Origin of the sequence: Streptomyces sp. NPDC058469 (assembly GCF_042721125.1) — a bacterium.
Taxonomy (GTDB): Bacteria; Actinomycetota; Actinomycetes; order Streptomycetales; family Streptomycetaceae; genus Streptomyces.
On record NZ_JBHXME010000023.1, the window covers coordinates 1 to 57,671 of the forward strand.

Below are 57,671 nucleotides of genomic sequence, written 5' to 3' on the forward strand. Positions count from 1 at the left end.
CAACTCGCGGAGCAGCTCGCCGAGTTCGGCCGTACGGCCACCGACCACGCGGCCGGCCTCATCGCCCGCTGCTGGGCCCCGGATGCTCCGGGCGGTGGGCACTACGTCGACCACCCAGGAGCGGCACCCACCGTGCGGGCCCACTGCGACGCGGTGGAGATCGCGGACCTGCTGCTCGGGGACGTCCCCGAGCAGCGCGCGGCCGCCTCCCACATCGAGCGGTTGCGCGCAGCCCAGGACCCGCACACCGGCCTGGTACCCGAGACCGACCCGGCGACCGGACTGCCGCGCCCGCTCCCGCCCTCCGACTGAGCACTACGTTGGCCGGCTGTGACACCGGTGGCGGGGTGGGTCAGATCTGGGTCTGGCCGCCGTCGACGAGGAGGTCGGTGCCGGTGGTGAAGGTGGCGTCGACGGCGAGGTAGAGGACGGCGGCGGCCACTTCCTCCGGCCGGCCGACCCGCCCCATCGGAACGAAGTCCTTCATCTGCTCGCGCAGGGCATCGGCGTCTTCCGGGCTTCCTGTCTGCGCCTCAAAAATCGCCGTGTCGATGGGGCCGGGGCTGACGGAGTTGACGCGGATGCCGCGCTCCTTGAGGTCGGCGGCCCAGCTGCGGGCAAACGAGCGCACGGCCGCCTTGGTGGCCGAGTAGGCGGTGTACGGCGGCGCGCCGATCAGGTGCGCGGAAGAGGACACCAGCACCACCGACCCGCCGTCGTTCAGCAGTGACAGCGCCTTCTGCACGGTGAAGAACGTGCCGCGGGCGTTGGTGTCGAACGTGGCGTCGAAGTGCTCGGGAGTGGCCTGGGCGAGGGTGGCCAGCTCGACGAAGGCGGCGTTGGCCACGATCACGTCGACCGAGCCCCGCTCGTGCCGGACGCGCTCCCACAGGCGGTCGAGGTCATCCAGGTTGGATACGTCGCTTTGTACGGGGGTCACGTTCGTGCCGATCTCGGCTTCGGCCTTGGCCAGGGCGTCGGCGCGCCTGCCAGTGATGAAGACGTGAGCGCCTTCGCGGGCCAGCAGCTTCGCCGTGGCCAATCCGATGCCGCTGGTGCCGCCGGTGACGACTGCGGTCTTCCCATCCAGCTTGCCCATGATCCGCTCCTCGTTTCTGCGGTAGCCACATATGTGTAGCGATCGCTAAAGTTATCGAGATCTACAATGTAGCAATCGATAAGAAAAGGCAAGCCGGAGAATGGTCGACGACCGGACGCAGGAGGATGAGAGATGCCGCGAGGCCGCAAGCGCGCCTTCAACAGGGACGCCGCACTGGACACCGCCATGGAGCTGTTCTGGCGGCAGGGGTACGCGAGCACGTCGATTGCCGACCTCACGGCCGCGATGGGCATCAACCCGCCCAGCTTGTACGCGGCCTTCGGAAACAAGCGTGCTCTGCTCGAGGAGGCCCTCGAACTCTATGCGGGCGAACGCGCCCACTACCTGATCGAGGCGCTGGCCGAACCCACCGCCCGCCTCGCCGTGCGCCGCTTCCTGATCGGAACCGCCGAGGCGGCCACCCTGCCCGACCGCCCGGCCGGCTGTCTGACCGTGCAGGGTGGGCTGGCCTGCGCTGAAGAGGACCGCGAGGTCGTCGCCCTCCTGGCCGCCCATCGCGGCCGCACCCGTCAGGCCCTGCTCGAACGTTTCGAGAAGGCCGTGGCCGACGGCGACCTTTCCGAGGACACGGACTGCCGCGCCCTGGCGCTCTGCGTCGTCGCCGCGGCGCAGGGACTCAATGTCGAGGCTGCGTCCGGCACGTCCCGCGACGAACTCCTCGCCGCGGCAAAGCTGGCGGCTGCCGTAGTCCCCGGCCTCTGAGTCTTTCGTGTACCGACCAGGGGTTTCGCCGCCCGCAAGTCACACAGGAGGACCTGCCGCGTCGGCCGGTCAGCCCCGCGCCACCAGGTGCTTCGCCTTGGACCGCGCGTCTACACCTTGGACTTCGCCGAACCGGCTCGAGCCGCAGCGCCGCCGCGAGTTGCTGTCAGCCCATCGCCTCCCCGCCCGACCGAGCCTGGTCGGGCTACTCGTGTCCCTTGAGGAACGCCAGCACGGTGTCGGCGACCTCGTGCCAGCCACGGTCGAAGACCAGCGAATGACCCCGGTTCGGAATCTGCACCATCTCGGTCGGGGCCGCGTTGCGAAGCTGCCGCTTGTAAGAGGCGGCAACGATTGCGCGAGGTGCGATGTTGTCCTTCTCGCCCCCGATGATCAGCATCGGGCCCCGTTGCGGGTTGAGGGTGTCGACAGTGATCTGGGTCCACGGATTGAAGTTGGCTACTGCGGCCTGGAACAGCGGCTTGCCGGAGCCGGCCACCGGGAACGCCTCGTAGAGCTCTCGGGCTTCCGTTTCGCCGACCGCGTTGGCAAACGCGAAACGGAACTGCGGATAGGTCAGGGCGACCGCCCGCCGGTAGTTCAGCGGATTGCCGATGACCGGCCACGCCGCTCGTAGAGCGGACAGCGGCAGTGGCAACACCCCGCGGAATGGCCCGGGGTCGATCGGCACCGAGGCTGTGGCCAGCCCACGGCCGGCCAACTGCTCGGTGATCACGCCGCCGAAGGAGTGTCCGATGATCACCGGCCTCTGCTGGAGAGCACCGATCACCTCGGCCATGTGGTTCGTGACCTGTGCGACCTTCTTCCCCGCGAACACCTCGGGGTGTGCGCGTGCCTGTTCGACCGTGTCCGGGTCGTCCGGCCACGTCGGCGCCAGCGTGGCGTAGCCCTCGGCCTCGAACAGATCCCGCCAGGGCTGCCAACTCGCGGCCAACATCCACAGCCCGTGCACAAACACCACAGGCGGACGACCGGACGCGTTCGCCGCGTTGACCTCCTGCTGTTCCCTCTGCGAAATCGTCATGCGTACGCCACCGAATCGTCGAAAAGTCGCTGCAACCGGCTCTCATTCTCAGATCCCATGACCATCGCTGTCATTGGTGACCGTCACTGGGATCGAAGCCCGGGTTTGGTCCCCAGGACAAGCAAGCCACGCATCCCTCCGATTTCCGTGAGGCTCAGCCGCTAGCATTTGGAATATGGAACAGCCCGTGGTCGATGTAGTGGGCGAGCAGGTCGCCGCACTCGGTACCCGTCTTCTGGCCGAAAGTGAGGAGCTCGCGGAGGAGATGACCCGGCGCATCCAGGCCGCAGTTCCTCTCTACGCCACCGGGATTGTGCCGACCGAAACGCTGCACGCCGCGTCACTGGCCAACGTCGCCTACATCTTCGGCAACATCGGCCGGATTCCCGCCATCACTCCGCTACAGACCCGCGAGTACGGCCGCGCCCGTGCCCGTGCCGGTATGCCCCTGGCCGCGGTCATGGCCGCCTACCGAGTCGGCGCCCGCCACCTGTGGCAGCGCCTCGCCGACACCGCTGGCACGGTCGGCGCATCCGCAGAAGTGATCACCCGGGCAGCTTCCGACATGTGGCTGATCCTGGACACCTATACGCAGGACATGGCCGAGGGCTACCGCGAAGAAGCCACCGCACAAGCCGTCGCACAGCAACAGCAGCAGTCCGCGCTGGTCCAGGCCATCCTTGGCGAAGACCTCACCGGCACCAGCCTGTGGGAAGCCGCCGACATCCTTCGGTTCCCCGGTCACGGAACCTACCTCGTCATAGCTGCGGCGGTAGCCGAACCGGGCAGACCGGTACTGCCCGGCATCCGGCAGCGGCTGACCACGGCCGGGCTGGCGTCCGCATGGACGGTCACCCATGACAATCAGACCGGCATCGTCGCTACACCGGCAGACACCCTCGACATCGAGATGGTCATCGGGGTGCTCAACCATCTGCATGTAGGCCGTGTTGGCCTCAGCAACGCCTATCCGAATCTCACCGGCAGCGCCCACGCCCTCCGCCAAGCCCGCATCGCCCTGCGCGCCAGCACCGACCAGCGCCCGATCACGGCCTTCAACCAGCATCCGATCGCCGTCACCGCTGCTGCCGCCGCAGAAGTCACCGCCGACCTCGCAGCGACAACCCTCGCTGGACTCGACCGACTGACCGCCGCCGATCGCACCCTGCTCCTGGACACCTTCACCGCCTGGTTCCACCACCAGGGCTCCGCCTCCGAGGCGGCCGCACGCCTTCACGTCCACCCCAACACGGTCCGCTACCGGCTGCGCCGACTCGAACAACTACTCGGCAGGTCGATCAATGACCCCCGGGACATCGCAGAACTGAGCCTCGCAATCAACTGTTGACCTCGATCCCTCAGTCCCCTGTCAGCTGTGCTCGTTTCGACAGCTCACCCGGAGAAGGAGCATGCCTGTCGAGCAGGGCCGATGAGGTCACCACCGCCCGCAGAGCGACTCGCGCCATCCCCTCAGCACCGCCCAGAAGGAGGCGAACAAACTGATCAGCCGCGAACGCGCGGCGAATGAGCATGGCTTCGCGACTTGAAGAACTGGCAGATCCTCACCAAGGTCCGCGTGAACGCCCGATACGCGACCACGCTCCTGTGAGTTCTCCTCGTGCTGGCGAACGCCGAGATCCAGCGCTGACGAACGATCACCCGCCACCGATCAGGCCCCGACCGGCACGAGCACTTCAGCCCCGCTCATGCCAGCCCCATGACCAGCGAATTCAGGCTGAACAACGCTCATCGCTAGGTCGGCAGCGTCTGCTCGGTCCAGATGGACTTTCCGGAAGGGGTGTAGCGGGCTCCCCAACGGTCGGCCATCGCCGCGACCAGCTGCAGTCCACGGCCGCCCTCGTCGGTGTCCGCCGCGCGCCGGATGCGCGGCATGCTGAGGCTGCCGTCGGAGACCTCGCAGATCAGTGTCCGGCTGCGCAGGAGACGTACGGTAATCGGCCCGCCGGCGGCGTGCCGTACGACGTTGCCGACCAGCTCGCTGACGAGTAGTTCGGTGGTCATGGACAGCTCTTCCAGATCCCATGCCGCGAGTTGCTTCCGGATGCTGTGGCGAGCCTGGCCCGCGGCCATGGGCTCGTCGGGCAGTTGCCAGTAGGCGATGTCCTGCGGGGCCAGAGCGTGGGTGCGCGCCACCAGCAGAGCGGCGTCGTCGCTGATCCGGTACGGGTCGGGCAGCATGTCGGCGATCAGGTCGTCGCACAGGCCGTCGAGTTCGAGAGTGCCGCCGTACCCGGTTCCGAGCCGCCGACGGAGTCGGGCCATGCCCTGGTCGATGTCACGGCCGGCCGATTCGACCAGGCCGTCCGTGTAGAGCACGAGCAGGCTGTCCTCGGGGAGCGTCACCTCTGCCATGTCCAGGGGCGGCGCCGCGACGCCGAGCGGGGGGTTGCACGGGAGATCGAGGAAGTAGGCGGTGCCGTCGGGACGGACCACCGCAGGCGGTGGGTGGCCGGCCGTGATGACCGAGCAGCGGCGGTCGGCGGGGTCGTACACGGCATAGAGGCACGTGGCGTAGAAGTCCTCGCCCAAGCCGCCGACCGTCTCGTCAAGGTGGGAGAAGAGCTCGTCCGGGGGCATTTCGAGGTCCGCGAGCGTACGGACGGCGGTCCGGAGCCGTCCCATGGTCGCGGCCTCGGACAGACCGTGGCCCATAACGTCCCCGATGACCAGGGCGACCCGGTCCGCGGACAGCGGGATGACGTCGTACCAGTCGCCGCCGACCTCCATGTCCGTCCCGGCGGGCAGGTAGCGGGCGGCCGCGGTGACGGCAGGCACCGAGGGCAGGACGCGGGGAAGCAGTCCGCGCTGCAGCTCCTGGGCTCGGGTGTGTTCGGCGTCGTACAACCTGGCGCGCTCCATGGCCTGGGCGACAAGGCCGCTCAGCGCCGTGAACAGTGTGCGTTCCTCGCGACGGAACATCTGCGGCCGGTCGTAGGTGATGACACAGATCCCGACTCTCCGGCCGGAGACGATCAGCGGCAAGTACGCCCACGCCTGCTTTCCGCTCAGGGCGACAATGTCAGCCATCGCGGGGTAGCGGTGGAGGAACTCCTCCGGCGAGGAAATGAAGTTGGGCACGCCGTCGAGGAGCGCCTGGGCCACATCCGGGAGGTCCTCGACCGGGACTGCCTCCACCCGGTCCACGAGTTCCTTCCGTGCGCCGACGACGGCGATCAGGAACACGCGCCCGGCCTCGACGACCCAGACGCCGACCGCTGTCGCGCCGAACAGCGGCAGCATGTACTCGTTCACCGTGTCCACCACGTCCTGCCCGGTCACCGCCGCTGCGAGGGCACGCGTCAGCGCCACGATCGGGGTGGTCGGCGAGCCGACAGCGGCGTCCACGGGGAGTTGCTCGGCTGTATGCCGCTGGATGCCGGTGATATCGCTGAGGTAGACCGTCAGGCCGTCGGTCACCGGAACCAGTCGCATCCGTAGCCACCGCTGGTGGGCGGACCACGGCACGTCCAGGCCGATCGGTCGGCCGTCCGCGACGGCACGCCTGGCGGCCTCCTCCACGCCGAGGGTGCGGAGGTCCGGTAGGGCCTCCCACAGGCAGCGGCCGGACAGCTGCTCGGGAAGGCCGAGGAGGTGCTCGGCACCGCTGCTGGCGAAAGCGACGCGCCATGAGCCGTCGAGGGCCAGGACTCCGTCGTTGGCCTGCCGCAGAGCGTGGTCGATGAGGTCCCGGGTGAGTCTGCTGTCGGTGGCGTCCCTGACCGTGCCGCTAAGCCGGGCGCCTCCGTCGTTCCCGTCGCCCCGGTCACGGCTGCGCCAGGTCACCCAGCGGAAGTCGCCGTCGTGTTGGCGGATCCGGCATTCGACGGCGTACGCGCTCGGGCCGCGGCGCGCCTGGTCCGCCCAGGTCAGCACCCGGTGCAGGTCCTCGGGGTGAACCAGCCGTTGCCATGCGTCGATTCGCCCGTCGAAGGTGTCCGTGTCGAATCCGAGGATCCTCACCGCGGATTCGTCCAGGCTCACCGTGTCGCTGGTGAAGTCCCAGTCCCAGATGCCGAATTGGGGGCCCCGGCGGATCTCCGGGGACTCACCGTCGCGGCGCCCTCCGGTCTCCGCCGGACTCCTGGCCGTCCGGACCGAGCACAGCCGTTCCTCGATGCAATGGGCCAGGGCGTGGAGCACCCGCTGCTCCTCCGCGTCCGGCTCCTGGGACGCGGAGGTGAGGACGGACAGCACACCTGTCCGGCCGTCCCGGGTCACTACCGGGACGGAGGCCAGTCCGTTGCCGACGGGCAGGCGGTCCGTGCCGACGCGGGAATCCCGGTCCCCGTGCGCCGGCATCCACGCGAAGGAGCGGGTGAGGACAGCGCGGGCGGGTGCCACCGCTTCGCCGTGCCCTACGTCCTCCCACGCCCTGGCGAAGGAATCGGAGAGCCCGGTGTGCGCGGCCAGCAGCATGGGACCGCCGTCCGCGGGGTCCCGATGGATCATGCCGCCAAGCCCGTGCAGTACCTCCACGGCCGAAGCGATTCCGAGGCGTAGCAGCCCGTGTTCGTCCGGCCCTGCGGTGGTGGCGTGCTCTGCGTCCGGGCCCATTTCCTCACCTGCCCAATTCGAGCATAGAGGGCTTAGGGCCCATATGTGCCCGGAATCCGTGGTAGCGAGCGGGCTCGCGGCATACGGGGCATGGAGCCGGCGGAGGCATCGCGTGCGGCGCTCTCGCAGAGGCCGGCTCCCTGCCGTCTCAGTGTGGCTCGCGGACCACCGCGACGCCTCCGGCAGGGACGGTGACCGCCCCGCAGACCGGTTTGCCGGTGAGGAGTTCCACGCCGTCCGCGGGGACCTCGGCACCGGCTCCGGCGTGGTCGATCAGGAACAGGTAGTCGGCATCGGTGCCGGTTCGCCGAACGACCTCAAGGCCGGCGGGCGCACCGGTGAGTACCGGCTGTACGTCGGCCTCCTTGCGGATGCGGTCCATCAGGGCGGAGAGGGTCACGGGGTCGGGGCGGGTGCCCAGGTACCAGGCGGTTCCGCGTCCGGGGGTGTGGCGGGTGACCGCCGACGTTCCGGCAAGCGGTCCGTCGGCGAAGGACGCGACGGGTTCGGCGCCCGTGAGCCGGATCCGCTCGGACCACAGGGTGGCGGTGGCGCCGGCGGGGACCTGCCCGGTGAGCTGGAGCGTCTGGCCGGGCAGCAGCGGGAAGAGCTCGTCGGTGCGCACGCCGAGGACGTCCCGGAATGCACCGGGATAGCCGCCCATACGGGCGTGGCAGTTCTCGTCGACCGCGCCGCTGTGGAAGCCGACGGCCAAGGTGCCGCCGCGCTCGGCGAAGCCCGCCAGGTTGGCCGCGCCCGTGTCGTCGACCAGGTAGAGGCTGGGTGCCAGGACCAGGCGGTAGCGGTCGAGGTCGGCGTCCGGCCGGACGAAGTCCACTGCCACGCCGGCCCGCCACAGCGGGGTGTACCAGTCCCGGACCAGGTCCTGGAAGCGCAGTTCGCCGCTGGGCTGGGAGGGGAGCTCCAGGGCCCAGCGGGCATCCCAGTCCCAGACGATCGCGACCTGGGCGTCGACGGTGCTGCCGCGCACCTCGGCGAGGGCCTTGAGGTCCGCGCCGAGCTGTACGACGTCCTGCCAGATCCGGCTGTCGGTGCCGGCGTGCGGAAGCATCGCGGAGTGCCACTGTTCGGCACCGGCCTTGGCGGCCCGCCACTGGAAGAAGGAGATGCCGTCGGCGCCGCGGGCCACGTTGGCGAGCGCGTTGCGGCGCATCTCGCCGGGATGCTTGGCGCGGTTGACGGGCTGCCAGTTGACAGCGCCGGTCGAGTGCTCCATCAGCAGCCAGGGGCCGCCGGCGAGGGAGCGCATCAGGTCGCCGCTGAGCGCGATGTCGATGTCGGATTCCGGGTCGTCGGACATCAGGTAGTGGTCGTTGGAGACGATGTCCAACTCGGGTGCCCAGCGCCAGTAGTCCAGGGCGTCGAAGGTGCGCAGCACCATCAGGTTGGTGGTGGCGGGGATGTCGGGGGCCGCCCGGCGCAGGCTGTCGCGTTCGGCGGTGCACAGCGAGAGCAGTTCGTCGGAGCAGAAGCGGCGCCAGTCCAGTTGGTGGGTGGGGTTGGGAGGGGCTCCGGTGGCGCGGGGCGGCAGGATCTCCTCCCAGTCGTAGTACCACTGGGACCAGAAGGTGGTGCCCCAGGCGTGGTTGAGCGCGTCAAGGTCGTCGGCGTAGCGGGCGCGTAGCCAGGTGCGGAAGGCGGCGGCACTGGTGTCGCAGTAGCAGGCGGCGTTGTGGCAGCCGTACTCGTTGTGCACGTGCCACATGGCCACAGCCGGGTGCCCGGCGTACCGCTCGGCCAGCGCTCCCGCGATGCACAGGGCGGCCCGGCGGTAGGCGGGGCTGCTGGGGCAGAAGGTCTGGCGGCTGCCGTACGAGAGGGTCCGGCCGTCCCGGTCGACGGGCAGGGCCTCCGGGTAGGCGCGGAAGAACCAGGCGGGTGGGGCCGCGGTGGGGGTGGCCAGGTCCGCGGCGATGCCGTTGGCGTGCAGCAGGTCGAGGACGCGGTCCATCCGCGCGAAGTCGTAGACGCCTTCGGAGGGTTCGAGCAGGGCCCAGGAGAAGATGCCGACGTTGACCATGGTCACCCCGGCCTCACGCATCAGGCGCATGTCCTCGGCCCAGACCTCCTCGGGCCATTGCTCGGGGTTGTAGTCGCCGCCGTAGGCGATGCCGGGGACGCGCAGCGAACGTGCGGAATTCATTGGTGCTCAGCTCCGATGGAGGAAGGGGCGGAAGCGGCGGAAAGTGAGGAGGCGCCGAGCAGGCGGCGGGTGGTGGCGAGGCCCCAGTCGTCGAGGGAGAGGAGCCGGCCGCCGGCGGCCATCAGCCCGCCGGTGGTCTTCAGGTACGCCGCCCAGCGCTCGCGGCTCTCCACCGGGTGACGGGCCATCAGGCGACCGGGGTCGTTGACCCAGAGGCGGCCGTGCTGCCATTGGCGTCCCCTGCCGGTGAACTCGGCCCGGTCCAGGCCGGGTTGGCCGAAGTCCTCGGCCTCGGGGTGGCGGGCCGGGGCCGTGTCCGGGCTGACGCGCAGGGCGTCGAAGAGGCCGATGGAGGGAAGGATCGGCGCGCGGCAGCCCAGCAGGTAGGCGTCCGGGCCGATCGCCTCGCGGATCAATGCGATGCCTTCGCGATACGCCGTGAGAGCGTCGGCCCCCGAGTGCCGTACGCCGTCCAGCGCGCCGGCGTAGAGGAAGTCGACCTTGAAGTAGTCGTAGCCCTCGATGCGCAGCACCGCGAACACCTCGATCAGGTACGCCGCCGCGGCCAGGTGCGTGGTGTCCAGGACGTACAGGTCGTGGCCCCGGTCGCGGCCCGCCCGGAGGGGGCTGCCGTCGGGGGTCCGGACGAGCCAGTCGGGGTGGACGGTGGCGAGTTCGCTGCGCGGGTCGACCAGGAACGGTGCCGTCCAGATGCCGGCCCTGCGGCCCCGCGCGCGGATGGTTTCGGCGAGCCCGGCCCGGGATGTGAACCGGCCGGAGAGGGTGAGCCAGTCGCCGAACGCGTTCTGGTGGCCGTCGTCGATCTGGACGACGTCGACGGGGAGGGCGAGGGCGTCCATCGCGGTGAGGTTCTCGTGTATGTCGTCCTCGGTCACCGCGTTGAAGTGCTCGTACCTGGAGCACCACACGGTCGGCGCGGGCCGGGGTGCGGGCAGGCCGAGCCCGTCCGCCCAGGTGGCGAGGGCACCCTGGATGCCGTCCGGGCCCGGGCGGTGACTGTGCTCGGTGACGGGTCCGTCGGCGCTCACCACGGCGCGGCCCTCGCGGACGGTGAGCCGGATGGACGGTACGGCGTGCGGTGGGTCGGCCGCCGCCCACAGCCGGACCGGTGAGCCGTCACCCGGGTCCAGCGCCAGCAGCCCCTCCCCCTGGAAGGTTCCGGCCGGGACCGTGCGCCCGGGCCGGTGGCTGACGGTCGCCCAGTTGTCGTTCGTCGGCCGGTGCGGAGTGGCCGCGAGGGCGTAGGCACCACTGGGGCTCCAGGACTGCCAGCCCTCCTCGTGGACCCGAGCGGCGGCGGGATCCACGAGGAGGGAGCTGAGAGGGGTGAAGGGAGGGGACACGGTGGTGGTTCTTTCTCCGGGCGTCAGCTCTTGTCGGCGCCCAGAGGCAGGCCACTGACGAACTGTCGTTGGTGGACCGGCCGAACGAGGGGCGGTTCATGTCGGGTCCTGACCGGGCCTGTCGGTCGGAGAGGTGGAGAGGACGGGCCGTCGAAGCAACCAGCGTCAAACACGATCGAACAAAGACGATCGGAACGCGAGGACCATAAATCCAACCAGTGGCCTCCTGTCAAGACCCTTCGCTCGATGCGTCATACAGGCAGTGCGGGCGGGAAAAGTGGAGCGAAAACGCGTCGCCCGAACTCTTGACGCACGACCTCTCGAGCCGTAGACATTGACCGCGCGGTCATATAGCTGACCTAGCGGTATTCAGAGGATCCGGTCATCGGGAGACGTCATGGCACGAGTGGTAGGACTGGGCGCAAGCCCTGGTTTGCCGCGCAGTGAGGACGTGGCCCGCGTGGCAGGAGTCTCGCGCAAGACGGTGTCGAGGGTCCTCAACGGTGAGCCGCACGTCTCCGCCGAGGTGCGTCGGCGGGTACTCGAAGCCGCGGAAAAGCTCGGTTACCGGCTGAACAACGCGGCCCGGATGTTGGCTTCTGGTCGAACCCGCTCCATCGGCGTGGTGACGCTCGGGACCGCCGGATACGGTGTCGCCTCGCTGCTCGTCGGCATCGAGCGAGCCGTTCGGGACGCCGGCTACGCCCTGCGTGTCGTCAGCACCCTGGAAGGCGACGAACGGGGCATCGCCGGCGCCGTGGGCTCACTGCTCGAACAGGGCGTGGACGGCATCGTCATCTCCGAGCCGGTGGACGAGGGAGCAGTCGCCCTCCGCGCCGACGTGCCGGTCCTCTTCCTCGGTGCACCCCCGGTCTTCACCGCCTCCCGGACCGTGACCGCGGGGGTCGGCTCCGACCTCCTGGCCCGGGCCGCGACCGAGCACCTGCTGGATCTGGGACATACGACGGTCCATCACCTCGCCGGTCCTCAGCAGTGGTACGCCGCCAAGGACCGTCTCGCGGGATGGCGGGCGGCACTGGAGGAAAGGGGCAGGACCGCACCCCCTGTCATCGAGGGCGACTGGTCGGCCGCCTCCGGATACGCGGCGGGCCGTGAACTGGCTGCCGACCCCACTGTGACCGCGGTGTTCGCGGCGGGCGACGACATGGCCATCGGCCTGATCCACGCACTGCTGGAAGCCGGCCGACGCGTGCCGGAAGACGTCAGCGTCGTGGGCTTCGACGACAACCCCGTCTTCGCCTACGTGACTCCGCCGCTGACCACCGTGCGCCAGCCCTTCGACGCCGCGGCGAAGGAAGGACTCAGGCTTCTCGTGCATGCCATCGAGAAGCCCGACGAAGACCTTCCGCCGGCGAGTACGCCCCCGGTCGAGCTCGTCGTCCGCTCCTCGACGGCGGCGCCCGCGCCGCTTCGCCAGGAGCCGACGGCAAGCCACATCACCTGAGCACCTCCCGACTTCGACACCCTCCCCGGAGAAGCCCAAGAGGCGTACCTCCGGCAACGGCCGACCAGGACCGGTAGGCCGCAGGACCTGTCCCCGTACCACCGCGCGCCCGTACCTGTCACCGACATCTGTCGTCGACGGTCGTCCCACCCATGAGCATGCCCGCGTCCACCGGCATGCCGTCGTACGTCATCCGTGCCCCCCTCCGGCCGGCGTACCCAAGAGCCACCCGCCGCTGCCGTTCCGGGACGTTCCGGAAGCGGCGGGCACCAACACCCACCCGTGCACCGCATGTTGGGAGCCGCACATGTCCATCACACCGGAAGGCGCCAGACAACGCGCCGTCCCCCGTCCCCACCCCGCCACAGTCCTCCTCATGCTGCTCTCGCTGATCGCAGCAGCCGTCACGCTCCTTGTCCCCGCCGCGGGCAAGGCGCACGCCGTCTCCCGCGCCTCGCAGACGCTGGCCGCCCCGCTGGCCAACGCCCCCTCCCCGGGCACGCTCTACCCGCGGGCAATGCGCATGAAGTACAGCGGGGCGTCCAACGGCACCATGCTCGCCACGTACGAGCAGTGGACCTCGGGCACCCCGGTCCTGCCGATCTACCGCAGCACCGACAACGGCAACACCTGGACCCAGATCTCCAGCGTCACCGACACCCAGAACGGCTGGGGAATGCGCTGGGAGCCGGACCTGTACGAACTGCCCACCGCGATCGGCAACTTCCCCGCCGGGACCATCATGGCCACGGGCGCCTCGGTCCCCAGCGACCGGTCGGCGATCAAGATCGACATGTACGCCAGCACCGACCATGGGGTGACCTGGAACTTCGTCAGCAACATCGCCATCGGCGGCGCGGCCATCAGCGAGAACGGCAACACCCCGGTGTGGGAGCCGTTCCTGATGGTCTCCGGAAACAAGCTCATCGCCTACTACTCCGACCAGCGTGACCCGGCCCACGGCCAGAAGATCGTGCACCAGGTCACCACGGACGGCGTCAACTGGGGCCCGGTCGTCGATGACGTGGCGGTGCCCACCTACAGCAGCCGCCCCGGTATGCCCACCGTCGCGAGGCTGCCCAACGGCAACTACGTCATGACGTACGAGTACGGCGGTGCCCCCGAGGGCAACTTCGCCGTCTACTACAAGATCTCCGCCGACCCGGAGGCGTTCGGCTCCGTCGCCGGCACGGCGCTGAACTCCGGTGGCGTGCCCACCAGTTCCCCGTTCGTCACCTGGCTCCCCACCGGCGGCGCCAACGGCACCCTGGTGGTCAGCGCCAACAGCACGTCCGACCTGTTCCTCAACACCCAGAACGGTGCCGCGGGCGCCTGGACGCGCATCCCCTCCAACGTGGCCGCCGGTTACAGCCGGGGCATGCTCCCGCTCGCGGACGGGCACAGCCTGGAGGTCTTCAGCGGAGGACGGCTGAGGAGCACCGGCGTCAACTCGGTCACCTACAGCACCATCGACCTGGGCGGCGGCATCTCCGACGGAGCCACCTACACCGCCTCCAACGCCAACAGCAACCTGAAACTCACCATCGCCGGCGGCTCCACCACCAACGGAACCTACGCCACCCAGCAGAACACCGACAGCGCCACCGACCAGCAGTGGCGCTTCGACCAGCAGGCATCCGGCTACTTCAAGATCTTCAACGTGGCCAGCGGCAGGGTCCTGGGCGTGGAGAACCAGTCCACCGCCAACGGCGCCAAGATCCTGCAGTGGGACGACAACGGCAGCGCCGACCACGAGTGGGCCGTAGCGCCCAACCCGGCGGGCGGCTTCACGATCACCAACCGGGTCAACGGCAAGGCCCTCGAAATCCCCGGCGCCTCCACCACCGTCGGCGCCACGGTGGACCAGAGCACCGACACAGCCTCCGCCACCCAGCGGTGGAACCTCACCCAGATCGCCCCGCCGAACCTGGCCACAGGCCAGTACGTCCTGGTCAACAAGAACAGCGGCAAGTACCTCGACATACCCGCCGCCTCCACCACCGCGGGCACGGCGGCCCAGCAATGGCAGAACAGCGCCTGTGTATGCCAGTTGTGGAGCTTCCAGTCCCAGACCGGCGGTGCGTGGACGGTCACCAACGTCAACAGCGGGCTGAAACTCGACATCAACAACGGCTCCACCACCGTCGGCGCGGCCATCGTCCAGAACGCCGCCACCAGCGGTGCCTCCCAGAAGTGGACCCTGACCGACGCGGGCGGCGGCTACTACAAGGTCGCCAACACGAACAGCGGCCTGCTGGCCGGTGTCGCCGGGTCCTCCACCGCGAACGGCGGGGCCGTCGTCCAGTGGACCGACGTCAGTGTGAACGACCAGCTCTGGAAGATCGTCCGGGTCAACTGACCTTCTGAGAAGGGGTTTTCCACCGGTCAACAGCAAGAAGGCAGGGCCTCCAGGTAGCTCGGGGTACGCCCCCAGGCACCAGGAGGCCCTGTCGCCGACGGAGCGGACCAGCGTGCGGCACGATCACGTCCGCCCATGATCGCCCACCCGATTTCGGTTATGCGGTGCGTGCTCGTCCCCTCTTCTAGATGACGATGCACCTCCGGTGATGCTGCGAGAGAGCCGATGCGCACAGTAGACATGCCCGACACCGAAACCGTCACGGCCGCCCGGGACGGAGACCAGCACGCGCTCGACCAGTTGGTCGCGGGCTCCCTGCCGTTCGTCTACAACGTCGTCGGACGGGCGCTCGGCGGCCACCTCGATGTGGACGACGTGGTCCAGGACACCATGATCAGCATGGTCTCCGCCCTCGACAGCCTGCGCGAGGCGGAACTCTTCCGCTCCTGGCTGGTCGCCATCGCGATGCAGAAGGTCCGCGAACGGTGGCGCGGACAGCAGAGCCGCCCCGCTCCGGGGTTCCTCGACGAGGTGCTCGAAGCACAGGATCCGAGCGCCGACTTCGTCGAGGCGACCATCCTCCGGCTGGGCCTGTCGGGCCAGCGCCGCGAGGTCGCCGAGGCAACCCGCTGGCTTGATCCCGCAGAACGCGAACTGCTCTCGGTGTGGTGGCTGGAGGCATCCGGCCAGTTCACCAGAGCCGAACTCGCCGCCGCACTCGAACTGACTCCGCAGCACACCGCAGTGCGCGTGCAGCGGCTCAGGGAACGGCTCGAGTCGGCCCGGATCGTCGTCCGCGCGCTCGGCGCCGTCTCCCGTTGCCCCGACCTGGCCCAGCTCACCGCGGACTGGGACGGCAATCCGGCGGGGCTGTGGCGCAAGCGAATCGCCCGGCACGTCCGCGCCTGCGCCACCTGCGACGCGCTCGGGCAGGACCTGGTACCGGCCGAAAGACTGCTCGTCGGGCTCGCGTTGGTGCCCGTCTCGGCAGGACTCGGGGCGACCGTACTGCTCCACCAGCTCGGCACGGCCCACACCGCGGCAGCCACGGGCGCTGCCGCACATCACGCCGTGGGCATGGCCGGTACGCCGTTCGCGAACGCCGTCCACTACATGATGGCGAAGCCCGCGGTGGCACTCACGGCGGGCGCGATGGTGGTGAGCGGAGGAGCGATCACCGGATACGCCGTACTGCACTCACCGCCGCCCCGGCACCACACCGTCGCCATCCACTCACCGACACCGGTACGCACGAGCCCGACCACCGCCGGGCCCACCGCGATCCCGAACCGGTCGGCGGTCCCGAGCACCCCCGTCTACGGCCAGAACATCGACCGTACGGAGAGCGCCCCGAACCCCGACACTCCACCAGGAGAACTCCCGGCACGTCCCCAGACCGCCCCCGTCGCCATGTCGGGCACGTACGGCAACCGGCACCCCGGCGCGACCGGGGAGATGTACGTCCTCAACCACCGCGGCGAGAACCTGCGCATCAGCGGGCGCGGCTACTTCTTCGTGCGCTGGCAGGTGACGGTCTTCCCTGGCGGCCTCGCGATGCCCACCTGGACCAGGCTGAGCGGCAAGCTGTTCCACGTGGCCTCCGGGGGTGGTCGCCGGATGGACGACATGCAACCGGGCACTACCGACGCGCACACCTGGCTCGGGAACCGCCCCCTGGGCTACGCCACGCTGCCGGCCGGCGCCCAGCAGATGTGGCAGAACGAGTACTACTACCTCGACGGCACCGTCACGCTGAATCTCAACCTGAGCGGCCTCAAGTACGCCCTGATCGTCGCCTCCTGCAGCCGGCAGAACGTCAGCGACGACATCCGTCACGCCCCTTCGGACGATCCGGGCCTCGGCTACGTCCGGTACGGCATCGTCAGGGACACCGGCGACGACGCCGCTCCGGTGCCGCAGTACCTCACCCGCGGCGCCCCGGCCGACCCGCTCGCGGTGGCCCAGCTCTCCAGGCTCTCCTGAAACGGCGCCGGGGCACCACCACGGTGACCGGCTACCGGGTGAAGGCCAGTGTCCCGAAGCCGAGTTGGTCGAAGCCGCCGCTGTTGGGGCCGTAGTCCCCGCCGCCGCCCTCGGCGCGGGTCTTCTGGGCGAAGGCGGTCACGTTGGGCGCGGACAGGCCCTTGCGCTTGACGTAGTGGTTGTAGACCAGCTCCCACTCCGGGCGTTCGGCGCCCCGGGACGCCGGGGAGACGCCGGGCTGGGTCTGGCGGGCGCCGTAGCGGCCGGTGCCCCAGGTGTAGGCGGTATAGGGGACGTCCTGGCCGAGGTTGTACCTGGCGACGTACTCGGCGCCCTTGAGGAAGCGGCTGTCGTCGTAGCCGTAGAGGTCGTAGCCCTGGTTCCAGGCCATCTCGCAGAGGGTTCCCATCAGCGCGATGCCGAGCGTGGCGTGGCCCTGGTCGCGGCCGGACTCCTGCCACTGGCCGAGGCCTCCGGGGTGGATGAAGGGGACGGCGTGCTTGATGGAGCCGTTGCCGGCGCCGTTCTTGAAGTAGTCGACGGCCTGCTCGACCTTGGCGCGGTCGTCGCAGAAGATGCCGATGGCCAGGATCGAGGCCATGTTGCACAGGTCCCAGTTCGCCCAGTAGTTGGTGATGTAGGCGTCGTTGTGCGTGGTCAGGAAGCGGTCGTTCATCGGGTAGAAGATGGTGAGCAGCATCTTCTTGAAGCGGGCCACGTCGAATCCGTCGTAGCCACGCATGATCTCGGCGGCGTTGGCGAACTGGTAGCCGTAGATCCCCGCGGCCAGGAAGCGGTCCGCGTTGCCGTTGAGGTTGGCCAGGGTGCCGGACCAGGCGTTGAGGATGTTCCGGGCGGCGTCACCATGAGCGGTCTCGCCGGTGACCTTCCAGCGCAGCGCGTTCTGGTAGGCGGCGTGAATGTCGTTGTAGAGCGTCGGGTAGTTCTGCCCGGCACCACCCCGGATCACGGTGGGCATCGCGCGCGGGGACCAGGTGCTCTGCGCATGCCGGTTCGCCACCAGCCGTTCGTAGCCGGCCTTCCACGGCTGGGCACCCGCCTTCACCTTCTCCGCCATACGGTCGAAGTCGGGATGCGTGTGCAAAAGCCCCGGGTGAGCGAACTCCGAGGTGGGCCGGGCGGTCGCCGTGCCGACCGCGCTGCCGGTGGGCGACGGCGTCCCGGTGCAGTCCGCCAGCGCCGCGCTCGCGCTGCCGCCGGCGAACGAGACCCCTCCGACAGCACCTGCCGTACCAGCGATGGCTATTCCGGCGATCTGCAGCATGCTGCGGCGGTTGATGCCGCGGTGCTTGTTCTGCTGACTCACTACGAGTCCTCTCTCCTGTGTGCCAAATTCCGTCCGGCACACAGGAGATGCGGTGCGTTGGTGCGTCATAACAGGAACTGGGCCGACTTCGACATCACGCCTCTCCACGCGGTCATCGACCGAGGGGTCAGGTGCTGTGTTGTGCTGAGCGGGTCGGTATCAGCGGGAGTGGTGATTCCTTCAGGGGATCACCAGGGCAGTTCCGCGTCCGCGGCCGGGGCGCCGTCGCCCCAGAACCGCCCGCTCGGACCGTCGGCCGGCAGCGTGGCCAGCGCGACGCTCACCAAGGCGCCCTGCTCCGGCGTGCGGGAGCCGGTGTGGCGGGTGAGGTCGGTCGCGCAGTGGCTGGGGTTGGCGGCGTTGACCTTAATCGGGGTGTCCCGCAGTTCCTTGGCGTACATCACGGTGACCATGTTCAGCGCGGTCTTCGACGCCGGGTAGGGAATCGTGGCCAGCTGATGGAGCGGATGCTCCGGATCACTCATGAAGGTCAGCGACCCGACTTCGCTGGAGACGTTGACGATACGAGCCGCCTCGGCGTTCCGCAGCAGCGGCAGGAACGCGTTGGTGACCGCCACCACGCCGAACACGTTCGCCTCGAAGACCTGGCGGAGGGCGGCCCGGGTGGCGGCACTCGGTCCGCCACGGGCGCCTTCGACGTCGCCGACGATGCCCGCGTTGTTGACCAGGACGTCGAGATGTCCGTACTCGGCGCCCACGTGGTCGGCGGCTCGCTGGACGGACGCGTCGTCAGTGACGTCGATCTGGAGGAACCGGGCATCGACGCCGCCCTCGCGCAGTGCCTGTGCGGCCTTCTGCCCGAGTTCCTCGCTCCGTGCGCCGACCAGCACGGTCATGCCGCGCTCGCCGAGCAGCCGGGCGGTCTCGTAGCCAATGCCCTTGTTGGCGCCTGTGATCAGCGCAATCAGTGTCATGCCCCGACCCTGCGGCGCCCGTCGCCGGCCCACCAGAGACCTGGTGAAGCTGGTACCGGCGATACCACCCACGGCCGCCAGGGCTGAGGCAGCATGGAGGCATGATCCTGCGCGAGGAGTTGGCGGCGTTCCTGCGGGCTCGCCGGGCTCGCCTGAAACCTCGGGACGTCGGTCTGCCGGACGGTCTGCGCCGCCGCACGCCCGGTCTGCGGAGGCAGGAGGTCGCCCAACTCGCCGGAATGTCCATCGACTACTACATCCGGCTCGAACAGGGCCGTGGCCCGAACCCGTCCCGTCAGGTGCTCTCCGCGCTGGCCCGGGCACTGCTGCTCACCCGCGACGAGCGGGACTACCTCTTCCGCGTCGCCGACGAAAGCCCGCCCCCGGTCGCTGGCCCGGCCCGCGAACTCACTCCCGCAGTACGGTGCCTCCTCGACAGCATGCCGGAGGTGCCGGCCTACGTCGTCGACGCGAAGTACGACCTCCTCGCCTGGAACGCGCTCGCCGCGCACTTCATCAGCAGCATCGCGCGAGCACCGAAGGACGACCGCAACCTCGTCCGCTGGATGTTCCGCGAGGCCCTCGACGACCACCGCTGGGACGACGAGTCGGCGATCGCGTTCGCCCGCGCGACCGTGGCCGACCTGCGCGCCGCCTATGCCCTCCACCCCGGCGACCGCGGGATCGAAGGACTCGTCACCGAACTCCTCGGCACCTCACCACGCTTCGCCGAGATGTGGGCGACCCACGACGTCGAGGTACGGCGCCGGGTTATCAAGAAGATCGACTCCGCCACCTTCGGGCCACTGGAGTACGAGTGCCAGGTACTCCACATCCCCGAGACCGGTCAACGCCTCATCGTCTACTGCGCCGAGGCCGGCTCTGCGACCCGGGAGCTCTTCCGGCGTCTCGCCGCCACGGCCGTCTGAGCGGAAGCCCACCCGGCTGACTCGGCCGGCTGCGCCTGCGGGCGTGGGACACGGTCTCAAGCCTGACGTCATCGAGACGGACTGCTCGGAATAGGCGGGTACCGGGCTGCCAGGGAAGCCGTTGCGCTGCCGACGGTCATCTTCGCCGGCGGGGAACGTCGTCGCACTCGGAGCCCACCGCGCGACGGAAGAACTCGGTTTGGGAGTGCCATAGGACATCACCATCGTCAGGTAGGACAACTTCCACGCCTCCTCGATCGGCCGAGTCTCCCTCACGGCTCTCGATCAGTTGGGCCACCGGAGCGCGGCTCCTGCCGGAGGCTGCGCAGCCCGCGTTGTCGCAGCCAACCGGAGGCGTCGGCAGCGAGGCGTCGTTGGTTGGGCCTGCTCACTGGGGATCGGTGAGCTGGGAATCCGGGGGTCGTGGGCTCCAGCAATCGAGCTCTCGAGGCATCGGCCACGGGCTCCGCAATGGCCGCACAGTCAACGCAATGAAGGTAATTCGTGACCGGACCCAGGGTTGTGTCAGAGCCCAGAACTCACCGGTGAAGTAACCCGGCGGTAGGCGGACGGCCTCTGAATTCGGGTGAGGCCGAAAGGTGATGCGTCATTCCTTCGGCAGTCCTAGATTCGATGAAGTCAACCGACAGGGTCTCTTCGAGGAGAGTTTCACTATGACCGAAAACCACGGCGCGAGCCGTCGAACATGGGTGCGTAGCATGGTGGCGGTCGCCACCGGTCTCTCAGCCGTCCTCACCATGGCCTGCACCGCCGATGCAGCGACACACAACCCCGGGACTCCCTTCGCCTCGCAGGCCAAGACCCGTGGATTCGGCACGGCTGAGGTGAAGACGGGCGGGACCCAGGTAGCGGTCGACAGGATCCGCACCGCCGACGAAGCTGCCCTGGCGCTCTCGCTGCAGGCCGGCAATTCCGTCGACAGCAAGAGGACGAATGGTACCGCCGCCATAGCGGCCGGCTGCGGGTACAAATACTTCTGTGCTTACCCCGGACCGAATTTCACCGGTGATCCTATTCCAATGTACGATTGCCGCGAGTACTACATCCCGTGGACGAGTCTCGGATCGTGGATCAACAACCAGACCCCTGGAACCCGCGCGCAATTCAGGAGTTCCGACCACGTGACGCGCTGGACGGATGCGGGTGCCTACGACACAGACGCCTCCGCCGACTGGTCCTGGGTCTATTGGGTGAAGCCCTGCTGAGAAGCGACTGGGCCGTCGGCGATACGGGGGCTCCCTGCCATCGGATGCTCCTCCCACGTCTTCCCCTCGCGTCGACGGCTCACCCGCAAGGGATGGGTCAGAGGAGATGGGGCACGGGCTGACAGGAAGCGGGACTGCCTTATGTTCAGGCTCGCATCCGGTCTTACGTTCGAGCTCGGGCTCAGGGCCGGGAAAAAGAGGGCCGGGGAGCCAGAACACCAGGACGAAACGCCGTGGCAAAGCCTGCCCGCACGCCTGATGAGGGTGGTGTGGGAGGCGAGGGGGGCCGGGAAGGCTCCGAGAATCCGACAGCATGGCAGCCGACAGGGCATACGGCAACGGGCCTTGTCGGGAGTACCTGCGTCGCCGGCGCGTCCGGCGCACGATCCCGGAGAATACCGACAGCCAGGCCGCCCGCCAGCGCAAAGGCTCACTCGGCGGGCGGCCGCCCGGCTGCGACGAAGAGCCGTACGAGGAACGCGACTCCGTCGAACGGGCCATCAACTGGCTCAGGCGTCGGGCGGTGGGTGAGATCGACTTGGGGCGCCCTACCGGTGTCTCCAAACGGGTTACTGCGACAACCCGGCGGTGAAGGTCTCTCACCTCACTCGGCTCAATGGCGCCTCGTGGCGCACCCACTCGCTACGACAGGCAGGGTATGTCCGCTTAGCTTGGCCACCGCCGCAGCCTTCACCGTCTGGCTTCGCGCATGATCGGCCGGACAAGTCCGCCTAGGGGAAGCACACTTGGCGCCGCGCGTGGCCCCGGAGGTACTGGGAGCGTTCCTGCTGGGTGAGGTCTCGGTCAAGAGCGTCGCAGATCATGCCGATGGCCTGACGTGGGCGGGGCAGGCTGAGCTTCCACAGTTGAATCGTGCCGTCGGTATTGCCGGCCGCGAGTGTGTGTTGGTCGGGACTGACAGCCATCGCGGACACTGCTTGTTGACGCCCACTCAGGGTGGCGCGGACGGTACTTGTGGCCAGGTCCCACAGTCGTACTGTTCCGTCGGCGTGACCGGCCAGGAGGGTGCGGCCGTCGGGGCTGAACGCCAGCGAGCTTGCCAGGTCGGTGAGGACGGCATGCCTCGCGCCAGTGGCGATGTCCCATACTTGTAGCTTTCCGTCGGCACCGGCGGAGGCAAGTGTGTGTCCGTCCGGGCTGAAAGCGAGTGACGCCACGACGTCTGTCTGTCCGGCGAGGACGGTCCGGACCTTGCCGGTGGCTACGTCCCAAAGGTGCATACGCGCGCCTGTCCCGCCGGTGGCGAGAACGCGCCCGTCGGGACTCAGTGCCGTTGCCAGCAGGGTGTCGGACAGGGGACGGTTGCGCACGACCGTGCGGAGCATGCTGGTTCGCGCATCCCACAGTTGCACGGAGCGGCCGTCACCGGTGTTCAAACCGGCCATTGCCTGGCCGCCTGGACGAAGGAGCAGTGACGTCACAGCGCCGACACCGACAGAGCGGGCGCTGCGCGGCCGTTCGTTGGCCGTGTCCCAGAAGCGCACTGTTCCATGGACATCACCCGTTGCCAAGGTACGCCCGTCATCTGTAAAGGCCATGCTCGACAAGGTGGCGGATTCGGTTCGTCTGTTGTCGGGCGTCTGCTGAGCAAGATCCCACAGCCGGACTGTGCGATCAAGACTGCCGGTGGCCAGAGTGCTGCCGTCCGGACTGAACGCTACCGACGACACACTGTCGAGGTGGCCGGTGAGGACAGCCTGGCTCTTGCCGGTGGCCGTGTCCCACAGCCGTGCTGTGCGATCGTCACTGCCGGTGGCCACCATGCGCCCGTCCGGGCTGAACGCCACCGCCCGCACCGGCCCGTCGTGTCCGGTGAACGGAGTTCGGAGAGCACCCTTCGTCACGTCCGACAACTGCACCAGACCGCCGACATCGCCCACGGCCAGTAGGCGGCTGTCGGGGCTGAAGGCCATTGATGACACTGGGCCGGCCCCTTCTTGCCGGATCACACGGGTGGTGCTGTGGATCAGGTCGCACACCCGGATTGTTCCGCCCAAGTCGCCGACGGCGAGGAGGCGGCCGTCTGGGCTGAAGGCGACCGACGCCACGCCATGCACGGAGACGGGCAAGACGGTGCGAACCGTACCGGTCGCCGCATTCCGCAGCCGTACATGACCGTCGGAACTGCCGACAGCCACTGAACGGCCGTCGGAGCTGACCGCCACCGGTCCCGGATCTCTTGCATAGTCCTGAACGGTCCAGGCTTTCCGGGCCACCGAAACAGTCCTCAGCCGCAGCCTCCCGTGGGCGTCGCCGGCGGCCAGGAGGCGGCCGTCCGGACGGTAGGCCAGGCCGGTGACTCCTCCTGCGAAAGCGGGGAAGATTGTGCGAACCCTGCCGTTCGCCGCATTCCACAGCCGTATACGGCCGTCGGAACTGCCGGCAGCCACTGAACGGCCGTCGGAACTGAATGCCACCGCGCTGACAGGGGCAGTGGGACCAGTCAGCCGGTGCCGCAAGGGGAGGGCTGCCGCGGAGTAGAGGCTGGAGACGGCCTCTACCGTGGGACGGATCTGGTAGGCCTGCACGGCTAGCAGCATGGCGAGATCGGGGTCGTCGCCCAGGAGAGCGGCTGACTGCGCGGCCAGCTGACGGGACACAGCGGTCTGCTGTGCGGCTAAAGCTTGGTCTCGTTGATGTTCGCTCGCCCGATACTCTTTCCAGGCGGCCAGACTCGCGGTGAGGGCGATGACAAGCAGGACGGACAGTGTGCCGGTGAACTGGCGCAGGCGGCGCGACGTGCGGGCGGCAGCGAGGCGCTCACGGTCGCGAGCGGTCGTGCTGCTGGAGAGGAATTCCCGTTCCAGACCGTTCAGATCCTCGGCTCTGCCGGGAACGGCGAAGGCTTCCTCGACAGCGGCGAGGCGGGTGCCGCGGTACAAAGCCCCCGGGTCGCGGCCCAGGGCGTTCCATGCGCGGGCGGCTTCCCTGAGCTGATGTTGGAGGTGCATGCGTTCCCGGGCTTCGTCGACCCATTCCCGCAGCCTGGGCCAAGCGGCGATGAGAGCTTCGTGCGCCAGGTCGACGGTGCTGCCGTCGATCGTGACCAGCCGTGCCTTGACTAACCGCTCGAGTACGTCTCCAGCCGCGGGAGAGCTGTCGGCATCCAGTTCCTCGCGGTCCGCCGGACGCCTTGTGTCCTGCGTGCCTTTGCCGGGGGCGATCAGGCGCAGCAGGATTCGTCGGGCGTGCCTGGCTTCGGGTGCGGACAGTTGGGTGTAGAGGTCTTCCGCTGTTCGGGCGATGGCGCCTTCGACGCCGCCCGCTGCCTGGTAGGCGGCAAGAGTCAGAGCGCGGCCTTTGCGGCGGCGCCAGGTTTCCAACAGGGCGTGGGACATCAACGGTAGACCGCCTGGTCTTTCGTCGACGTCCTCGATGATCTTCGCGGTCAGTTCGCGCTCGACGATCAGTCCCTCAGCGGTTGCCGGTTTGACGATGGCATCGCGAAGTTCGGCGGGGCCCATGGGGCCGACGAGCAGGGTGGCGTCACGCAGCGCCGCAGCCAGATGATGATGTTCGGCGCAGCGGCCGAAGAAGTCCGCGCGCACCGCGAACACCACCCGCAGCCCGCTCATCGGCTCCGTCGCCTTCACCAGCCCGTCGAGGAAGGCAGAGCGCTCGGCGCGGTCGGAGCACAGGGTGAAAAGTTCCTCGAACTGGTCGAGGATGACCACCGTGTCGCCGCGTCCCTGGGAGGGCGTGATCGCGGCGCCATGGGCCGACATCGGCTGGGCCCCTGGGGTGAGGATCCGAATGCCTGTCGGACGACGGTCAATGGACCTTTCCCGCTGCAGGGCGGGGATGAGCCCCGCGCGCAGTAACGAGGACTTGCCGCTTCCGGAAGCGCCGACGAGGGCGACCAGGCGGCGGGTGTGCACCCGCTCGATGAGCTGAGCCACCAGCTCGTCCCGCCCGAAGTACACATCAGCGTCCGCGGCTTCGAAGCGGGCCAGCCCGCGGTATGGCGCCTGCGCGTCATCACCGGTCTCCCGCATGGCAGCCGCATCCTCGGCTGCTATGCGCCAGCTCCGCTCCCACTCCGCCCCGTCCGCTCCGCAGGCCCGCGCGTAGGCCAGTGCCACGTCGAGGGACGGCAACTGCTCCCCGGCCGCCGCTCGTGACAACGTCGCCACGGAATAACCCGCGTGCTGCGCCATGGCCCGGTAAGTCAGCCCGCCCGCTTCCTGACGAAGCGTGCGCAACGCGAAAGCGAAACGCTGCACGGGACCAGCTTCCGGATCCAGTGCTCCCTCTCGGCGCCCCATCCCATCCCCCCGTCGGCATGATCGGTACAGGCAACTTTGGCACCGCCGTGCACCAACTGCACCTATGAACAGCGCGTTTCAGCCGAACGCCGGCTCCGGCCGGCCGCCCGAGAGTTGTTTCACGTGGCGCCAGGGGTGTGCGCAACAAGGAGCCAGCCGGGAATCTGGTGCCTGGCCGACACCGAACGGCTTTCCGGAGAGTCGGCGTCGGCCAGGCATCTCCCTGTTCGGGCGTCAACGCCTGCCGTTCTTGCGGCTGGCCGATTCCCACCGGAGGTTGGTTTGTGGTCTATGGCTCACGCGCACCGCATTGCCCACCGGCACAGCCCTTCGCGTGCGTTCGCGGCCTGATCCGCCGGCGCTCCGTCTCTGTACCTGGTAAGCGCACACATCGTTTTACGGGAGTTTCCTTGTCAGGCTTGGAGCAGTCACGCCTGCACGCAGACCGGATGCCCTTTGTCCAGGCCTGCTTGGTCGGTCTTCGTGATGATGCCGCCCAGGCATGGTCGTGCGAGTTGGAGGGAGTTGCGGACAGCCCGAACGGTTCGGTCTTCGGTCCCATCGACGTCTACCCTTTGCTCGGCTTGCATGGTTCGGGCACCGGAACGCTGGCCTCGCACGGAGTCCCGGTCATGAAGGCCGACCTGTGTGGACCCAGTCGGCTCGGGCGGCACGCTGATACGCGAGAACCACGAGGTCTGGGTGAACCCGGGGCTGCTCTCGCTCGACGTCGCCGGTGCGGCCGTGGAAGCGGCGCTGGGGTTGTGCGCCGGCCAACCGCCGGGCACGGCCGGCCGCGTGGGCAGCGGCAGCGTTCGCCGGACGCCGGCGCAGGCCAAGGTGCAGGTGGAGTCCGCTTACCTGTACGGGGCCCATGCGGTCAGCGGCGGGGACACGCCGCAGGCGCACGTACGCATCGGCATGTTCAAGCGAGCGGCGAAAGCGGCTGGCTGACCAGGCCGCACTTCAAGTGGAACAGCCGCTGCCTGATTATCAACAGGCCACCCACGACGAACCAGATCACTACGGGAGTGGTGTCACTGCTCAGCGATATTTCGCGAACCTTCGATCGACGAGTGGTGTTCAACGTCGTTGGCATGCAGCATCCGTTAACACCTGCGAAGTCAGTCGGGAGCAGCCATAGAACCTACGAGAGCTTGGCGGCAGGCAGCAGTGTGACAGGGGGGCGGAGCCATGACATTGCGAATTGAGTTCAGCCCACAGGACCTGGGCCGGCTGGCAATTGGACGCCCGGCGCACTTACCCGTGAGCGAGGCTGTGATGAGCCTGCAGGTCCTGCTGCGCAGGGATCCGGCTATGCGGTTCCAAGCGTGGCGAGAGGCCATTCGTACCCGTGGCATTCAGCCGGGGGCGGTGCTGAGGGGCCTTGTGCCTGCATACGGGTGGGTGCCCGACTTCCTCACACCAGGTAATCGTGCCTGGCCGGAAGCAGGAGCGTTCGACGCTATCAGGGCCACGCCCCGCCGACGTGTCCGTCGGGAATTGGCCCGCCTGTCTGGCCATCACCCCTTACCCGTTTGGGGCGCCCGACTGGCGGAGGCGGGGGATCCGCATCTTGGTGTTCTCGTCGACGATCTCGCGGCCTACTATGACGCTGCTGTGCGCTCGTACGCTCCCGAGATTCGCACCGTGCTTGATGCCGATCGTGCCCTGCGTGCCGAAACACTCGCCTCCAAAGGGGCGGACGCGCTCCTGCACACGCTGCACCCGTCCATCACCTGGGAACCACCGTTCCTCATCCTGCCGTCCCATCACGAGTCCACGTTCCGGTTGCAGGGTCGCGGTCTGATCATCACTGGACACTTTTTCTGCTGGCCGAGCCCACGGGCGCAGCTGAACGATACTGACACGCCGGTCCTCGTCCATCCCGCTTCCTGGGACCCGCTCCATCACCCAGCGCCGGGCACCGACAGCTCGGATACCCGAACGGACCAGGTTTTGGCCGCCGTACTGGGGCGCACTCGGGCCCGGGTCCTGCTGGCCCTCGCGGAGGCGCCGCACAGCAGCACGGCCGAACTCGCCAGGCAGTTGGACATCTCAGCAGCTTCCGCGTCGGAACACGCGACTGTCCTGCGGCAGGCAGGACTTACCGACAGCCGTCGCCAACAACGCACCGTCCGCCACTCCCTGACCCCTTTGGGCAACGACCTCCTCAACCGCCCAAGGCCCCTCACCACGCGGCAACCGCCCAAGATCCCTCACCACGCGGCGTCCCGCGCACTGGACCGACGCTGAGCAAGGGGCGATCCGCGTACGGCCTTCGCGCACTAGCTCGACGGTCTGCTCGACCTCCTGGCCGGTCACTTCCTCGACGGGCGGGCCGTCCCGTCGCCCGGTCTGCCAACGGTGGACGACAGTGCCAAAGAAGTCCTTCACAGCGATTCCTTTCGGCTTCGATGATTTCGGATGCGAAGCGATGGTCCGGTTGCCGAAGCGGAGGCGGGCCAGTCCCTGCCCGAGACAGGGGCAACCGGAGTGCGGGTGTGGTGCCCCTGCTGCTGGGTCTCAGATGCGGTGGCCTCGTACGCGGTAGCCGCGCTGAGCGGGGTCGTGGAGGGCGACCAGGGCTTCGGTGATCCGCTGGCGCTGGTGGGGCAGGCAGTAGTCATCGAGTCGATCCGGGGAGACGAACTCCCAGCCGATTCGCTCGGGCTGCTCTGCGCCCGGCAGAGCGGGCGGCAGGGGACTGGTTGCGGATCAGCAGGAGGGCGCCGACGCGGCGGCGTGCGCCACCTCAGGGGATCGATTTGATACACCCTGGCGACGGTCGGCGGTCAGGGCGGATCGGATCAGTGAACGCAGATGTCGCGAACCTCCAGGTCAGGCACCCATCTCGTGGGATTTCCCAGGGACTTTTCAGGGACTTTCCGCCGTGCAAGCAGGGAAGCCCCCGACAGCGCCGAAAGACAAGAACACCCTGTTCAGGGCCTACTTCCTCAGCACTCGATGATGTTCACCGCAAGCCCGCCCCGAGCCGTCTCCTTGTACTTCACGGACATGTCCGCGCAGGTGTCCTTCATGGTCTTGATGACCTTGCCGGCCTCGACGTATGCGTCCGCCCTCCCATCCCGTTGGCAGGCCCGACGACGGCAGCACGCATTTCACTGCTCGTCTCGACGCGCTCCCGGGCAGGGTCGTCGCGGATGCTGTCGGCGGGCGCCTCGGTCAGCAGGTCGCCGACCCGGACGTGGGGGTCAGCCGGATGATCGAAGGAGCGCCGGTACGTGTGGAGGTTCGGGCTGGAACTGGCCGTAGCGGTGTGGTGCGCTAGGTGCGCGTGCGCGGCGAGGACGGAACTCCGAATCTCAGGAACGCCAGTGGCACCGTCGGTGCGGACATTGCGAGGCCCCTTTGGCGAGCACTCTCCGTGAAGGCTGACGGGCACTCAGATACCTCTGATGCATCGTCACTAATTTAAGATCATCTTGCACGCACGTTGCACAAGGTGATGAAAAACAGCGATGATCAATGGAGGGTCCTGCAAGCGTGTAACAGCAGGTCAGCAGGTATTTAGGAGTGTCGTGCCCCTCATCTCCTAGGGGCACGACACTCCGCCGGTCAGATGTCCCGGAAGATCTCGATCTGCGCCCCGATCGAGTTGAGCCGCTCCGCCAGATCCTCGTAACCGCGGTTGATGACATACACGTTCCGCAGCACGGACGTGCCCTCCGCCGCCATCATCGCCAGCAGGACGACGACCGCGGGCCGCAGCGCCGGCGGGCACATCATCTCGGCGGCACGCCAGCGGGTCGGGCCCTCGACCAACACCCGGTGCGGGTCGAGGAGTTGCAGGCGACCGCCGAGGCGGTTGAGGTCCGTGAGGTAGATCGCGCGGTTGTCGTAGACCCAGTCGTGGATCAGGGTCTGTCCTTGAGCGACCGCCGCGATCGCCGCGAAGAACGGCACGTTGTCGATGTTCAGGCCCGGGAACGGCATCGGGTGGATCTTGTCGATCGGCGCCTCCAGTTTGGAGGGCCGGACCGTGAGGTCCACCAGACGCGTACGGCCGTTGTCCGCGACGTACTCGGGTGTGCGGTCGTGGTCGAGGCCCATCTCCTCCAGGACCGCGAGCTCGATCTCCAGGAACTCGATGGGCACCCGGCGGACCGTCAGCTCCGACTCGGTGACGACGGCGGCGGCCAGCAGGCTCATCGCCTCGACCGGGTCCTCGGAGGGGGAGTAGTCCACGTCGACGTCGATGGTCGGCACGCCGTGCACGGTGAGCGTGGTGGTGCCGATGCCCTCGACCTTGACGCCCAGCGCCTCCAGGAAGAAACAGAGGTCCTGGACCATGTAGTTGGAGGACGCGTTGCGGATGACCGTGACGCTCTCGTGGCGGGCGGCGGCCAGCAGCGCGTTCTCGGTGACGGTGTCGCCGCGCTCGGTCAGCACGATCGGCCGGTCGGGGGAGACGGACCGGTCGACCTGCGCGTGGTACAGGCCCTCGGTCGCGGCGATGTCGAGGCCGAAGCGGCGCAGCGCGATCATGTGCGGCTCGATCGTGCGCGTGCCGAGGTCGCAACCGCCCGCGTACGGCAGCTTGAAGTTGTCCATACGGTGCAGCAGCGGGCCGAGGAACATGATGATCGAGCGCGTGCGGCGGGCCGCCTCCGCGTCGATCGACTCCATCTCCAGCTCGGCCGGCGGCACGATCTCCAGGTCGACGCCGTCGTTGATCCAGCGGGTGCGGACGCCGATCGAGCCGAGTACCTCCAGAAGGCGGTACACCTCCTCGATCCGCGCGACCCGGCGCAGCACTGTGCGCCCCTTGTTGAGGAGCGAGGCGCACAGCAGTGCCACGCACGCGTTCTTGCTGGTCTTCACATCGATCGCGCCGGACAGCCGACGACCGCCGACCACCCGAAGATGCATCGGACCGGCGTAGCCCAGAGAGACGATCTCGCTGTCCAGGGCCTCACCGATTCGAGCGATCATCTCAAGGCTGATGTTTTGGTTGCCGCGCTCGATGCGATTGACGGCGCTCTGACTGGTGCCGAGCGCCTCGGCAAGCTGCGTCTGTGTCCAGCCACGATGTTGCCGGGCGTCACGGATGAGCTTGCCGATACGTACGAGGTAGTCGTCTGCCATGAGGCCGAGGTTATCTCAGATATGAGATGGCGCCTCCTGGGGGGTCCATTCGGGTGACGACCGGTCAGCAGTGCTGTCAGTCGTCCTTCTTGGTGCGCGTCTTGCGCCATCCGAAGGGCCCGGGCAGATCCATCGAGGTCGTGCGGCGCCCGCTGGTGCTGTGCGTGTACCGCGGGCCGCGCCTGCCGCCTGTCGTGAACGACATGGACCCCTTGTTGATGTTCAGCCGCAGCCAAGGAAGGATCCGGAAGCTCTTGCGGAACGTGAGCGGCATCCCGCCCCCTTTCGTCCCGCATCGGATACCCCGAAGACGCGGGAACATGGCAGCCCGATGCGGCCCGGGCATGACCAGCCCGCCCCCATGTACTAGAGTTATCTCGACATCGAGATATCTGCCGAGGTGCACCGCAGTCGCACACTCCGCCGATCCTGGGAGTAAGGCTTACCTAACTTAGCCTTACCTTAGCGGATCGGCCAGGACGTTGTGGCGGCAGGATGCGGTGGGAACGCGCACATCAATGAAGGAGACTGTCGTGTCGGCGAACAGCTTCGACGCCCGCAGCACGCTGCAGGTGGGCGACGAGTCGTACGAGATCTTCCGCCTGGACAAGGTGGAGGGCTCGGCCCGGCTCCCCTACAGCCTTAAGGTCCTGCTGGAGAATCTGCTCCGCACCGAGGACGGCGCGAACATCACCGCCGACCACATCCGCGCCCTCGGCACCTGGGACTCGCAGGCCCAGCCGTCGCAGGAGATCCAGTTCACGCCGGCCCGTGTGATCATGCAGGACTTCACCGGCGTGCCCTGCGTGGTGGACCTCGCGACCATGCGCGAGGCCGTGAAGGAGCTGGGCGGCGACCCGGCGAAGATCAATCCTCTGGCGCCGGCCGAGCTGGTCATCGACCACTCCGTCATCGCCGACAAGTTCGGCACGCACGAGGCGTTCGCGCAGAACGTCGAGCTGGAGTACGGCCGCAACCGCGAGCGCTACCAGTTCCTGCGCTGGGGCCAGACCGCGTTCGACGAGTTCAAGGTCGTCCCGCCGGGCACCGGCATCGTCCACCAGGTCAACATCGAGCACCTGGCCCGGACCGTCATGGTTCGCAACGGCCAGGCGTACCCGGACACCCTGGTCGGCACCGACTCGCACACCACGATGGTCAACGGCCTCGGTGTGCTGGGCTGGGGCGTCGGCGGCATCGAGGCCGAGGCCGCGATGCTCGGCCAGCCGGTGTCGATGCTCATCCCGCGCGTCGTCGGCTTCAAGCTCACGGGCGAGCTGACCCCGGGCACCACCGCCACGGACCTCGTGCTGACCATCACCGAGATGCTCCGCAAGCACGGCGTGGTCGGCAAGTTCGTCGAGTTCTACGGCGAGGGCGTCGCCGCCACCTCCCTCGCGAACCGCGCCACCATCGGCAACATGTCGCCGGAGTTCGGTTCCACCGCCGCGATCTTCCCGATCGACGACGAGACCCTGAAGTACCTGCGCCTGACCGGCCGCAGCGACCAGCAGGTCGCGCTCGTCGAGTCGTACGCCAAGGAGCAGGGCCTCTGGCTCGACCCGGCCGCCGAGCCCGACTTCTCCGAGAAGCTGGAGCTCGACCTCGCCACGGTCGTCCCCTCGATCGCCGGCCCGAAGCGCCCGCAGGACCGCATCGTCCTCGCGAACGCCGCCGAGCAGTTCAAGAGCGACGTGCGCAACTACGTCGCCGACGACGACGAGGCGGGCAAGGAGTCCTTCCCGGCCTCCGACTCCCCGGCCGCCAGCAACGGTGTGCCGAGCAACCCGGTCACCGTCACGGCCCCCGACGGCTCGACGTACGAGATCGACCACGGCGCGGTGACGGTCGCGGCCATCACCTCCTGCACCAACACCTCGAACCCGTACGTCATGGTCGCCGCCGCGCTCGTCGCGAAGAAGGCCGTGGAGAAGGGCCTGACCCGCAAGCCCTGGGTCAAGACCACCCTCGCGCCCGGCTCCAAGGTCGTCACCGACTACTTCGACAAGGCGGGGCTCACCCCCTACCTCGACAAGGTCGGCTTCAACCTCGTCGGCTACGGCTGCACCACCTGCATCGGCAACTCCGGCCCGCTGCCGGAGGAGGTCTCCAAGGCCGTCAACGACCATGACCTGGCCGTGACTTCGGTGCTCTCCGGCAACCGCAACTTCGAGGGCCGGATCAACCCGGACGTCAAGATGAACTACCTGGCGTCCCCGCCGCTGGTCGTCGCGTACGCCCTCGCGGGCTCCATGAAGGTGGACATCACCAAGGACGCGCTCGGCGTCGACCAGGACGGCAAGCCGGTCTACCTCGAAGACATCTGGCCGACCGAGGCCGAGGTCAACGACGTCGTCGCGAACTCCATCGGCGAGGACATGTTCAACAAGTCCTACGCCGACGTCTTCGCGGGCGACGCCCAGTGGCAGGCGCTGCCCATCCCGGAGGGCAACACCTTCGAGTGGGACGCCCAGTCGACGTACGTCCGCAAGCCCCCGTACTTCGAGGGCATGACGATGGAGACCACTCCGGTCTCGGACATCGACGGCGCCCGCGTGCTGGCCAAGCTGGGCGACTCGGTCACCACCGACCACATCTCCCCGGCCGGCGCGATCAAGGCCGACACCCCGGCGGGCAAGTACCTCACCGAGCACGGCATCGAGCGGCGTGACTTCAACTCCTACGGCTCGCGCCGTGGCAACCACGAGGTCATGATCCGCGGCACCTTCGCCAACATCCGCCTGCGCAACCAGGTCGCGCCGGGCACCGAGGGCGGCTTCACGCGTGACTTCACGCAGCCGGACGCCCCCGTCTCCTTCATCTACGACGCCTCGCGCAACTACATCGAGCAGGGCGTCCCGCTGGTCATCCTGGCCGGCAAGGAGTACGGCTCCGGCTCGTCCCGCGACTGGGCCGCCAAGGGCACCGCGCTCCTCGGCGTCAAGGCCGTCATCGCCGAGTCGTACGAGCGCATCCACCGCTCGAACCTCATCGGCATGGGTGTCGTCCCGCTCCAGTACCCGGCGGGCCAGACCGCCGAGTCCCTCGGTCTGACCGGCGAGGAGTCCTTCTCCGTCGCCGGCATCACCGAGCTGAACGACGGCACCACCCCGAGCACGGTCAAGGTCACCACCGACACCGGCGTGGAGTTCGACGCGGTCGTCCGCATCGACACCCCCGGCGAGGCCGACTACTACCGCAACGGCGGCATCCTCCAGTACGTGCTGCGCAACCTGATCCGCAACTGACGTACGCCTGAAGGTTCTTGAACGCGGCCGGCCGTCGCTCCTCACGGGGCGGCGGCCGGTTCCGTCTACCCGCCCAACTCGCTCATTCCCGTGCCGGGTTCGCCGCGAAGGCGTCCAACTGCTCCTTCGACCAGGTGAGTTGCCCGGTCCGCAGGTCCTCGACCACCGAGCGCACCCACTTCAGCTCCGCGGCCGTCACGGCCCGCAGATACTCGGCCTCAAGCCCGGTGATCCGCGGCAGTCCCTGAGCGCGCTCCGCCGCCAGCGCCGCGTCCATCGCGTCGACCTTCTCCGCGAGGACGCCGGCCCGCCGCCCCAGCACGTCCGCAATCTCCTCGGGCAGCAGCAGCAACAGGTTCGACAGAGCGGCCGGGAACTCCGGGAACTCCTCCTTCGGTGCGGCGAGCATCTCCTCCAGCCACACCCGCGCCGTCTCACGTCCCGCGTCCGTGACCTCGTACACGGTCCGCTCCGGGTACTGCTGATCCCGCCCGGTCTCCCGCACCGCGATCAGCCCGTCGCCGTGCAGCCGCTCGATCGTGCGGTAGAGACTCGCCCGCTGCCTGACATTGACGACCTGCTCCTTGCCCCAGTCCTTGATCACCCGCTGGATGCCGTACGGGTGCAGCGGCTGGTAGTGCAACAGGGCCAGGACGGTGAGGGCGAGGGGCGAGCTGCGGGGAGCGGCGGAGGCGGTCATGGGTGTGATGGTAGCCCCGAGATGACTAGTTGACGTGAGACTAGTTTCAGTGCAACTATCAAGTCGTCGCTACGACACCACCCCGAGAGGAATCACCGACATGTCCCTCACCGAGCGCGTCCACTCCGACCACACCCTCGTCAAGCACCTCGGGAACTGGACCGAGGCCGGCCGCTTCGAGGTCAGGGCCCGCCGTGGCACCGCCGTCCTCGACCTGCGTTCCCCCGACCTCCCGGATGACGTCGAGATCCACCTCGACATGGACCGGGCCCTGGTCAAGCTGCTCGTCGACGACGACACGGCCGTAGACCACTGGGACCTGACGTGGACCGACCGCGGCAAGGTCAAGGACTCCGGGCCCGCGCCCACGGGGGACAAGGCCACCGGCCGCCGTGTCCGCCTCTCCGGCTCCGCCACGAACAGCGAGATCCGCGTCCGCCGCGGCGGCGTCGCGATCCTGACGGCGATGTGCTCCCGCGCCTACCTCCAGGACGTACGGGCCGCCCACCGCACCGGCACCGTCCCGACGATCGACGACCCGTCGAGGAGCCACCAGTCATGAGCCGCACCGGCACAGGGGAATCGCGCAAGGTCCGCACCGCCCTCGTCACAGGCGGCGGTATCGCCGGCCCCGTCGCCGCGATGGCGTTGCGGCGGGCGGGCATTGAGGCCACCGTCCACGAGGCGTACGACTCCACGGCCGACGGGATCGGCGGCGGCATGACCATCGCGCCGAACGGTCAGCAGGCGCTCGACGCGATCGGCGCGGGCGACCTGGTCCGCGCCATCGGTACCCCGGTCGTCGCCATGGGGCTGCGGAGCTGGACCGGCAAGGACCTCGCCCGGTTCGCCCCGCCCGCCCGGCTCCCGCCCCAGCAGTTCGTCCGGCGCGCCGACCTCTACCGCGCGATCCACGACGAGGCCGCGCGCCGCTCCGTCCCGATCCACCACGGCAAGCGGCTGACCGGGACGACGGACACCGGCTCCGGTGTCACCGCGCACTTCGCGGACGGCACGGAGGCGAGCGCCGACATCCTGATCGGCGCCGACGGCATCCGCTCCACGGTCCGCTCCCTGATCGACCCGTCCGCACCGGAGCCGCACTACGCCGGACTGATCTCCTTCGGCGCCCAACTGCCCCCGTCCGGGCTGAAGTCCACCGACGGCGTGATGTACCTGTGCTTCGGCAAGCGGGCCTTCTTCGGCTACCAGGTCTTCGACGACTCCTCGGCGATGTGGTTCGCCAACCTGCCCCACCGCGCCCCGATGACCCTCGCCGAGGTCCGGGCGACCGGCGCACCGGACTGGCTGCGCACGCTCCGGGCCGCCTTCGCCGACGACCGCACCCCGGCCCTGGAGATGATCGACCGCACCGACGCCGGTCAGCTCCTCGTCGCCGGACCGATGGAGAACATGCCGAGGGTGCCGACCTGGACCCGCGGCCGCATGACCCTGATCGGCGACGCGGCCCACGCCGCCTCGTCCAGCTCCGGGCAGGGCGCCTCCATCGCCGCCGAGAGCGCCGTCGAACTCGCGCGCTGTCTGCGGGACTTGCCGTACGACCAGGCCTTCGCGGCGTACGAACGGCTGCGTCGGCCGCGCGTCGAACGGATCATCAAGCTCGGCGCCCGGACGAACAGCGACAAGACCGCGGGCCCGGTCGGGCGCGTGCTGCGCGATCTGGTGATGCCGGTGGCCATGAAACTGATCGACCCGGAGAGGACGGCCTGGCAGTTCGACCACCGCGTCGACTGGGACGCGAAGGCCGTCCCGCAGGTCTCACAGGTCCCCTCGGCCCCGCTGGCCTGAACTCCCGCCCGCCGTCGGCCACTTCGCACCTCGCCGGCCCCCGGACCTGTGCCCAAAAGCCGCCCCGGGGGCCGAACTCCTCGGGTGTGCACATGTGGTACACAGGATTCCCCCAGCGGGCCGGGACAGTATCGAGACATGACTGGCACCTCTGGGTCCCGAAGCAGCCGAGTCCGTGTGCTCATCGTCGACGACGAGCCCGCGCTCACCGAGCTGCTGTCCGTCGCGGTCACCGAGGCCGGCTGGCGGCCCTACCCCGCGCCGGACGGGCACAGCGCGCTGCGGATCGCCCGCGGCTGCGCCCCGCACGCCGTCGTCCTCGACGGCATGCTGCCCGACCTGGACGGCGTACAGGTGCTGCGCAGACTCCGGTACGAGAGCCCCAGGCTGCCCGTCCTCATGCTCACCGCCCGCGACGCCATCGAGCACCGCCTCGACGGCCTCGAAGCGGGCGCCGACGACTACGTCACCAAGCCCTTCTCCCTGGAGGAGGTCGTGCTGCGGCTGCGCGGACTGCTGCGCCGGGCGGGCGGCGAACGGACCCCGGCCGACGACACCGTACGGGTACTCGGCGACCTCGTCCTGACCGGCGAGACCCGCGAGGTCCGGCGCGCCGGTGAGCCGGTCCAGCTCACCGCCAAGGAGTTCGACCTGCTCACCCTGTTCCTCGACCATCCCCGCCAGGTGCTGAGCAAGGCACAGATCCTCGACCAGGTGTGGAGCAGCTGCTTCGACGGCGGCGGCAACCTCGTCGAGGTCTACATCTCCAGCCTCCGCCGGAAGATCGACCGGGGCCGGGCGCCGATGATCCACACCGTGCGCGGGATGGGATACGCCCTTCGGCCCGTGGAGGACGGCAGATGAACCTCCTGACCCGCAACCGAGGCCGCCTGCACGGCCGTTCACTCCGCACCCGCCTCCTCCTCTTCATCAGCGCCGCCCTCGTCGTCGTGTGCGCCGCGATGGCCCTCACCACCGTCTTCGTCCAACGCGCCTATCTGCTCGGCGACTTGGACGGCCGGGTCGGCAACGCCGCCGAGCGCAGCCTGGGCGGGGCCCAGCACCACCCGGACGCCGCCGGGGACCTCGGGTTCCTCATGGAGAACGGCCACGCCGTCGGGACGCTCGCCGCGCGGTTCGACGACAAGGGCTCGATCATCGCCGCGGCCGTCGTCAGGCAGGACGCCCCGCCCCAGAACCTCACCACCGCCCAGCGCGCGGCCCTGGCGGGCGTCACAGCCGACAGCGCGATGCACACCCGGACCGTGCCCGGCCTCGGCACCTACCGGCTCACGGCGCTCGACACCAATGGGGTCCGGGTTCTCACTGGGCTCCCGATGGACGACGTACAGGACATGATCAGCGGTCTGGTGGCGGTCGAGGCGGTCGTCGCCCTCGCCGGACTGACCGTGGCGGGCTGCCTGTGCGCGGTCGTCATACGACGGCAGCTGCGGCCGCTGGGCCGGGTCGCCGCCACCGCGGTCGAGGTCTCGCGCTCGCAGCTCGGGCACGGCGAGGTCACCGCGCTCACCCGGGTGCCCGAGCGGGACACCGACCCCGGCAGCGAGGCCGGTCAGGTCGGCGCCGCGCTCAACCGCATGATCGACCACGTCGAGTCCTCGCTCGCCGAACGCCAGCGCAGCGAGGAGCAGATGCGCCGCAGCGAGGAGCGCATGCGCCGCTTCCTCGCCGACGCCAGCCATGAACTCCGCACCCCGCTGGCCTCCATCGCGGGCTACGCCGAGCTGATGAACCGCGGCACCGACCGCATCGAACCGGGTCTCGCCTGGCGCCGGGTCACCGCCGAGTCGGCGCGGATGACGGGCCTGGTGGAGGACCTCCTGCTGCTCGCCAGGCTCGACGAGGGCCGGCCGCTGCAGTCCGCCGAGGTGGACCTCGCGGCGCTGCTCGCGGAGGCGGTGTGGGACGCGCGCGCCGCGGGCACCGGCCACGAGTGGCAGCTCCAACTCTCCCTGGACGCCCCGGCCCTGGTCGTCGGCGACGAGGCCCGCCTGCATCAGGTGATGGCCAACCTGTTGGCCAACGCGCGTATGCACACACCTGTCGGCACGACGGTCACGGCGAGCGTCGAGGCCACCGCCGGCCACACCGTCGTCATCCGGGTACGCGACGACGGCCCCGGCATCCCCCCGGCCCTCCTCCCCACGGTCTTCGAACGCTTCACCCGCGCCGACGCCTCCCGCGCCCGGGCCGGCGGCAAGGCGGGCGGCTCCGGCCTCGGCCTGGCCATCGCGACGGCCATCACGGGAGCACACGGCGGCCGTATCGACGTGACCAGCGTCCCGGGCCGCACGGAGTTCACCATCGAACTCCCGGCGGTCGCCGAACTCCCGCCCGCCGAACCGGCGATGCGCGCCCGCACGGCGCCGGTCTAGGAGAGCACCGGGCGCCGGACGGACGCCGTCCGCCATCGTCGCCGTAGGCCTAGGGAGTGGTCGTGAACGCGTCGAAGTCGGCCTCGCCGGTGGTGCCCGAGGCGTGCGAGGTCTGGGTGAGGCCGACGTCCTGGGTGGCCGCGGCGGTCGGGACGGTGATGGTGCCCACCAGGTTCCAAGTGGCGTTGTCGGTCGAGTAGTAGCCGCTGTAGCCGGTGCCATTGCGGACGAGCTTCAGCCACGAGGGGTAGGCGGCGGTGCCGGCGGAGTCCTGCGAGTCCAGCTTTCCGTCGCCGTCGCTGTCCCAGTCGAGGAGATAGCCGTTGCCGGGGGTCGCGACCAGGGCCAGGTAGCCGGGTGAGGTGTTGGGCTGGGTGATGTCGTTGCGGACCATGATCCCGGCCTTCGCCCAGACATCCGTGTCCGACTGCGAGTCGAGCTTCACGGTCGTCACCGAACCGTCGTGCTCGGCTCCCGGCAGATAGACCGAGCCGTACTCGTTGGTGCCGTTGTACAGGTCCGCACCCTGCGCCCGGATGCCGAGCTGGGTGCCGGACTCGCTGAAGCCCGCCGTGGTGGAGGCGAACGTCCGGTACGGGGCGGTGACTTGGTGGTTGACGGTGATCGTGTCGCCGGCGGTCAGCCGGGTCTTCCCCGCCGACCGGAAGCGGTAACTCGCCGTCCCCTGGAAGTCGCTGGAGGCGAAGAGCTTCGCCGAGGGCGGGATGGAGACGGAGTAGGTGACCTTCAGCGCCCGCCCGCCGTGGATCGTCCGGGCCCGCGTCGCGGAACGCGTGGTGATCTTCGTGCCGGCCGGCCCGGTGAGGGTCAGGGCGGCATCGGTGATCGGCCGTGACCCGTTGTCGGACAGGACCGCGGTCACCGTACGCGTGGTGCTGTCGCTCGGCGCGGACGCCCAGTTGAGCCCGAACGAGACATCCGGAGCCGCGCCGGTCACCGTGCGGTGGGTGCCGTGGACCCGGTACAGGACCACACCGTGCGCCGGCACGTCGGCGGCGATCCGGCCCGCCGACTCGGTCAGCCCATGGCTCCACAGATCCCGCAGGGCGTAGTCCCGTGCCGCGGGCAGACCCAGCGCGGACGCGGTCGTGGCCACCTCCCGGGGAGCCGACCCGGTGTTGAACAGCCCGACCACGACGTCCCCGTCGGCCTCGGTCTTGGCGAACACCTGCGCGTTCGCGTCCGAGGAGATCCGCTTGGCGTCGATGCCGTCCTGGTCCACAGCGAGGACGTCGGTGTTCTTCAGCAGGGCGAGGTCGGCGGGGTCGAGATGGGTCAGGTCGGTGCCGAGGACGAGCGGGGAGGCGGCCAGCGACCACAGACTCATCTGCGTCCGTCGCTCGTCGGGAGTCAGCCCGTTGTTGTCGCCGTTCCCGATCTCCAGGGAGTCGTAGTCGTTGTAGCCGCCGGGACCGCCGTACGGTGCCCAGGCCGCGACCTGGTCGAAACGGGACGCGACGGAGGCCCAGGTGGTAAGCGGGTAACTGCTGTTGTCCGGACCGCAGTAGCACTCGACGTCGCCGCCGGTGCGCCAGCCGTTGGAGAGTTTCTTCCAGGTGGCCGCGTTGTTGATGTCGAGGTTGTTGGACAGCTCCAGATGGATCGGCCGGCCGGTGTGATGCAGCGCGTCTGACCAGGCCTGGACGTCCTGTTGGTCGGACGTGCCGACACCGTCGATCTTCAGGTAGTCGATGCCCCACCCGGCGAACTGACCGGCCCACGAGTCGACGAACGTCTGCGCTCCGGGCTTGGTGTAGTCGATGCCCACCATCCCGCCGCAGTTGTAGTTGCTCTCCGTCGTCGTGGTCGCGATGTCCCGCGCGTGGTACGGGGTTCCCTTGATCTCGGTGTTCTTGGCGACCGCCTGCTGCGAGATGCCGGGAGTGACGTACAGGCCGAACTTCAGCCCGAGGGAGTGGACATAGTCGGCCACGACCTGGACGCCGTTCTCACTACCGCGGGGCGGGAACTTGACGGGGTCGGTGACCCAGCGGCCGTACTGGTCGACGTCCGGCCCCTGGCTGCCTGGGCACTGGTACCAGAAGTCGTCGACGTTGGCGTAGACGAAACCATTCTTCGCCAGACCGCTGGTCTTGAGCGCCTTCGCCTGCGCCTCGATGGTCTGCGCGGTCGGATTGCGGCGGACGAAGCTCCAACTGCTCCACCCGAGCACGGGTTTGACCCCGACACCGTTGTCATCTGCTTGCGCCGACTGGCCGCCGGTCGCGGTGACTCCCATGGTGAGCAGCAGTGCTCCGGTGAACGCGGCCAGCACACCGCGGATCTGTCTTCTCATGAGCTGTTCCTCCATCGCAACGCCCACTCGACTCAGAAAACGTCAAGAACCAACCCCGTGGACGCGACAAGTGAACAGGACCGAACGTCAGTCACCACATAGCGCGTTTGGCCAAGACTGGGTCAAGTCTGTGGGGTCACTGTGACGACAGGGGGGAGAGAGTCCCGTCCGGCCCACCCCGCGCACCGGCCCGTTCGACCGCCGCGATCAGCTGCCGCCGGCCGCATGGCCACCCAGCAACCGCGCCTGCTCCAGCTTCAGTTCACCGAAACCCTGCCGCGCGTACGCGGCCAGCTCCGCGCTCGGGAACGCGACCAGCGACAGATGCTCCGAGAAGTCCCCCCGCGCCCAGCGCGCCGCGGTGATCTCGTATCCCGCCGCGTGCGCGCACAACTCCAGCAGCAAGGGCGGCATCTCCGGTTCGCGCAGCAGATCCGCCCGCCCGACGACGAGTTCGCGCATCTCCCGCAGGACCGGCAGGAAAACAGCCGTCACCCACAGCCGCCACTCCGTCAGTTCCTCGTCGGTCGGCGGAGTTCCGTCACTGAAGGGCGAGATGCCTCCGGGTCGGGCGTGCCCCTCCACGAACGCGGCGAAGGTGCGGGCGTTGGCCTCCGTCAGCGCGAACAACGGGCCGTAGAAGTCGCTGAGTTGGCGATTGACCCGGGAGAGCCGCTCCTGCCGCTGTGTCAGACGTAGACCGTTGAGGTACGTGGCGACATACCCGGCGAAGGTCAGCGCGACCGTGACGACGACTGCGATCATGACGGGATCGTATGAGACGCCGTTCCCGGACAAGCCCGCCCCGAGCGCCACTTCGAGTGCCGCCCGCCGTTTACAGCCTACCCAGTCCGCGCTAACTTCACGGGCAAGTGGGGTGGGAGCGCTCCCACCCGCCCGGCGGTCCGGAACCCGCCGGGTGGTCGGGTCGCCCCACCCCACGTGTCCACCTCCGCACGTTCCTCCCACCTGCCGACCGAAGGGACGTAGAACTGTCATGTTCGTGACAAAAGTGAACCCACCTCCGAGTGTCGTACCGCGATTACCGCGCCCCACCCCCCGCCGAGCCCTCTTCCTCGTCCTCCTCGCCCTGCTCACCACCGTCCCCGCCCTGGCCCTGATCCTCGCCACCGGCGGCCGGGCCGAGGCTCACGGCACCCCCATGAAACCCGGCAGCCGCACCTTCCTCTGCTGGCAGGACGCGCTCACCGACACGGGGGAGATCAAGCCCGTCAACCCGGCCTGCAAGGCGGCCCAACAGGTCAGCGGTACCACGCCGTTCTACAACTGGTTCTCCGTCCTGCGCTCCGACGGCGCCGGCCGCACCCGGGGCTTCGTGCCGGACGGTGAGTTGTGCAGCGGCGGCAACCCGAACTTCACGGGCTTCAACCTCCCGCGCGACGACTGGCCGTTGACGCATCTGACCTCCGGCGCGACGGTCGACTTCTCGTACAACGCCTGGGCGGCGCACCCGGGTTGGTTCTACGTCTACATCACCAAGGACGGCTTCGACCCGACCAGGACGCTCACGTGGGACGCCATGGAGGACACCCCGTTCCTCACGGTCGACCACCCGCCGCTCAACGGCACCCCGGGCACGGTCGAGGCCAACTACTCCTGGACCGGGCAGCTTCCGGCGAACAAGTCGGGGCGCCACATCATCTACGTGGTGTGGCAGCGCTCGGACAGCGCGGAGACCTTCTACTCCTGCTCGGATGTCGTGTTCGACGGCGGCAACGGTGAAGTGACGGGTATTCACGACCCGGGCAACCCCACCGACCCGGTACCCGGCGTCTGTTCGGCGACCCGGCACACGACCGGCACCTGGCCCGGCGGCTACCAGTCCGAGGTGACCGTCACCAACTCCGGCGACGTCCCGATGCTCGGCTGGATGGTCAACTGGTCGCTCCCCGGCGGCCAGTCGGTCGCCAGCCTCTGGAACGGCAACGCGACCTACAGCGGCCAGGACGTGATGGTGCACAACGCCGACTGGAACGGCTCACTGAGTCCGGGGCAGAGCGCCACCTTCGGATACGTCGTGAACGGTGACGGCGGAGACACGGCAACTGCCTTGCCCTGCCAGGTCGGTTGAGCCGGTGCTCGGGGCGGACCCGGTGGTCGGGGGCCACCGGGTCCGCGAGCCGGGCAGGTGATGGGGGTGAACCTGCCCGGGTGGTGCGTGGCTTGGGGCGACGCTGTGGTGCGACAACGTTGTCGAATGGTCTGCATATGACTCTACCGTCCCAACGGACAACGATGTCAAGCCAGTTGGCCAGGGTGGGCCGTCCGAGTGTCCACGCCGTGTGCCCTCACCTGCCCACGCGCTCTTCCGTGGTACGGGTGGCGCACGTTACTGTCCCTGCGGCTTGTGCGACCTGTGGTGCGCGACCCGTCCGAAGGAGGAGGGGCCGCGTCATGCGTTTCCGTCCCATGTCCCTAATGCTCGCCGCCGCACTCGCGGTCGGCGGTGCCACCCCCGCCCTGGCGGCCACCGCCGCCCCACCACAACTCGTCAAGGACCCCAGCGCCTACGTCGATCCGCTGATCGGCACCAAGAACGGCGGCAACGTCTTCCCGGGCGCCGTCGTGCCCTTCGGCATGCTCTCCTGGAGCCCGGAGAACACCAGAGGCAGCTCCACCAATACGGCCGCGCCAGGCGGTTACCAGTACGACGCCACCCGCATCCGCGGCTTCAGCCTCACCCACATGTCGGGCACGGGCTGCGCGGGCGGCAGCGGCGACATCCCGTTCTACCCGTACGCCGGTGACGTCACCTCGTCACCCGCGAGCGACACCAAGGACGCCGTCTACGCCTCCGACTTCAGCCACACCGACGAGACCGCCGAGCCCGGCCACTACAAGGTGGGCCTCGCGTCCGGCGTCACCGCCGACCTCACGGCGACGGCCCGCACCGGCTCCGGCCGCTTCACCTACCCGGCCGACAAGCCCGCCTCACTGCTGATCCGCACCGCCAACTCCGAGGTGGGGTCCGCCGATTCGTCGGTCACCATCGACCCGAAGACCCGTACGGTCTCCGGCTCGGTCACCTCCGGCAACTTCTGCGGCTACCTCGACCCCGAGGGTCAACGCGCCTACTACACGCTCCACTTCACCGCCACCTTCGACCGCGCCTTCAAGACGACCGGCACCTGGCAGGACGACAAGCTGACCCCGGGTTCCACCTCCGCGACCGGCGGCACGGGCGGCTTCGCCACCGGCGGCCGGCCCGTCGCGGGCAAGGGCGCGGGCGGCTACGTCGAGTTCGAGCCCGGCACCGGACCGGTCGGCGTCAAGGTCGGCATCTCGTACGTCAGTCAGGCCGGTGCCAAGGCCAACCTCGCGGCGGAGAACCCGCCGAAGCGCTCCTTCGACGCCGTCGAGGACGCCGCGCACCGCGCCTGGCGCGACCAACTCGGCGCGATCAGGGTCGGCGGCGGTACAGACACCGAGCGCACCACCTTCTACACCGCGCTCTACCACTCCCTCCTGCACCCGAACGTCATCAGCGACGCCGACCGCAGATACACGGGCAGCGACGGCAAGGTGCACAAGGTGAGCCGCGGCCACCAGGCGCAGTACGGCACCTTCTCCGGCTGGGACATCTACCGCTCCCAGGTCCAGCTGCTCACCCTCCTCAGCCCCCGCACCGGCTCGGACATCGCGCAGTCCCTCTACGAACTCGCCCAGCAGAACGGGGGAGTCTGGGACCGCTGGCTGCACGGCGCGAGCGGTACCCATGTCATGAACGGCGACCCCTCACCCACCGCCCTGGCCGGCATCCGCGCCTTCGGCGGCACGGACTTCGACCTGAAGGGGGCCCTCGCCTCCCTCGTCCAGGCGGCGACCGTACCGACCGCGCAGGACCTGTCCTCCTCGGGCAAGCCCGTGCTCTCGGTGGGTCAACGCCCCTCCCTGGACAAGTACTTGAACCTGCACTACATGCCGTCCGTCTCCAACGCCTGGGGCGGCGCCGCCGAGACGCTGGAGATGTCCACGGCGGACTTCGCGCTCTCCCAACTCGCCACGGCGGCAGGGAAGAAGAGCACGGCGTCCGACTTCGCCCAGCGTGCCCAGTGGTGGCAGAACAACTTCAACATCGCCGCCGACCCCACCGGCGGCTACATCGCCAACCGCAAGGCGGACGGCAGTTGGGTCACCGGCTTCACCCCGGGCACCGGCAACGGCTTCGTGGAGGGCACGGCCGCCCAGTACACGTGGATGGTCCAGCACAACCCCGCAGGCCTCTTCGCGGCGATGGGCGGCACCGACAAGGCGCTCGCCCGCCTCGACTCCTTCTTCCATGAGGCGGACGGCAGTTGGGCCTTCACGGGCAGCGGCGGCGACAAGTCGGAGCTGGACAACGAGCCGTCCGTCAACGTCCCCTACCTCTACGACTACGCGGGCGCGCCCTACAAGACCCAGGAGACGGTCCGCGCGGCCATGAAGCAGCTCTGGTCGACCGACCCCGCCGGCATCCCCGGCAACGACGACCTCGGCGAGATGTCCTCCTGGTACGTCTTCTCCGCGCTCGGCATGTACCCCCAGGTCCCCTCCCGCGCCGAACTCACCCTCGCCTCACCCCTGTTCGAGCGCATCGAGATCAAGCGCCCGCACGGCAACGACATCTCCATCCGCGCGAAGGGCGCCGCGACCGACGCCCCGTACATCCAGTCCCTGAAGGTCAACGGCCGTACCAGTGACCGCCCTTGGCTCTCGTCCTCCCTCGTCAAGAACGGCGGCACCCTCGACTACACCCTCTCCACCACCCCGAACCGCACCTGGGGCAGCGCCCCGGCCGACGCCCCGCCGTCCTTCCGGACCGGTGAACAGCCGTACCAGATCGGCGTCGGTCCGACCGCCGCGACCCTCGCGCCCGGCGACACCACCAAGGTCAACATCAAGGCCCTGTCCCTGAGCGGCGGTACCGGACCCGAGGTCCGCTACAGCGTCGAGACACCCGCCGGAGTCACGGCGACTCCCGCCCAGGGCACGGTGACCGACGGCTCCCAGGACATCACCCTCACCGCCGCCGACGACGTCCAGCAGGGCTTCTACGACGTGAAGGTCACCGTCACCTCGGGCGACACGTCGTACGAGCAGCCGGTGTCCCTGACGGTGGCCGCGCCCGGCACCCTCCTCGCCGCCTACAACAACACCGGTGTCTCCGACGACACCGGTGAGCACGACGAGGCGGACTACGACGGAGGCGGCTGGAGCTACTCCCTCCAGGCCCTCGCCGCGGCCGGGCTGACCCCGGGCGGCACGGGCACGGTGGACGGCCTCGGCTTCACCTGGCCCGCCTCGCCGAACGGGCGCCCCGACAACGTCTCGGCGGCCGGTCAGACCGTCCAACTCCCGCAGCCCGCAAGCAGCTTGTCGTTCGTCGGCAGCGCGGTCAACGGCAACCAGCAGACCAAGGCGACCGTCACCTACACCGACGGCAGCACCGACGCGATCGACCTGTCCTTCACGGACTGGACGGTCGGCGGGGGCGGCGGCACCGTGCAGTACGGCAACGAGGTCGTCGCCCGGGCCGCGTACCGCAATGTCGCGGGTGCGGACAAGGATCCGGTCGTCACCTATGTGTTCGCCACCAAGCCGTTCGCGGCGCCCACGGGCAAGACCATCAAGAGCGTGACACTTCCGGACGACCCGGATCTCCATGTGTTCACCCTTGCGGTGAACTGACGTCCACAATATGTGCCCTCGTCCGTTCCGGTGGCGGGGGCACATCGTCGCGTGCGAGCATCCGCAGATGGTGAAACGGCCGCAGCTGCCAGAGGAGTTCCGGGCCGAGGCGCGCACGGCCTTCGCGTTCCTGGTCGGGGACGAGGGCTTCGCGCCGCCGGAGGACATAGACGGCGGTCTGCGCTATCTGCGCGCCGACCTCATGGTGCGCGTGTGGTTCCTGGGCGGCGCCGAATCAGAGGTCCTGACACGACTGATCCCCCTGGCGCCGGACGGCACCAGGGGGAGCGGGGCGTGGCTCGACGACCTGTACAAGGCCGCCGCGTGCGGCCCGGCCCAGGACGTCCCCGTCTTCGCGTCGACCAGAAGAGGCGTGCTCAAACGGGTTCACCAGCACGCGGAGGCGTTGCGCCGGCTGCTGCCCCGCCTCCCCGTGCCGTGACCGTGCCTCAGGCCAGCAGTTCCACCTCCGCGAGCGTCGAGGAGCCGTCCAGGACCAGGCGGTAACGCGCGTACGAGCCAGGTGACTTGACCGAGAAGACGCGTGTCTGCTTGTCCCAGGTGAAGGACTCGCCTGAGCGCTTGTCGAGCGTCTTCCACGTGGTGCCGTCGGACGAGCCCTGAAGGGTCCAGCCGGTCGGTGCCTGTGTGTGGTCCGCCGACGACGTCAGCGTGTACTGGATGCCCTTGGTGGCCTTCGCTACCGGCAGGTCCACCGAGGTCGCCGTCGCGTCCGTGGCCGACGTGTTGTCGAACAGGGCTCCGACACCCGCGAGTTGGTCGGAGCGGGGCGTCGCCACCTTGTCGTTCTTGGTGATCGACACCGGCGCGGCGTTCTTGCCGCTGCCCCACGACGAGGGCTTGGAGCCCATGGAGAAGTCCAGCACTCCGCCCTTCTCCAGCAGGGAGTGGGGGAGTGAGGTCTTGGTCCAGGTCTTGCCGTTGACCTTCAGACCCTGCACGTAGATGTTCTTCGTGCTGTTCTTCGGCGCCTTGACGACCAGGTCCTTGCCGTTCTCCAGGTGGACGGTCGCCTTGGTGAACAGCGGGGAGCCGATGGCGTATTCGCCGCTGCCCATCACCAGCGGGTAGAAGCCGAGCGCGGAGAAGAGGTACCAGGCCGACTGCTCGCCGTTGTCCTCGTCGCCGTGGTAGCCCTGCCCGATCTCGCTGCCGGTGTAGAGGCGCGACATCACCTCGCGCACGTCCTTCTGGGTCTTCCAGGGCTCGCCGGCCGCGTCGTACATGTACGTGACGTGGTGGGCGACCTGGTTGGAGTGGCCGTACTGGCCCATCCGGACGTCCCGCGCCTCCGTCATCTCGTGGATGACGCCGCCGTAGGAACCGGCGTTCTCAGGTGAGGCGGTCTCGGGGGTGCTGAAGTACTGGTCGAGCTTGTCGCCGAGGGCTTTCTGGCCGCCGTAGAGGTTGGCGAGGCCGCGGCTGTCCTGCGGGGCGGTGAAGGCGTAGCCCCAGCCGTCGGTCTCCGTGTAGTCGTAGCCCCAGATCTTCGGGTCGTAACTCGCCGAGTCCACCCGCCAGTTGCCCTTGGCGTCCTTGCCCTGGAAGAACCCGGCCTGCTTGTCGAAGAGGTTCACGTAGTCCTGGGCGCGGTTGAGGAAGTACTCGGACTCCTCCTTGTAGTGCTTCTCGCCGGTCTTCTTGTAGAGGGCCTGGCCCATCTGCGCGATGCCGTAGTCGTTGACGTAGCCCTCCATCGCCCAGGAGAAGCCCTCGCCGGTGTCGGTGCTGGTGTAGCCGAGGAAGGGCGAGGTGGTCATGCCCTTGCGGCCCACGCCGGATGCGGGCGGGACGACGGTCGCGTTCTTCACGGCCGCGTCGTACGCCGACTTGGCGTCGAACTTCACGCCCTTGACGTACGCGTCCGCGAACGCGACGTCCGAGGAGGTGCCCGTCATCAGGTCCGCGTAGCCGGGCGAGGACCAGCGCGAGGTCCAGCCGCCGTCCTTGTACTGCTGCACGAACCCGTCGACCATCTCACCCGCCTGACTGGGCGTCAGGAGCGAGTAGGCCGGCCAGGTCGTCCGATAGGTGTCCCAGAAGCCGTTGTTGACGTACACCTTGCCGTCCACGATCTTCGCGCCGGTGTGGGTGGGGGTGTCCGGACCCGGCATCGGGGAGAAGGGCGAAGCGTACTGGTACTTCGAACCGACCTTCTCGAAGCCGGAGTTGGGGTACAGGTACAGCCGGTACATGCTGGAGTACAAGGTTGTCAGCTGGTCCGGCGTGGCGCCCTCCACCTCGACCTTGCCGAGCAGCTTGTCCCACACCTTCTGGGCCTGCTTCTTCACCGTGTCGAAGGAGGTGCCGTCCGGGATCTCCTGGCTCAGGTTGTCCTTCGCCTGGTCGACGCTGATCAGTGAGGTCGCCAGGCGCAGGGTGACCGTGTGGTCGGCGCCCGGCTTGAACTTCAGATAGCCCTTGACGCCGCTGGAGGAGCCGTCCGTCACCGGCGCGTCGAACACGCCGTAGACGAAGAGCCGGGTCGCGCCCGTGGACAGCCCGGACTTGACGTCCGAGTAGCCGGTGACGGTCCCGTTCTCCTTGTCGAGCGTCAGGCCCGCCTGCTCGGTGACGTTGTCGAAGATGACGCTCGCGTCGTCGCCGGGGTAGGTGAAGCGCAGCGAGGCCGCGTGGTCGGTCGGGGCCATCTCGGCCTTCAGACCGTTCTCGAACGTGACGCCGTAGTAGTACGGGCGCGCGGTCTCGTTCTCGTGCTTGAACGCCAACTTCCGTGCCGTGGGGTCGGTGTTGGGGGTGCCCGAGGCGGCCGACGGCATCACCTGGAAGGTCTGCCGGTCGCCCATCCAGGGGCTGGGCTCATGGCTCAGGCTGAGCGCCTGGAGCGTCGGCAGGTTGTCGTCGTTGTTCGCACGTGCGTAGTCGTAGAGCCAGCTGAGCGACGACGAATTCGTCACCGGCGTCCAGAAGTTGAAGCCGTGCGGCAGCGCCGCGGCGGGGAAGTTGTTGCCGCGCGAGAAGCTGCCGCTGGAGTTGGTGCCCCGGGTGGTCAGCGCGTAGTCGGACAGATGCGCCTTCGGCTTCTCGGGCGCCACCGACTTGAGGCTCACGTCGTCCAGCCAGCCCCGGAACTTCGCCGGCCCGCTCGGGGAGTCGTAGTCCAGGAGAATCCGGTCGACGGTCTTCCCGGCCGCGACCGAACCGATCCGCGAGAGGACGTTGTTCCACTGGTTGACGTAGAGGATCTTCGCCGTGCCCTGCCCCTGCGGAGTCAGCGCGAAGCCGTGCGAGTCGCTCGCGCCGAGGTCGCTGAGGTAGGTGCCGTCGGTGAAGGCGAGGTCGACGGAGACGTTCGTGGCGTCGTAGTCGAGATCGCCGTCGGACATCTGCGGGAAGAGCCGGTAGGAGAGCGCGGTGTCCCTGCCGACCGGCACGTTCACGTCGAAGACCTTGTTGTACGAGTACGCCCGCCCTGTGGCCGTGTGACGGCCCGCGTAGCGCAGTGCGCGCTTCCCGGTGAAGCCGGCGCCCGCCTTGGCGGTGGGGGAGCCGCTGGGGCCCCGGTCGACCAGCGAGAGCATGTCCTCGGGGACCGGGGCGGTGCTCCCGCCCGTCGAGAACTGGACGTCGGCGAGCTGGAGTATGCCGCTCGCGCCGTTGTTCTTCGTGATGTCGAGCCGGAAGTGCTGGTACTCGGCCGGCTCGGCGAGGTCGTACGACTTCGTCTGGAACCGGTCGGCGAAGCTCTCGCCGGAGCGGGTGTCCAGGGTCTTCCAGTCCTTGCCGTCCGTCGAGCCCGACAGCGTCCAGTCCTTCGGATCGCGTTCGGCGAAGTCGTTCGCCGAAGTCAGGGCGTACGTCACGATCTTGGCCGGTTTGTCGAGGTCGAACTCGACCCAGCCGGTGGGCTCGAAGGTCAGCCACTTGGTGCCGGACTCGCCGTCGACGAGGTTCTCCTTCACCTCGCCGCCGCCCGTGTTCTCGGAGCTCGCCCGGACGTCGGTGACGTGGTCGGTCACATTGCCCGGGATACCGGTGCTGTAGCCGCCGTCGACGCCCGAGGCGCGCTTGCCGCCGTCAGGCGCCGTGTCGACCGTGTTCAGCCAGTCCGGTGCCGGATCCCCCGACTCGAACGAGGAGGCGAACTCCCCGCCGGCGGCCGGGGCCTTCACCGGGAGGGCGACCGCCACCCCCTGAGAACCCACGAGCAAAGCCAGTGCGGCGGTCGATACGACCGCCGGACCCCACCATCTGTGATGCATACGAGGGCATCCTCCCTGCACGCTGGACAACGTTGTCAGCTTCGATGCGCAAGGAACAGTAGGGAGTCAAGTGGCCTGGTGTGTCAAGGGTGTTGAGTGAGGCATTCGAGGGCAATAGCGAGGATTTCTCCGTCATCGAACACACAGAGCGTTCATATTTCCGCGAGGTCTCACTTCGGAAAAGACCGACAACCCACCCTGCATTCGATCTTGCTCTGTCGACCGGAAGTGGACTATACCTGTCGCGTTCGACACCGCTCTCGAAGCAGCACGCACGAAGTACCTCCTGCACGACCAAGCTCGACCTGACCGCGGTGCCGGGGAGGATCCGGTTCACCGCCTGAGTCCTGGAGAAGGCGAGGACTTGAGCATGGGATCCACTTCCGCCGAGAACAACGGTTCCAAAGGCGTCGGCCGCCGTGACCTGATCAAGAGGTCGGCCGTACTCGGTCTGATCTCCGTACCCACGATGAGTTTCCTTTCGGCCTGTGCGAGCAGCGACAGCGGCTCGGACAAGAAGGCCACGGCGGGCACGAAGACCGCCAAGAACCCGCTCGCGGTGAACGCCACCGCGCAGATGGAGTTCGTGCTCTTCGACGGCGGCTTCGGAAAGGAGTACGCCCAGGACGCCGTCAAGATCTACGAGAAGGACTTCCCCAAGGCGAAGGTCAAGTTCTCCGCCACGCAGAAGATCCAGTCGACGCTGCAGCCCCGCTTCAACCAGGGGACCCCGCCGGACCTGATCGACAACTCCGGTGCCGAGCAGATGGACATGGGCGTCCTGGCCGGCAAGAAGCAGCTGACCGACCTCACCCCGCTGCTGGACGCCCCCTCCTACGACGACCCGTCGAAGAAGGTCCGCGACACCCTGCGGCCCGGCATCGTCGAGATGGGCCAGCTCGACGGCGACCCGGTCTGGATCATGTACTACGCCTACACGGTGTACGGCGTCTGGTACTCGCAGAAGGCCCTGGACTCGCTCGACGAGAAGTACCCCGAGACCTGGGACCAGATGCTCGCGGTCTGCGCCAAGGCCAAGAAGAAGGGCATGGCGGGCTGGACGTACGCGGGCAAGTACCCGTACTACCTCCCCTTCTCGCTCTACCCGATGATCGGCAAGGTCGGCGGCCGTGAGGTCCTCGACGCGATCGACAACCTGGAGCCGAACGCCTGGAAGCACCCGGCCGTCAAGGCCTGTTTCGAGGCGTACTACGAGCTCTTCAAGAAGGGCTACATCCTCAAGGGCACGCCCGGCATCGACCACATCCAGTCGCAGACCGCGTGGGCCCAGGGCAAGGCGCTGTTCATCCCGAACGGTTCCTGGGTGGAGAACGAGTCCGCCAACGTCATCCCCAAGGACTTCAACCTCGCCGTCTCCGCGCCGACCGGCATCGACAGCTCCGACAAGCTGCCCTTCGGCACCATCTGGGCGTCCGGCGGTGAACCCTTCATCGTCCCGGCCAAGGCGGCGAACGCGGCGGGCGGCATGGAGCAGTTGCGCATCATGCTCAGCGAGGCCTCCTCGAAGAACTTCACCAGCAAGGTGAAGTCGCTGACCGCGTACAACGGCGGCACCTCCGGGATCACCCTCACCCCGGGCCTCACGTCCGGTGTGGCGGCGCTGAAGCTGGCCGGTGCCAACGTGCTGAATCCGCGCCTCCAGGACTGGTACGTGCAGTTGCAGAAGGAGCAGATCGGCGTGGCGGGCCTCGGCGAGATGATGGCCGGGCGGGCCACCCCGGCGGAGACCATCAAGAAGATCCAGGGCTACGCCGACGCGACCGCCAAGGACACGTCGATCAAGCACTACAAGCACAGTTGAGGATCCGTCACCAGCGGCGGCGCCCGCCCAGAGATCGGGGTCGGTAGCAATGCAGCACGGCAAGTACCGGTTCATCGTGGGGTTCCTGACGGTTCCCCTGGGGCTGTACGCGCTTTTCGTCGTATGGCCGTTCATCCAGTCCATCTACTATTCGTTCACGGACTGGACGGGGCTGAGCCCGGAATTCAAGATGGTCGGCTTCGACAACTACAAGAGAATGTTCCACGACGAGATCTTCTGGAAATCGTTGCAGCACAGTCTCTTGTTCGCGTTGGTGCTGCCGCTGGTGACGATCAGTCTGGCGCTGTTCTTCGCGTTCATGATCAACGTGGGTGGACGGCGCCGGGCGGGCGGCCCGGTGATCTCGGGCGTCCGCGGCTCCTCGTTCTACAAGATCGTCTATTTCTTCCCGCAGGTCCTGTCGATCGCGATCGTCGCCCTGTTGTTCGCCTTCGCGTACAACCCGGACAGCGGCGCGATCAACTCCCTGCTCCGCGGGATCGGGCTCGACAGCCTCCAGCCGCTGTGGCTCGGTGATCCGAGCCTCGCCCTGTGGTGTGTGATGGGGGTCCTCGTCTGGTCCTCGGTCGGTTTCTTCGTGGTCCTCTTCTCCGCGGGCATGGCGTCCATTCCCGCGGAGTTGTACGAGGCGGCGCTGCTCGACGGCGCCAACCGGATGACCACGTTCTTCCGCCTCACCCTGCCGCTGCTGTGGGACACCGTGATGTCCGGCTGGGTCTACATGGGCATTCTCGCGCTGGGCGCCGAGTCGTTCGCGGTCGTACAGATCATGACGACCGGTCCCGGCGGTCCCGACTACTCGACCACCGTCCTGGTCCTGTACGTGTACCAGAAGGCGTTCCGGGACGGACAGGCCGCCTACGCGACCACCATCGGCGTCGCCCTGCTCGTCGTCACGCTGGCCTTCGCCGCCATCGTGATGCGACTGGGCCGCCGTGAGCGGCTGGAGTTCTGATCACATGAAGACGACCGAGCCCCCCGCCCCCGTGCCGGCCGAGTCCGGTGTCCCCGTCGCCGGGACCGGCACAGCGGCCGGGAATTCGCCGAAGCGGAAGAAGAAAGAGGGCACAGTCCTCAACGCCTTCTCGCACGGCATGCTCATCCTCTGGGCGTTCATGGTCGTCATGCCGCTCGCGTGGGCGGTGATGACGTCCTTCAAGAGCGACAGCGCGATCTTCAGCTCGCCCTGGGCGCTGCCGGACAAACTGCACTTCGACAACTGGGCGCGGGCCTGGACCGACGCCAACATGAGTGATTACTTCTTCAACACCATTCTGGTGGTGGCGGGTTCACTCATCGGCACGCTGGTGCTCGGTTCGATGGCCGCGTACGTGCTCGCCCGGTTCGACTTCCCGGGCAACCGCTTCATCTACTACCTGTTCATCGGCGGCATGAGCTTCCCGGTCATGCTCGCGCTGGTGCCGCTGTTCTACGTCGTCAACAACCTGGGCCTGCTGAACACGATCCACGGTCTGATCCTGGTCTACATCGCGTACTCGCTGCCGTTCACGGTCTTCTTCCTGACCGCGTTCTTCCGGACGCTGCCGACCTCGGTGGCGGAGGCCGCGTTCGTGGACGGTGCCTCGCACACCAGGACGTTCTTCCAGATCATGCTGCCGATGGCCAAGCCCGGCCTGATCAGCGTGGGGATCTTCAACTTCCTCGGCCAGTGGAACCAGTACATGCTCCCGACGGTCCTGAACACCGACCCGGACAAGCGGGTCCTCACCCAGGGCCTGGTGCAGCTCGCCGCCAGCCAGGGCTACAAGGGCGACTGGTCCGGGCTCTTCGCCGGCCTGGTGATGGCCATGCTGCCGGTGCTCGCCGCGTACATCGTCTTCCAGCGTCAGGTCGTGCAGGGCCTGACCGCGGGGGCGCTCAAGTAGCCGCTCACGCCGACAGCATGTGCAGCCGCTCCCGGCCTCTCGGGAGCGGTGTCCACGTATGTGTCCGAGAACCCGGATGCGGTTCAACCTCTTGACGGGAGGCAGCCCGAACGGCTCAGCTTAGAGTTCACTAGTTGGACATAGACGGGGCCTCATCGATGCGGTCCCGCGCGCAGGAGGTCGTCGTGGAGACTCCGGGGTCGCAGTCGTCGCTGCACCGAGCCAATCTCGAACGGGTCGTGCGAGCGGTGCGGTTGGCCGGGTCGTTGACACAGGCGGAGATCGCGAGGACGACGGGCCTGTCCGCCGCGACCGTCTCCAACATCGTGCGCGAGCTCAAGGACGGCGGAACGGTCGAGGTCACCCCCACCTCGGCGGGCGGCCGCAGGGCCCGCAGCGTCTCCCTGAGCGGGGACGCCGGCATCGTCATCGGCGTCGACTTCGGGCACACGCATTTGCGCGTCGCGGTCGGGAATCTCGCCCACCAGGTGCTGGCCGAGGAGTCCGAACCCGTCGATGTGGACGCCTCCTCGACGCAGGGGTTCGACCGGGCGGAAGAGCTGGTCAACCGGCTGATCACGGCGACCGGAGTGGACCGCTCCAAGATCGCCGGGGTGGGCCTCGGCGTGCCCGGACCGATCGACGTCGAGTCGGGCACCCTGGGCTCCACCGCCATCCTCCCGGGCTGGACCGGCACCAGACCGGCGGAGGAGCTGGGCAGCCGTCTGGGCGTACCGGTGCACGTGGACAACGACGCCAACCTGGGCGCCCTCGGTGAGCTGGTCTGGGGCAGCGGGCGGGGCGTCAGGGACCTGGCGTACATCAAGGTCGCGAGCGGTGTCGGCGCGGGACTGGTCATCAACGGCCAGATCTACCGGGGCCCGGGTGGCACAGCGGGAGAAATCGGGCATATTACTCTTGATGAGTCCGGCCCTGTCTGCCGCTGCGGAAACCGGGGCTGCCTGGAGACCTTCACGGCCGCGCGCTATGTGCTGCCGCTGCTCCAGTCCAGTCACGGCACCGACCTGACCATGGAAGGAGTCGTGCGGCTGGCGCGGGACGGAGACCCTGGTTGCCGTCGGGTGATCGCCGACGTCGGCCGACACATCGGCAGTGGAGTCGCCAATCTCTGCAATTTGCTGAACCCGAGCAGAGTGGTCCTCGGTGGCGATCTCGCCGAGGCCGGTGAGCTGGTGCTCGGGCCGATCAGGGAGTCTGTAGGCCGCTACGCGATCCCGAGTGCGGCACGTCAACTCTCCGTTCTCCCGGGGGCACTTGGAGGCCGTGCGGAGGTGCTCGGAGCACTCGCTCTCGCACTCAGCGAGATGGGTGATTCGACCCTTTTGGACGGGTCGCTGACTGCGGCGACACCTGTCTTCACTTAGAGAACGCACGACGCCGTTGCCATCTCGTTAAGTATTTACTTCTTGACGCCGAACGCGCGGCCGAGTTGACTTCCAGCCACCTCGGCCGCAACGACGCGGCCTCGTCAGGGAGGTTTCAAAGTGAACACGCGTATGCGTCGTGCCGCCGTTGCCGTTATCGCCACCACGATGGCCGTCTCGATGGCCGCCTGTGGCAAGGCCGGCGACAAGAAGTCCGACAGCAGCTCCAGCTCTTCGGGCGGTACGAACGCCTCGATCGGCCTGCTCCTGCCCGACAGCGTCACCGCTCGGTACGAGAAGTTCGACAAGCCGTACTTCGAGGCGAAGGTCAAGGAGCTCTGCTCCGGCTGCACCGTCCAGTACAACAACGCGAACGCCAGCGCCGCCACGCAGGCCCAGCAGGTCAGCAGCATGATCACCAAGGGCGTCAAGGTCATCGTGATCAGCGCCCAGGACTCCGCCGCGATCAAGTCCTCGATCCAGCAGGCGGTCAACAAGGGCATCAAGGTCGTCGCGTACGACCGTCTGGCCCAGGGCCCGGTCTCCGCGTACGTCTCCTTCGACAACGTCCAGGTCGGCAAGCTCCAGGGCGAGGCGCTCATCGCCTCGCTGGGCTCGAAGGCGACCCCCTCGGCGAACGTCGTCATGATCAACGGTGACGACGCCGACCCGAACGCCGCGCAGTTCAAGAAGGGCGCCCACGAGGCCCTCGACGGCAAGGTCAAGATCGCCTACGAGCAGTCCGGTCTGTGGAAGGACACCATCGCCGGGCAGAAGATGTCGGCGGCCATCACGCAGCTCGGCGCCAAGAAGATCGCGGGCGTCTACTCCGCCAACGACGGCATGGCCGGCGGTATCGCCACCGTCCTCAAGGGCGCCGGTATCAGCGGCATCCCGCTGACGGGTCAGGACGCGGAACTCGCCGGTATCCAGCGCATCGTCGCCGGTACCCAGTCCAGCACCGTCTACAAGGCCTTCAAGCCGGAGGCCGAGGCGGCCGCCACCCTCGCCGTCGACCTGGCGCAGGGCAAGAGCATCTCCTCGCTCGCCACCACGACCCAGACCAGCGGCTCCGGCAACAAGGTGCCCTCGCAGCTGCTGACCCCGGTGTCGGTCACCAAGGCCAACATCAAGGACACGGTCATCAAGGACGGTCTCTACACCGTCGCGCAGATCTGCACCTCGGCCTACGCCACGGCGTGCAAGGCGGCCGGTCTGCAGTAACCACCGCCCAGCGGTGACAGAGCCCCTTCGGCGTCCGCCCCGCCTTCAAACCCCGCTGTGGGGCGGGCGCCGATCGGAACCCGTACGAACGCAGCCGTTGCCAACTGGCATCGGCCATGCGCATGTTCATCTTGTAAATCTGTGCCTTGGCACAACCCTCCGCGCCTTTTGACAAGCGCGGGATCCCCGCCGGTCAGGCGGCGAAGGAGATGGTTCACGTGTCCGCTACGCCCGTGTTGGCGTTGCGCGGAGTCTCTAAGCGATTCGGTGCGGTGCAGGCCCTCACCGAAGTAGAGCTGGAGGTTCACGCCGGAGAAGTGGTCGCACTGGTGGGCGACAACG

The 57,671-nt window shown here is 68.4% G+C and carries 38 protein-coding genes and 1 pseudogene (1 of these 39 running past the window's edge); 25 read left to right on the forward strand and 14 right to left on the reverse strand.

What is annotated here, in order from left to right; genetic code table 11:
• Nucleotides 1–312, forward strand: a pseudogene (locus ACFWP5_RS13885) (acyltransferase); the annotation flags it as partial.
• Between the two features lie 40 nt (nt 313–352).
• Here ACFWP5_RS13885 and ACFWP5_RS13890 read toward each other — a convergent pair.
• Nucleotides 353–1,099, reverse strand: coding sequence for an SDR family NAD(P)-dependent oxidoreductase (locus tag ACFWP5_RS13890; RefSeq protein ID WP_384154781.1), 747 nt, complete (start codon nt 1,097–1,099; stop codon nt 353–355).
• Nucleotides 1,100–1,231: 132 nt separating this feature from the next.
• Here ACFWP5_RS13890 and ACFWP5_RS13895 point away from each other — a divergent pair, with 132 nt between their 5' ends.
• Complete coding sequence (locus tag ACFWP5_RS13895) at nt 1,232–1,822, forward strand: TetR/AcrR family transcriptional regulator (RefSeq protein ID WP_384154783.1); 591 nt, start codon at nt 1,232–1,234, stop codon at nt 1,820–1,822.
• A 205-nt stretch (nt 1,823–2,027) separates the two neighbouring features.
• Here the strand turns inward: ACFWP5_RS13895 and ACFWP5_RS13900 are convergent, their stop codons facing one another.
• Nucleotides 2,028–2,867 carry an alpha/beta hydrolase gene (locus ACFWP5_RS13900; RefSeq protein WP_384154785.1) on the reverse strand — a complete coding sequence of 280 codons (840 nt, stop codon included), beginning with the start codon at nt 2,865–2,867 and terminating at the stop codon, nt 2,028–2,030.
• 175 nt (nt 2,868–3,042) lie between these two features.
• Between ACFWP5_RS13900 and ACFWP5_RS13905 the strand changes: the two genes are divergently transcribed.
• Complete coding sequence (locus ACFWP5_RS13905; protein ID WP_384154787.1) at nt 3,043–4,215, forward strand: PucR family transcriptional regulator; 1,173 nt, start codon at nt 3,043–3,045, stop codon at nt 4,213–4,215.
• Between the two features lie 404 nt (nt 4,216–4,619).
• On the opposite strand, the gene ACFWP5_RS13910 is transcribed toward ACFWP5_RS13905, so the two are convergent.
• The 3 genes from ACFWP5_RS13910 to ACFWP5_RS13920 all read right to left on the reverse strand — a co-directional run bounded on the left by ACFWP5_RS13910 (nt 4,620) and on the right by ACFWP5_RS13920 (nt 10,970).
• Nucleotides 4,620–7,442, reverse strand: a complete 2,823-nt coding sequence (locus ACFWP5_RS13910; protein ID WP_384154789.1) for a SpoIIE family protein phosphatase — start codon at nt 7,440–7,442, stop codon at nt 4,620–4,622.
• Between the two features lie 148 nt (nt 7,443–7,590).
• Nucleotides 7,591–9,606 carry a beta-galactosidase gene (locus ACFWP5_RS13915; RefSeq protein WP_384154791.1) on the reverse strand — a complete coding sequence of 672 codons (2,016 nt, stop codon included), beginning with the start codon at nt 9,604–9,606 and terminating at the stop codon, nt 7,591–7,593.
• Nucleotides 9,603–10,970 (reverse strand): glycoside hydrolase family 36 protein, encoded by a 1,368-nt coding sequence (locus tag ACFWP5_RS13920; protein WP_384154793.1) that lies wholly within the window; start codon nt 10,968–10,970, stop codon nt 9,603–9,605. Before ACFWP5_RS13920 ends, ACFWP5_RS13915 begins: the two co-directional genes overlap by 4 nt.
• A gap of 397 nt (nt 10,971–11,367) precedes the next feature.
• Between ACFWP5_RS13920 and ACFWP5_RS13925 the strand changes: the two genes are divergently transcribed.
• The 3 genes from ACFWP5_RS13925 to ACFWP5_RS13935 all read left to right on the forward strand — a co-directional run bounded on the left by ACFWP5_RS13925 (nt 11,368) and on the right by ACFWP5_RS13935 (nt 16,777).
• Nucleotides 11,368–12,435 carry a LacI family DNA-binding transcriptional regulator gene (locus ACFWP5_RS13925; RefSeq protein WP_384154795.1) on the forward strand — a complete coding sequence of 356 codons (1,068 nt, stop codon included), beginning with the start codon at nt 11,368–11,370 and terminating at the stop codon, nt 12,433–12,435.
• 307 nt (nt 12,436–12,742) lie between these two features.
• Nucleotides 12,743–14,794 carry an RICIN domain-containing protein gene (locus ACFWP5_RS13930; protein ID WP_384154797.1) on the forward strand — a complete coding sequence of 684 codons (2,052 nt, stop codon included), beginning with the start codon at nt 12,743–12,745 and terminating at the stop codon, nt 14,792–14,794.
• A gap of 240 nt (nt 14,795–15,034) precedes the next feature.
• The gene (locus ACFWP5_RS13935) at nt 15,035–16,777 is read left to right on the forward strand and encodes an RNA polymerase sigma factor (RefSeq protein WP_384154799.1); all 1,743 of its coding nucleotides are present in this window, start codon (nt 15,035–15,037) and stop codon (nt 16,775–16,777) included.
• Nucleotides 16,778–16,808: 31 nt separating this feature from the next.
• On the opposite strand, the gene ACFWP5_RS13940 is transcribed toward ACFWP5_RS13935, so the two are convergent.
• Entirely contained in the window at nt 16,809–18,104 is a 1,296-nt protein-coding gene (locus tag ACFWP5_RS13940; protein WP_384154801.1) for an alginate lyase family protein, read from the reverse strand.
• 188 nt (nt 18,105–18,292) lie between these two features.
• The gene (locus ACFWP5_RS13945) at nt 18,293–19,039 is read right to left on the reverse strand and encodes an SDR family oxidoreductase (RefSeq protein WP_384154803.1); all 747 of its coding nucleotides are present in this window, start codon (nt 19,037–19,039) and stop codon (nt 18,293–18,295) included.
• 101 nt (nt 19,040–19,140) lie between these two features.
• On the opposite strand from ACFWP5_RS13945, the gene ACFWP5_RS13950 reads away from it, so the two are divergent.
• The 3 genes from ACFWP5_RS13950 to ACFWP5_RS13960 all read left to right on the forward strand — a co-directional run bounded on the left by ACFWP5_RS13950 (nt 19,141) and on the right by ACFWP5_RS13960 (nt 21,786).
• Nucleotides 19,141–19,968 (forward strand): helix-turn-helix transcriptional regulator, encoded by an 828-nt coding sequence (locus tag ACFWP5_RS13950; protein ID WP_384154805.1) that lies wholly within the window; start codon nt 19,141–19,143, stop codon nt 19,966–19,968.
• A gap of 674 nt (nt 19,969–20,642) precedes the next feature.
• A complete protein-coding gene (locus ACFWP5_RS13955; protein ID WP_384154807.1) occupies nt 20,643–21,194 on the forward strand; it encodes a hypothetical protein in 552 nt (183 codons plus the stop codon).
• A 313-nt stretch (nt 21,195–21,507) separates the two neighbouring features.
• The gene (locus ACFWP5_RS13960) at nt 21,508–21,786 is read left to right on the forward strand and encodes a hypothetical protein (protein ID WP_384154809.1); all 279 of its coding nucleotides are present in this window, start codon (nt 21,508–21,510) and stop codon (nt 21,784–21,786) included.
• 139 nt (nt 21,787–21,925) lie between these two features.
• On the opposite strand, the gene ACFWP5_RS13965 is transcribed toward ACFWP5_RS13960, so the two are convergent.
• Nucleotides 21,926–25,438: a helix-turn-helix domain-containing protein gene (locus tag ACFWP5_RS13965; RefSeq protein WP_384154811.1), complete on the reverse strand. Its 3,513-nt coding sequence runs from the start codon at nt 25,436–25,438 to the stop codon at nt 21,926–21,928.
• Between the two features lie 690 nt (nt 25,439–26,128).
• Here ACFWP5_RS13965 and ACFWP5_RS13970 point away from each other — a divergent pair.
• Both ACFWP5_RS13970 and ACFWP5_RS13975 read left to right on the forward strand, forming a co-directional pair.
• The gene (locus ACFWP5_RS13970) at nt 26,129–26,434 is read left to right on the forward strand and encodes a hypothetical protein (protein ID WP_384154813.1); all 306 of its coding nucleotides are present in this window, start codon (nt 26,129–26,131) and stop codon (nt 26,432–26,434) included.
• A 363-nt stretch (nt 26,435–26,797) separates the two neighbouring features.
• Nucleotides 26,798–27,736, forward strand: a complete 939-nt coding sequence (locus ACFWP5_RS13975) for an ArsR/SmtB family transcription factor (RefSeq protein ID WP_384154881.1) — start codon at nt 26,798–26,800, stop codon at nt 27,734–27,736.
• 1,323 nt (nt 27,737–29,059) lie between these two features.
• On the opposite strand, the gene ACFWP5_RS13980 is transcribed toward ACFWP5_RS13975, so the two are convergent.
• Together ACFWP5_RS13980 and ACFWP5_RS13985 are read right to left on the reverse strand one after the other, a co-directional pair.
• Nucleotides 29,060–30,589 carry a helix-turn-helix domain-containing protein gene (locus ACFWP5_RS13980; protein WP_384154815.1) on the reverse strand — a complete coding sequence of 510 codons (1,530 nt, stop codon included), beginning with the start codon at nt 30,587–30,589 and terminating at the stop codon, nt 29,060–29,062.
• Between the two features lie 76 nt (nt 30,590–30,665).
• Complete coding sequence (locus ACFWP5_RS13985) at nt 30,666–30,863, reverse strand: DUF4236 domain-containing protein (RefSeq protein WP_384154817.1); 198 nt, start codon at nt 30,861–30,863, stop codon at nt 30,666–30,668.
• 259 nt (nt 30,864–31,122) lie between these two features.
• On the opposite strand from ACFWP5_RS13985, the gene acnA reads away from it, so the two are divergent.
• Complete coding sequence (acnA, locus tag ACFWP5_RS13990) at nt 31,123–33,837, forward strand: aconitate hydratase AcnA (RefSeq protein ID WP_384154819.1); 2,715 nt, start codon at nt 31,123–31,125, stop codon at nt 33,835–33,837.
• 82 nt (nt 33,838–33,919) lie between these two features.
• Here the strand turns inward: acnA and ACFWP5_RS13995 are convergent, their stop codons facing one another.
• Nucleotides 33,920–34,537 carry a PadR family transcriptional regulator gene (locus ACFWP5_RS13995; RefSeq protein ID WP_384154821.1) on the reverse strand — a complete coding sequence of 206 codons (618 nt, stop codon included), beginning with the start codon at nt 34,535–34,537 and terminating at the stop codon, nt 33,920–33,922.
• A gap of 100 nt (nt 34,538–34,637) precedes the next feature.
• Between ACFWP5_RS13995 and ACFWP5_RS14000 the strand changes: the two genes are divergently transcribed.
• From ACFWP5_RS14000 to ACFWP5_RS14015, 4 genes are all read left to right on the forward strand, one after another.
• Complete coding sequence (locus ACFWP5_RS14000; RefSeq protein ID WP_384154823.1) at nt 34,638–35,099, forward strand: hypothetical protein; 462 nt, start codon at nt 34,638–34,640, stop codon at nt 35,097–35,099.
• A complete protein-coding gene (locus ACFWP5_RS14005; protein ID WP_384154825.1) occupies nt 35,096–36,346 on the forward strand; it encodes an FAD-dependent oxidoreductase in 1,251 nt (416 codons plus the stop codon). The genes ACFWP5_RS14000 and ACFWP5_RS14005 overlap by 4 nt, the downstream gene beginning before the upstream one ends.
• Nucleotides 36,347–36,484: 138 nt before the next feature.
• A complete protein-coding gene (locus tag ACFWP5_RS14010; RefSeq protein ID WP_384154827.1) occupies nt 36,485–37,210 on the forward strand; it encodes a response regulator transcription factor in 726 nt (241 codons plus the stop codon).
• Nucleotides 37,207–38,742 carry a sensor histidine kinase gene (locus tag ACFWP5_RS14015; RefSeq protein WP_384154829.1) on the forward strand — a complete coding sequence of 512 codons (1,536 nt, stop codon included), beginning with the start codon at nt 37,207–37,209 and terminating at the stop codon, nt 38,740–38,742. Before ACFWP5_RS14010 ends, ACFWP5_RS14015 begins: the two co-directional genes overlap by 4 nt.
• Nucleotides 38,743–38,791: 49 nt before the next feature.
• On the opposite strand, the gene ACFWP5_RS14020 is transcribed toward ACFWP5_RS14015, so the two are convergent.
• A complete protein-coding gene (locus ACFWP5_RS14020) occupies nt 38,792–41,059 on the reverse strand; it encodes an NEW3 domain-containing protein (RefSeq protein WP_384154831.1) in 2,268 nt (755 codons plus the stop codon).
• 207 nt (nt 41,060–41,266) lie between these two features.
• On the reverse strand, nt 41,267–41,824 hold the full coding sequence (locus ACFWP5_RS14025; protein WP_384154833.1) for a hypothetical protein: 558 nt from the start codon (nt 41,822–41,824) through the stop codon (nt 41,267–41,269).
• Nucleotides 41,825–42,221: 397 nt separating this feature from the next.
• On the opposite strand from ACFWP5_RS14025, the gene ACFWP5_RS14030 reads away from it, so the two are divergent.
• From ACFWP5_RS14030 to ACFWP5_RS14040, 3 genes are all read left to right on the forward strand, one after another.
• Nucleotides 42,222–43,151: a lytic polysaccharide monooxygenase gene (locus ACFWP5_RS14030; RefSeq protein WP_384154883.1), complete on the forward strand. Its 930-nt coding sequence runs from the start codon at nt 42,222–42,224 to the stop codon at nt 43,149–43,151.
• Between the two features lie 323 nt (nt 43,152–43,474).
• Nucleotides 43,475–46,747 carry a GH92 family glycosyl hydrolase gene (locus tag ACFWP5_RS14035; RefSeq protein WP_384154835.1) on the forward strand — a complete coding sequence of 1,091 codons (3,273 nt, stop codon included), beginning with the start codon at nt 43,475–43,477 and terminating at the stop codon, nt 46,745–46,747.
• Nucleotides 46,748–46,814: 67 nt separating this feature from the next.
• Nucleotides 46,815–47,189 (forward strand): hypothetical protein, encoded by a 375-nt coding sequence (locus ACFWP5_RS14040; RefSeq protein WP_384154837.1) that lies wholly within the window; start codon nt 46,815–46,817, stop codon nt 47,187–47,189.
• Between the two features lie 7 nt (nt 47,190–47,196).
• On the opposite strand, the gene ACFWP5_RS14045 is transcribed toward ACFWP5_RS14040, so the two are convergent.
• Nucleotides 47,197–50,991, reverse strand: coding sequence for a GH92 family glycosyl hydrolase (locus ACFWP5_RS14045; protein WP_384154839.1), 3,795 nt, complete (start codon nt 50,989–50,991; stop codon nt 47,197–47,199).
• Nucleotides 50,992–51,361: 370 nt separating this feature from the next.
• Here ACFWP5_RS14045 and ngcE point away from each other — a divergent pair, with 370 nt between their 5' ends.
• The 6 genes from ngcE to ACFWP5_RS14075 form a co-directional block, all read left to right on the forward strand.
• Nucleotides 51,362–52,813, forward strand: a complete 1,452-nt coding sequence (ngcE, locus tag ACFWP5_RS14050; protein WP_384154841.1) for an N-acetylglucosamine/diacetylchitobiose ABC transporter substrate-binding protein — start codon at nt 51,362–51,364, stop codon at nt 52,811–52,813.
• A 49-nt stretch (nt 52,814–52,862) separates the two neighbouring features.
• On the forward strand, nt 52,863–53,789 hold the full coding sequence (locus ACFWP5_RS14055; RefSeq protein ID WP_384154843.1) for a carbohydrate ABC transporter permease: 927 nt from the start codon (nt 52,863–52,865) through the stop codon (nt 53,787–53,789).
• Between the two features lie 4 nt (nt 53,790–53,793).
• Nucleotides 53,794–54,720: a carbohydrate ABC transporter permease gene (locus tag ACFWP5_RS14060; protein WP_384154846.1), complete on the forward strand. Its 927-nt coding sequence runs from the start codon at nt 53,794–53,796 to the stop codon at nt 54,718–54,720.
• 185 nt (nt 54,721–54,905) lie between these two features.
• Entirely contained in the window at nt 54,906–56,105 is a 1,200-nt protein-coding gene (locus ACFWP5_RS14065; RefSeq protein WP_384154847.1) for an ROK family protein, read from the forward strand.
• 132 nt (nt 56,106–56,237) lie between these two features.
• Nucleotides 56,238–57,329, forward strand: a complete 1,092-nt coding sequence (locus ACFWP5_RS14070; RefSeq protein ID WP_384154885.1) for a sugar ABC transporter substrate-binding protein — start codon at nt 56,238–56,240, stop codon at nt 57,327–57,329.
• Between the two features lie 209 nt (nt 57,330–57,538).
• Nucleotides 57,539–57,671: the 5' portion of an ATP-binding cassette domain-containing protein gene (locus ACFWP5_RS14075; RefSeq protein ID WP_328828109.1), read on the forward strand. The gene runs 656 nt beyond the window's last position; 133 of the gene's 789 nt are visible here — the first part of the coding sequence; it begins with the start codon at nt 57,539–57,541; the stop codon falls past the right edge of the window.

Bases quoted from the DNA above. Each gene is read 5' to 3' on its own strand.
- ACFWP5_RS13895 (WP_384154783.1), top strand. From the start codon at position 1,232: ATGCCGCGAGGCCGCAAGCGCGCCTTCAACAGGGACGCCGCACTGGAC.
- ACFWP5_RS13935 (WP_384154799.1), top strand. From the start codon at position 15,035: ATGCCCGACACCGAAACCGTCACGGCCGCCCGGGACGGAGACCAGCAC.
- ACFWP5_RS13905 (WP_384154787.1), top strand. From the start codon at position 3,043: ATGGAACAGCCCGTGGTCGATGTAGTGGGCGAGCAGGTCGCCGCACTC.
- ACFWP5_RS14070 (WP_384154885.1), top strand. From the start codon at position 56,238: ATGCGTCGTGCCGCCGTTGCCGTTATCGCCACCACGATGGCCGTCTCG.
- ACFWP5_RS14025 (WP_384154833.1), bottom strand. From the start codon at position 41,824: ATGATCGCAGTCGTCGTCACGGTCGCGCTGACCTTCGCCGGGTATGTC.
- ACFWP5_RS14015 (WP_384154829.1), top strand. From the start codon at position 37,207: ATGAACCTCCTGACCCGCAACCGAGGCCGCCTGCACGGCCGTTCACTC.
- ACFWP5_RS14030 (WP_384154883.1), top strand. From the start codon at position 42,222: ATGAAACCCGGCAGCCGCACCTTCCTCTGCTGGCAGGACGCGCTCACC.
- ACFWP5_RS13945 (WP_384154803.1), bottom strand. From the start codon at position 19,039: ATGACACTGATTGCGCTGATCACAGGCGCCAACAAGGGCATTGGCTAC.
- ACFWP5_RS13950 (WP_384154805.1), top strand. From the start codon at position 19,141: ATGATCCTGCGCGAGGAGTTGGCGGCGTTCCTGCGGGCTCGCCGGGCT.
- ACFWP5_RS13980 (WP_384154815.1), bottom strand. From the start codon at position 30,589: ATGGCAGACGACTACCTCGTACGTATCGGCAAGCTCATCCGTGACGCC.
- ACFWP5_RS13985 (WP_384154817.1), bottom strand. From the start codon at position 30,863: ATGCCGCTCACGTTCCGCAAGAGCTTCCGGATCCTTCCTTGGCTGCGG.
- ACFWP5_RS13910 (WP_384154789.1), bottom strand. From the start codon at position 7,442: ATGGGCCCGGACGCAGAGCACGCCACCACCGCAGGGCCGGACGAACAC.
- ACFWP5_RS14040 (WP_384154837.1), top strand. From the start codon at position 46,815: ATGGTGAAACGGCCGCAGCTGCCAGAGGAGTTCCGGGCCGAGGCGCGC.
- ACFWP5_RS14005 (WP_384154825.1), top strand. From the start codon at position 35,096: ATGAGCCGCACCGGCACAGGGGAATCGCGCAAGGTCCGCACCGCCCTC.
- ACFWP5_RS13915 (WP_384154791.1), bottom strand. From the start codon at position 9,606: ATGAATTCCGCACGTTCGCTGCGCGTCCCCGGCATCGCCTACGGCGGC.
- ACFWP5_RS13900 (WP_384154785.1), bottom strand. From the start codon at position 2,867: ATGACGATTTCGCAGAGGGAACAGCAGGAGGTCAACGCGGCGAACGCG.
- ACFWP5_RS14060 (WP_384154846.1), top strand. From the start codon at position 53,794: ATGAAGACGACCGAGCCCCCCGCCCCCGTGCCGGCCGAGTCCGGTGTC.
- ACFWP5_RS13890 (WP_384154781.1), bottom strand. From the start codon at position 1,099: ATGGGCAAGCTGGATGGGAAGACCGCAGTCGTCACCGGCGGCACCAGC.
- ACFWP5_RS14000 (WP_384154823.1), top strand. From the start codon at position 34,638: ATGTCCCTCACCGAGCGCGTCCACTCCGACCACACCCTCGTCAAGCAC.
- ACFWP5_RS14010 (WP_384154827.1), top strand. From the start codon at position 36,485: ATGACTGGCACCTCTGGGTCCCGAAGCAGCCGAGTCCGTGTGCTCATC.
- ACFWP5_RS13995 (WP_384154821.1), bottom strand. From the start codon at position 34,537: ATGACCGCCTCCGCCGCTCCCCGCAGCTCGCCCCTCGCCCTCACCGTC.
- ACFWP5_RS13930 (WP_384154797.1), top strand. From the start codon at position 12,743: ATGTCCATCACACCGGAAGGCGCCAGACAACGCGCCGTCCCCCGTCCC.
- ACFWP5_RS13955 (WP_384154807.1), top strand. From the start codon at position 20,643: ATGACCGAAAACCACGGCGCGAGCCGTCGAACATGGGTGCGTAGCATG.
- ACFWP5_RS13925 (WP_384154795.1), top strand. From the start codon at position 11,368: ATGGCACGAGTGGTAGGACTGGGCGCAAGCCCTGGTTTGCCGCGCAGT.
- ACFWP5_RS14035 (WP_384154835.1), top strand. From the start codon at position 43,475: ATGCGTTTCCGTCCCATGTCCCTAATGCTCGCCGCCGCACTCGCGGTC.
- ACFWP5_RS14055 (WP_384154843.1), top strand. From the start codon at position 52,863: ATGCAGCACGGCAAGTACCGGTTCATCGTGGGGTTCCTGACGGTTCCC.
- ngcE (WP_384154841.1), top strand. From the start codon at position 51,362: ATGGGATCCACTTCCGCCGAGAACAACGGTTCCAAAGGCGTCGGCCGC.
- ACFWP5_RS13960 (WP_384154809.1), top strand. From the start codon at position 21,508: ATGGCAGCCGACAGGGCATACGGCAACGGGCCTTGTCGGGAGTACCTG.
- ACFWP5_RS14045 (WP_384154839.1), bottom strand. From the start codon at position 50,991: ATGCATCACAGATGGTGGGGTCCGGCGGTCGTATCGACCGCCGCACTG.
- ACFWP5_RS14020 (WP_384154831.1), bottom strand. From the start codon at position 41,059: ATGAGAAGACAGATCCGCGGTGTGCTGGCCGCGTTCACCGGAGCACTG.
- ACFWP5_RS13975 (WP_384154881.1), top strand. From the start codon at position 26,798: ATGCGGTTCCAAGCGTGGCGAGAGGCCATTCGTACCCGTGGCATTCAG.